Origin of the sequence: Cellvibrio sp. (assembly GCF_039207905.1) — a bacterium.
Classification (GTDB): Bacteria; Pseudomonadota; Gammaproteobacteria; order Pseudomonadales; family Cellvibrionaceae; genus Cellvibrio.
Map to the genome: position 1 here is coordinate 57672 of NZ_JBCECX010000004.1, position 57671 is coordinate 115342.

Annotated in this window: 51 protein-coding genes (2 of these 51 cut by a window edge); 34 read left to right on the forward strand and 17 right to left on the reverse strand. The window is 47.5% G+C overall.

From position 1 onward, the window contains the following. On the forward strand, positions 1–1445 hold the 3' portion of the coding sequence (locus AAGC78_RS03175; protein WP_435782584.1) for a response regulator. The gene continues 82 nt to the left of window position 1, outside the view; only the last 1445 of its 1527 coding nucleotides appear in the window; its start codon lies off the left edge, out of view; its stop codon occupies positions 1443–1445. Positions 1446–1450: 5 nt separating this feature from the next. Here the strand turns inward: AAGC78_RS03175 and AAGC78_RS03180 are convergent, their stop codons facing one another. Together AAGC78_RS03180 and AAGC78_RS03185 are read right to left on the reverse strand one after the other, a co-directional pair. Then, entirely contained in the window at positions 1451–1669 is a 219-nt protein-coding gene (locus tag AAGC78_RS03180; protein WP_435782585.1) for a hypothetical protein, read from the reverse strand. A gap of 32 nt (positions 1670–1701) precedes the next feature. Next, the gene (locus AAGC78_RS03185; protein WP_435782586.1) at positions 1702–1824 is read right to left on the reverse strand and encodes a hypothetical protein; all 123 of its coding nucleotides are present in this window, start codon (positions 1822–1824) and stop codon (positions 1702–1704) included. Positions 1825–2290: 466 nt separating this feature from the next. Between AAGC78_RS03185 and AAGC78_RS03190 the strand changes: the two genes are divergently transcribed. Continuing rightward, a complete protein-coding gene (locus AAGC78_RS03190; protein WP_435782587.1) occupies positions 2291–3799 on the forward strand; it encodes an OmpA family protein in 1509 nt (502 codons plus the stop codon). Between the two features lie 332 nt (positions 3800–4131). Beyond that, a complete protein-coding gene (locus AAGC78_RS03195) occupies positions 4132–4791 on the forward strand; it encodes a penicillin-binding transpeptidase domain-containing protein (RefSeq protein WP_435782588.1) in 660 nt (219 codons plus the stop codon). Between the two features lie 121 nt (positions 4792–4912). On the opposite strand, the gene AAGC78_RS03200 is transcribed toward AAGC78_RS03195, so the two are convergent. The 4 genes from AAGC78_RS03200 to AAGC78_RS03215 all read right to left on the reverse strand — a co-directional run bounded on the left by AAGC78_RS03200 (position 4913) and on the right by AAGC78_RS03215 (position 11876). Continuing rightward, on the reverse strand, positions 4913–5689 hold the full coding sequence (locus AAGC78_RS03200; protein WP_435782589.1) for a family 43 glycosylhydrolase: 777 nt from the start codon (positions 5687–5689) through the stop codon (positions 4913–4915). A 3-nt stretch (positions 5690–5692) separates the two neighbouring features. Then, a complete protein-coding gene (locus AAGC78_RS03205) occupies positions 5693–6847 on the reverse strand; it encodes a cellulose binding domain-containing protein (RefSeq protein WP_435782590.1) in 1155 nt (384 codons plus the stop codon). A gap of 87 nt (positions 6848–6934) precedes the next feature. Next, positions 6935–9253, reverse strand: coding sequence for a cellulose binding domain-containing protein (locus tag AAGC78_RS03210; RefSeq protein WP_435782591.1), 2319 nt, complete (start codon positions 9251–9253; stop codon positions 6935–6937). A 151-nt stretch (positions 9254–9404) separates the two neighbouring features. Further along, positions 9405–11876 (reverse strand): cellulose-binding domain-containing protein, encoded by a 2472-nt coding sequence (locus AAGC78_RS03215; RefSeq protein ID WP_435782592.1) that lies wholly within the window; start codon positions 11874–11876, stop codon positions 9405–9407. A 466-nt stretch (positions 11877–12342) separates the two neighbouring features. On the opposite strand from AAGC78_RS03215, the gene AAGC78_RS03220 reads away from it, so the two are divergent. The 9 genes from AAGC78_RS03220 (at position 12343) to AAGC78_RS03260 (ending at position 18047) form a co-directional block, all read left to right on the forward strand. Next, positions 12343–12768: a VOC family protein gene (locus AAGC78_RS03220; protein WP_435782593.1), complete on the forward strand. Its 426-nt coding sequence runs from the start codon at positions 12343–12345 to the stop codon at positions 12766–12768. A 32-nt stretch (positions 12769–12800) separates the two neighbouring features. Next, complete coding sequence (locus tag AAGC78_RS03225; protein WP_435782594.1) at positions 12801–13208, forward strand: GFA family protein; 408 nt, start codon at positions 12801–12803, stop codon at positions 13206–13208. After that, the gene (locus tag AAGC78_RS03230) at positions 13126–13770 is read left to right on the forward strand and encodes an MAPEG family protein (protein WP_435782595.1); all 645 of its coding nucleotides are present in this window, start codon (positions 13126–13128) and stop codon (positions 13768–13770) included. The genes AAGC78_RS03225 and AAGC78_RS03230 overlap by 83 nt, the downstream gene beginning before the upstream one ends. Before the next feature lie 299 nt (positions 13771–14069). Beyond that, positions 14070–14339: a hypothetical protein gene (locus AAGC78_RS03235; RefSeq protein WP_435782596.1), complete on the forward strand. Its 270-nt coding sequence runs from the start codon at positions 14070–14072 to the stop codon at positions 14337–14339. 154 nt (positions 14340–14493) lie between these two features. Beyond that, entirely contained in the window at positions 14494–15000 is a 507-nt protein-coding gene (locus AAGC78_RS03240; RefSeq protein ID WP_435782597.1) for a hypothetical protein, read from the forward strand. 136 nt (positions 15001–15136) lie between these two features. Continuing rightward, a complete protein-coding gene (locus AAGC78_RS03245; protein ID WP_435782598.1) occupies positions 15137–15601 on the forward strand; it encodes a hypothetical protein in 465 nt (154 codons plus the stop codon). Between the two features lie 151 nt (positions 15602–15752). Continuing rightward, positions 15753–16337 (forward strand): hypothetical protein, encoded by a 585-nt coding sequence (locus AAGC78_RS03250; RefSeq protein ID WP_435782599.1) that lies wholly within the window; start codon positions 15753–15755, stop codon positions 16335–16337. Between the two features lie 620 nt (positions 16338–16957). Further along, positions 16958–17401 carry a DUF3291 domain-containing protein gene (locus AAGC78_RS03255; RefSeq protein WP_435782600.1) on the forward strand — a complete coding sequence of 148 codons (444 nt, stop codon included), beginning with the start codon at positions 16958–16960 and terminating at the stop codon, positions 17399–17401. A gap of 241 nt (positions 17402–17642) precedes the next feature. Then, positions 17643–18047 carry a VOC family protein gene (locus tag AAGC78_RS03260; protein WP_435782601.1) on the forward strand — a complete coding sequence of 135 codons (405 nt, stop codon included), beginning with the start codon at positions 17643–17645 and terminating at the stop codon, positions 18045–18047. 61 nt (positions 18048–18108) lie between these two features. Here AAGC78_RS03260 and AAGC78_RS03265 read toward each other — a convergent pair whose 3' ends face one another. From AAGC78_RS03265 to AAGC78_RS03290, 6 genes are all read right to left on the reverse strand, one after another. Further along, entirely contained in the window at positions 18109–19491 is a 1383-nt protein-coding gene (locus tag AAGC78_RS03265) for an 8-oxoguanine deaminase (RefSeq protein ID WP_435782602.1), read from the reverse strand. A 32-nt stretch (positions 19492–19523) separates the two neighbouring features. Next, positions 19524–20351, reverse strand: a complete 828-nt coding sequence (locus tag AAGC78_RS03270; RefSeq protein WP_435782603.1) for a TetR family transcriptional regulator C-terminal domain-containing protein — start codon at positions 20349–20351, stop codon at positions 19524–19526. Positions 20352–20475: 124 nt separating this feature from the next. Then, on the reverse strand, positions 20476–21564 hold the full coding sequence (locus AAGC78_RS03275; RefSeq protein WP_435782604.1) for a BMP family ABC transporter substrate-binding protein: 1089 nt from the start codon (positions 21562–21564) through the stop codon (positions 20476–20478). Positions 21565–21635: 71 nt separating this feature from the next. Continuing rightward, complete coding sequence (locus AAGC78_RS03280; RefSeq protein ID WP_435782605.1) at positions 21636–22562, reverse strand: ABC transporter permease; 927 nt, start codon at positions 22560–22562, stop codon at positions 21636–21638. A 9-nt stretch (positions 22563–22571) separates the two neighbouring features. Beyond that, on the reverse strand, positions 22572–23657 hold the full coding sequence (locus AAGC78_RS03285; RefSeq protein ID WP_435782606.1) for an ABC transporter permease: 1086 nt from the start codon (positions 23655–23657) through the stop codon (positions 22572–22574). Beyond that, positions 23647–25200 carry an ABC transporter ATP-binding protein gene (locus AAGC78_RS03290; protein ID WP_435782607.1) on the reverse strand — a complete coding sequence of 518 codons (1554 nt, stop codon included), beginning with the start codon at positions 25198–25200 and terminating at the stop codon, positions 23647–23649. The genes AAGC78_RS03285 and AAGC78_RS03290 overlap by 11 nt, the downstream gene beginning before the upstream one ends. A 272-nt stretch (positions 25201–25472) precedes the next feature. Between AAGC78_RS03290 and xdhA the strand changes: the two genes are divergently transcribed. The 10 genes from xdhA to AAGC78_RS03340 all read left to right on the forward strand — a co-directional run bounded on the left by xdhA (position 25473) and on the right by AAGC78_RS03340 (position 36585). Further along, complete coding sequence (gene xdhA, locus AAGC78_RS03295) at positions 25473–26981, forward strand: xanthine dehydrogenase small subunit (protein ID WP_435782608.1); 1509 nt, start codon at positions 25473–25475, stop codon at positions 26979–26981. Continuing rightward, the gene (xdhB, locus tag AAGC78_RS03300) at positions 26974–29337 is read left to right on the forward strand and encodes a xanthine dehydrogenase molybdopterin binding subunit (RefSeq protein ID WP_435782609.1); all 2364 of its coding nucleotides are present in this window, start codon (positions 26974–26976) and stop codon (positions 29335–29337) included. Before xdhA ends, xdhB begins: the two co-directional genes overlap by 8 nt. Before the next feature lie 23 nt (positions 29338–29360). Beyond that, entirely contained in the window at positions 29361–30221 is an 861-nt protein-coding gene (xdhC, locus tag AAGC78_RS03305) for a xanthine dehydrogenase accessory protein XdhC (RefSeq protein WP_435782610.1), read from the forward strand. A gap of 24 nt (positions 30222–30245) precedes the next feature. Continuing rightward, positions 30246–30746 (forward strand): 2-oxo-4-hydroxy-4-carboxy-5-ureidoimidazoline decarboxylase, encoded by a 501-nt coding sequence (uraD, locus tag AAGC78_RS03310; protein WP_435782611.1) that lies wholly within the window; start codon positions 30246–30248, stop codon positions 30744–30746. A 19-nt stretch (positions 30747–30765) separates the two neighbouring features. After that, positions 30766–31104, forward strand: coding sequence for a hydroxyisourate hydrolase (uraH, locus tag AAGC78_RS03315; protein ID WP_435782612.1), 339 nt, complete (start codon positions 30766–30768; stop codon positions 31102–31104). Positions 31105–31173: 69 nt separating this feature from the next. Continuing rightward, positions 31174–32514: a guanine deaminase gene (guaD, locus tag AAGC78_RS03320; protein ID WP_435782613.1), complete on the forward strand. Its 1341-nt coding sequence runs from the start codon at positions 31174–31176 to the stop codon at positions 32512–32514. Beyond that, a complete protein-coding gene (locus AAGC78_RS03325; RefSeq protein WP_435782614.1) occupies positions 32502–33725 on the forward strand; it encodes a urate hydroxylase PuuD in 1224 nt (407 codons plus the stop codon). Before guaD ends, AAGC78_RS03325 begins: the two co-directional genes overlap by 13 nt. A gap of 33 nt (positions 33726–33758) precedes the next feature. Next, positions 33759–34061: a DUF1330 domain-containing protein gene (locus tag AAGC78_RS03330; protein WP_435782615.1), complete on the forward strand. Its 303-nt coding sequence runs from the start codon at positions 33759–33761 to the stop codon at positions 34059–34061. A gap of 24 nt (positions 34062–34085) precedes the next feature. After that, a complete protein-coding gene (locus tag AAGC78_RS03335) occupies positions 34086–35024 on the forward strand; it encodes an alpha/beta hydrolase family protein (RefSeq protein ID WP_435782616.1) in 939 nt (312 codons plus the stop codon). A gap of 187 nt (positions 35025–35211) precedes the next feature. Beyond that, complete coding sequence (locus tag AAGC78_RS03340) at positions 35212–36585, forward strand: CAP domain-containing protein (RefSeq protein ID WP_435782617.1); 1374 nt, start codon at positions 35212–35214, stop codon at positions 36583–36585. 81 nt (positions 36586–36666) lie between these two features. On the opposite strand, the gene AAGC78_RS03345 is transcribed toward AAGC78_RS03340, so the two are convergent. Then, positions 36667–38559, reverse strand: coding sequence for a methyl-accepting chemotaxis protein (locus AAGC78_RS03345; RefSeq protein ID WP_435782618.1), 1893 nt, complete (start codon positions 38557–38559; stop codon positions 36667–36669). A 198-nt stretch (positions 38560–38757) separates the two neighbouring features. Here AAGC78_RS03345 and AAGC78_RS03350 point away from each other — a divergent pair, with 198 nt between their 5' ends. After that, the gene (locus AAGC78_RS03350; RefSeq protein ID WP_435782619.1) at positions 38758–39186 is read left to right on the forward strand and encodes a GNAT family N-acetyltransferase; all 429 of its coding nucleotides are present in this window, start codon (positions 38758–38760) and stop codon (positions 39184–39186) included. On the opposite strand, the gene AAGC78_RS03355 is transcribed toward AAGC78_RS03350, so the two are convergent. After that, positions 39183–39710, reverse strand: a complete 528-nt coding sequence (locus tag AAGC78_RS03355) for a cupin domain-containing protein (protein ID WP_435782620.1) — start codon at positions 39708–39710, stop codon at positions 39183–39185. The genes AAGC78_RS03350 and AAGC78_RS03355 overlap by 4 nt on opposite strands. A gap of 128 nt (positions 39711–39838) precedes the next feature. Further along, positions 39839–40801, reverse strand: coding sequence for an allantoinase PuuE (gene puuE / locus AAGC78_RS03360; RefSeq protein ID WP_435782621.1), 963 nt, complete (start codon positions 40799–40801; stop codon positions 39839–39841). A 311-nt stretch (positions 40802–41112) separates the two neighbouring features. Between puuE and AAGC78_RS03365 the strand changes: the two genes are divergently transcribed. The 11 genes from AAGC78_RS03365 (at position 41113) to AAGC78_RS03415 (ending at position 55819) form a co-directional block, all read left to right on the forward strand. Next, positions 41113–42579 (forward strand): adenosine deaminase family protein, encoded by a 1467-nt coding sequence (locus AAGC78_RS03365; RefSeq protein ID WP_435782622.1) that lies wholly within the window; start codon positions 41113–41115, stop codon positions 42577–42579. Positions 42580–42864: 285 nt separating this feature from the next. Further along, positions 42865–45297 (forward strand): TonB-dependent siderophore receptor, encoded by a 2433-nt coding sequence (locus AAGC78_RS03370; protein ID WP_435782623.1) that lies wholly within the window; start codon positions 42865–42867, stop codon positions 45295–45297. 60 nt (positions 45298–45357) lie between these two features. Beyond that, positions 45358–46278, forward strand: a complete 921-nt coding sequence (locus AAGC78_RS03375) for a hypothetical protein (protein WP_435782624.1) — start codon at positions 45358–45360, stop codon at positions 46276–46278. Positions 46279–46405: 127 nt separating this feature from the next. Next, positions 46406–47461 carry a purine nucleoside permease gene (locus AAGC78_RS03380; protein WP_435782712.1) on the forward strand — a complete coding sequence of 352 codons (1056 nt, stop codon included), beginning with the start codon at positions 46406–46408 and terminating at the stop codon, positions 47459–47461. 344 nt (positions 47462–47805) lie between these two features. Further along, positions 47806–48996: an amidase gene (locus AAGC78_RS03385; protein WP_435782625.1), complete on the forward strand. Its 1191-nt coding sequence runs from the start codon at positions 47806–47808 to the stop codon at positions 48994–48996. Beyond that, positions 48993–50576 (forward strand): gamma-glutamyltransferase family protein, encoded by a 1584-nt coding sequence (locus AAGC78_RS03390; protein ID WP_435782626.1) that lies wholly within the window; start codon positions 48993–48995, stop codon positions 50574–50576. The genes AAGC78_RS03385 and AAGC78_RS03390 overlap by 4 nt, the downstream gene beginning before the upstream one ends. Next, positions 50573–51394, forward strand: coding sequence for a sulfite exporter TauE/SafE family protein (locus AAGC78_RS03395; protein WP_435782627.1), 822 nt, complete (start codon positions 50573–50575; stop codon positions 51392–51394). Before AAGC78_RS03390 ends, AAGC78_RS03395 begins: the two co-directional genes overlap by 4 nt. A gap of 68 nt (positions 51395–51462) precedes the next feature. Beyond that, on the forward strand, positions 51463–52719 hold the full coding sequence (locus tag AAGC78_RS03400) for a pyridoxal-phosphate-dependent aminotransferase family protein (protein ID WP_435782628.1): 1257 nt from the start codon (positions 51463–51465) through the stop codon (positions 52717–52719). 25 nt (positions 52720–52744) lie between these two features. Continuing rightward, positions 52745–53812 (forward strand): adenosine deaminase, encoded by a 1068-nt coding sequence (locus AAGC78_RS03405; protein ID WP_435782629.1) that lies wholly within the window; start codon positions 52745–52747, stop codon positions 53810–53812. Positions 53813–53979: 167 nt separating this feature from the next. Further along, positions 53980–55215 carry an allantoate amidohydrolase gene (locus AAGC78_RS03410; RefSeq protein WP_435782630.1) on the forward strand — a complete coding sequence of 412 codons (1236 nt, stop codon included), beginning with the start codon at positions 53980–53982 and terminating at the stop codon, positions 55213–55215. A gap of 22 nt (positions 55216–55237) precedes the next feature. After that, the gene (locus AAGC78_RS03415) at positions 55238–55819 is read left to right on the forward strand and encodes a phosphoribosyltransferase (RefSeq protein ID WP_435782631.1); all 582 of its coding nucleotides are present in this window, start codon (positions 55238–55240) and stop codon (positions 55817–55819) included. Between the two features lie 21 nt (positions 55820–55840). Here the strand turns inward: AAGC78_RS03415 and AAGC78_RS03420 are convergent, their stop codons facing one another. Together AAGC78_RS03420 and AAGC78_RS03425 are read right to left on the reverse strand one after the other, a co-directional pair. Continuing rightward, complete coding sequence (locus AAGC78_RS03420) at positions 55841–56776, reverse strand: diguanylate cyclase domain-containing protein (protein ID WP_435782632.1); 936 nt, start codon at positions 56774–56776, stop codon at positions 55841–55843. Between the two features lie 102 nt (positions 56777–56878). Further along, positions 56879–57671: the 3' portion of a nucleoside hydrolase gene (locus tag AAGC78_RS03425; protein WP_435782633.1), read on the reverse strand. It continues 287 nt past the right edge of the window; the window shows 793 of its 1080 coding nt (coding positions 288–1080); the start codon falls outside the window, past its right edge; its stop codon occupies positions 56879–56881.

Below are 57671 nucleotides of genomic sequence, written 5' to 3' on the forward strand. Positions count from 1 at the left end.
ACGCGATTTATGTGCTCTCACCTGAGGGTATTGTCAGTAGTTGGAACGTCGGTGCCCAGCGCTTTAAAGGGTATACGGCTGCGGAAATTATCGGTCAACACTTTTCCCGCTTTTATACAGTCACGGATATCGCCAATGGTGTGCCTGCGCGTGCGCTGAAAACGGCAATTGAATGTGGAAAGTTTGAAGATGAAGGTCTGCGTGTGCGTAAGGACGGTACGCAATTCTGGGCAACAGTAGTTATTGATCCCATCCGTGATAACAAAGGTGAATTAATTGGATTTACCAAAATCACGCGCGATATTACCGAGCGTCGTGAAGCTGCTGCACTGCTTGAGAAAGCAAAAGAAGCGTTGTTCCAATCGCAAAAAGTGGAATCGCTCGGAAGACTCACGGGTGGAATTGCACATGACTTTAATAATCTGCTCAGCGTAATCGCGAACGGCATTGAAATTTTACGTCTCACCACTACCAATCCCTCGCATACCAAAATTCTGGATAGCATGGAAAGCGCAGCGACGCGCGGAGCAAATCTCACCCAGCAAATGTTGAGCTTCGCGCGCCAGCAACCGCTGAAGCAGGAATTGCATGACCTGAATCGTATTGTGATTTCATTTGAGAGTGTTTTGCGGCGTGCATTAAAAAGCGCAGTGCAATTTGAATTGAATTTGGCCTCGGCTTTACCCGATACGTTAGTTGATGCGGTGCGTTTTGAAGCGGCGCTGTTGAATTTAATTGTAAATTCCAACGATGCAATTGCCGAAAGCGGCAGAGTTACCGTAAGCACTTACTTGGCCGAAGTAAAATATAATCAGGTGAAAGGGCTACAAGCTGGCCGTTATGTTTGTGTGTCGGTAAAAGATACCGGTCATGGAATCGACACTGAACAATTGGATAAAGTGGTAGAACCTTTCTTCACCACCAAACCGATTGGCAAAGGAACCGGTTTAGGTTTGAGTCAGGTTTACGGATTGATGCAGCAGTCTGAAGGTGGAATGGAAATCCGCTCGACACTGGGCGAGGGTACTGAAATCTGCTTATATATGCCAGTGTCAGAAAGTGATAGTTCCACAAAAAATGTGGCAGCTAAGAATAGCAAAGTGTTAGTGGTGGATGATCAGCCTGAAGTGCTTGATACTGCTGCTCAATTATTTCGTGCGCTGGGCTACGATGTATTCGCTGCGAACAATGGTCGCGACGCAATTGAATTATTACAGCGACATAAGGATCTGAATTTATTATTTAGCGATATTGTTATGCCGGGCATGAGTGGACTTGAGTTGGCTCGTATCGCAATGGAAATGAATCCCGCGTTAAAAATAATTCTTGCGACAGGTTACACTGCTGAGATGGTGGAGAAGCAGGCTGAATATTCGGCCCAATTCACTGTGATTTCTAAACCTTATAAAATTTCTGAAATCGTGCAGCGGTTACAGGCACAGTGATTGGGTTAGTGTTGTTTGGTGAGATTAAATGTAGTGCCATCATTTTTAATCAGGCGTGAGCCATTCAAACGACCTACGATTTGTGACTGGCTGATAAAACGATTCTGGTCATCCACAAATCCTACACAAGTACTGGTGGCATATTCGTACAGGCGGCCATCAAGAAAATAGCCGATGGAGTTACCATCTACTGTATACACATCTAAACGCTCGCCTGTTTTCATATCGCACCCTCAATTAATAAAGTCTTATCACATTAATTAGCCAGCCGGCCACCTACCACCAGCTTGAAATAAGCACCGCCAATTAAAACCCAAACCAGGACTGTTGCTCCTAAAGCAACATTAAACATCTGTTCTTGATTCATCAGTTCCAGCATTTCAGTGCTCCCATTTTTGCAAATACTTCCATGATTTTGAAATTAAGACATTTGGAAATCATCAGATGTTTATTAAAGCGACTAAATTGATGATTTTTAATGCTTTAAGCGATTGTCTTAGGGTTTTTGCATAGATCGCGCCAACTTTTATTTTTAGGGTTATGTGGCTAATTACTTTTAGTCATAGGCTCATTCAAAATCAGTTGCACAATTTCGCGTTACTCGTTTTTATTAACACATCTTTATAAAAGTTGTGGCTAATTAATTTTATCTGCGCGCTCGCTGATGGCGGGGAATTCGCCTCCATTTTGGTTTATGACGGGCGCAATAAAATATGTTTGGCACCGCACTGAACATTTGTCATTGAAAATTAATACTGCATTCCGTGAGATTCGTCGAAAGAAGTTATTAACGATTCTGATGAAGAAACAAAAATTCTTATTACGGAACGTTCCAGGAGGAATGCATGAAAAAACAACTCATCACTGCCGACGTTGCTTTAGTAAAGAAAGCAGCAATCAATAAGTCGATGCGCTACAACCGTCTCGCTCAGGCGATTGGTCTGGCCGCAGTCGTTGCCAGCCCACTGGCATTTTCCCAAGCTGATGAAACTGCATCAGGTGGTTTCGATTTCCGTGCAGAGCCTCCGCACTGGTATATCGGTGGAAATTATGGTCGTACCGCTGAAGGTGTTGATAACGGTGAAGTTGCCAACACAATTATTGGTGGTGGATTAACTTCTATTGATGAAGATGAAACTGATCGCGGTTATAAATTATTTGTTGGTTATCAGTTCAATCAGTATTTTGCATTGGAAGCTGGTTACGCTGACTTGGGTGATTTCAAATATGAAGTTGCCCGTGCGCCCGGTGCAGGCACTTTAACAGCGGATACCAACTATAAAGGATTTAATTTTGATGCGGTGGGTACTTTGCCCATCACGCCACGTCTGTCTGCGTTTGCCCGTGTAGGTGCATTCCATTACGAGACTGAGCAAAATTTTGTGGGTACCCAAAGTTTGGCGGCGAATTTGAGCCGTGATGATAAAGACACCGGTTATAAATTTGGTGCAGGTCTTGAGTATTCATTTACCGAGCGACTCTCTGCGCGTATTGAAGCCGAGCGCTATCGTATTGAAGATATGGTGGGCGATAACGGCAGTGTGAATCTTTACTCTGTTGGTTTGGTCTACCGCTTTGGTGATCGCCCGGCACCACCGCCACCAAAAGTAGTAGAGCCGGTTGTTGCGCAACAGGAATACTGCAGCAAATTGGATATCCAGTTTGAAATTAATCGCTCGGAAATCCCGCGCTCCGAATCCGAACGTTTGAATGCGGCCGGTGAGTTCCTGAAAAAATACCCTGATACCAAAGCCGTTATTAATGGCTATACCGATAACGTAGGTAGCGATCAATCAAACATTGCGCTCTCACAGCGTCGTGCAGATAGCGTGCTGCAATATTTGGTAGGCCAGCAAATTGATGCATCACGTATTTCTACCGTAGCACGCGGTGAAGCAGATCCTGTAGCAACCAATGAGACTGATGCAGGTAAGCGTGAAAATCGTCGTATCAATACCACTATCGATTGCGTGAAAGATGTCGCCGGTTTGTCATTGCCAGAAACCCGCATCACCGTTGCCGCATTGGTTGAATTTGATGCGAACAGTACAAAAGTCAATGAACAATATCACGCGGATCTGGAAAAAGCGGCAAACTACTTGCGCGATAATCCAAATGTAACTGCTCATGTTGAAGGTCATGCTGCTGATCTTACCTCGACCGAAAAAGCCCAACAAATATCCGAGCGTCGCGCTGCGAACGTAGTGGATTATCTGGTGGAAAAATTCGGTATTGATCGCTCACGCTTGACCGCAGAAGGTTTCGGTAAAACCCGTCGTGTAGCTTACAACACTACCGAAGAAGGTAAACAGCAAAACCGCCGTGTAAATATTGTGTTGAGTTATCCGCGCTAAGCGGAAACACTCACTCCAGGTTGGAAACCAATGCCAGCAGGGATTGCTGGCGACTAATTTATAATATCCCGCCTCGCTACTTCATTGTTCTAATCTGCAATATTCCCCCAAATTTTGATTCCTGCATAATAAGTCATTATCCTACGCGATAACCTTTCCTCTATCGTCAGGAAGGCTTGTTAGGTAATTCAAATTTAAATGGAGTGGATTTATGCGGTCGGCAGGTTTGATGTTTGCTTTATGTCTATTGTCACTAGCGGCGCACGCCGAGGTTTGCAAAATAACGACACCGATCAATATTGATACCTATAAAGCCGCGCAAAGTGACATTCGTGGCACTGGATTTAAAAACAAATAATTGTTGGGTCATTAATCAGGCCGGACTAACGCAGCGACATGGCCCTTATTCAACATTCAAAATTCCCCACACCTTAATTGCGTTGGAAACCGGTGCGGTGAAATCTATCGATGAGCGCTTTGAATGGGATCAGGTAAAACATCCCGCAAAATCTTTCTGGCCGCAAACATGGAAGCAATCGCATACTCTGGCTACCGCATTTAAACATTCAGCCGTTTGGTATTACCAGGATTTGGTGCCGCGTATTGATCCTAAACAATACAAAAAATGGCTCTCCAAATTTCACTACGGCAACCAAACCTTTACCGCTGGCAGCGATGAGTTTTGGTTAAACAGTGAATTGCAGATTTCACCAGAAGAGCAGGTTGCGTTTATTAAATGTGTAGTAACAACCGGTTGCGGTGTTAAGGCTAATAATATCGCTGCCTTTGAATCAGCTGCATTACAAGAAACTAAAAATGCTTTCTCACTATACGCCAAAACCGGCACTGGTCCATTAGACGGGAATAATTTTGATGGCGCGTTTGAAGGTTGGTATGTCGGTTATCTAAAAAGACTCCAACGGCAAAGCAACTACGGCGTTTGCGATTTATATGCAAGCCGAAAGTTTTTCTGCGCTAAAAGATTATCGTAAAGAGTTGTCGTTAAAATTATTGACGGATTTGGGCCGTTGGTAATTGGATTTTCCTGCACCGTAAAATAAAAAGCAGATCTATTTAGATCTGCTTTTTATTTACAACAAGAAATTGCTAGGATTAAAAACTCACACCTGACGAAGGTGTAATAGGTTTGATAGTGCCATCACTATTGAAAAATAATTTTTCAATCGCAACTTGGCGGCGATAAGTTCCGCCACCCTTACCATTACTGATGTGATACACCAGATACCACTGTCCCGCAAATTCAGTAATTGCCGGATGGCTGGTTGGTGCATCCTGTCCTGCAATTGCCGGTAGTTTATCGAGAATGCGACCGCGATAAGTCCAGGGGCCGGTTGGGCTGGTGCCGGTTACATAATCAATCGTTGCCGGGTTAGCGCCAGCGGCATAGACCATGTAATAAGTGCCGTTGCGTTTGGTGAGGAATGGCGCTTCAAAGAAGTCGCGCGGTGTGCGCTCAAGCCAGCTGCCTTTAATGGAGGTCATATTGTCATTAAGTGCAACTGTCACCATGCGCCAGAAGCCGCCGTAAGTTAAATACGCCTGACCGTTATCGTCGATAAACACTGTAGGGTCGATGGTATAAACAGTTTGTCCTGCATCGGTGTAATTAAATGCGTGCATCTCGATAGTGTCATCAACCAGCGGCGCACCAATTGCATCGCGGAATGGGCCGAGTGGGCTATCGCCAACCGCAACACCAATTGCCATTCCGCCACCGCGTTTATTTACTGGTACATACCAATAAAATTTTCCGCCGCGCTCAATCATTTGCCCGGCCCATGCATTTGCATCTGCCCAAGTAAATGTACTCAAGCTCATTACCGGCGCACCGTGATCAGTCCAGTTCACCATATCGTTGGATGAGAGCACATATCAGCTGCGCAATAAGAAACCGTTTGTTCCTTCATCGCGACCGGCAGTGATATAGAACCGGCAGTTGTGAACAAAGGACGCTGGATCAGCAGTAAATATATTCGGCAAGAGTGGATTACTGCCGCGAGTGCCTGCCAATGGCCCGGTGCAATTTCCTGCAGAAGAATTGCTCGATGAACTTGCCATGCTGCTGCGCGAACTGCTGGATGAAGATGCTGGTTGCCCAATCGGCGTTCCTGCAACACGCCACTCCAGAATTCCTGTTGATTGTGTTGTATTTGACATAGATACGCGCAAACGGTTAGTCACAATGCTATTCAACGGTAAATTATTAAATGCATTTTTCGTGAGCGGTACATCACCAATGCTCACCCAATTGCTGCCCGTCCAATATTCGATGTACGCGCGCGTTGGTGTGAGCACACCGCCATTATCATCAAACCAATAAATTTGGGTTTGTGTCAGGCTGTAAGTTTGCGGCCATTCGTATTGCACCCATTGGATGGAATTTGGATTGTTCCAGTTGCCGTAAGCACCTTTGGATTTATCATTTGAATTTGCGGGAATACTGTTGTCATTAACCGCCGCCAAGGTTTCCCACGGAGAAACATACGATGTTGTTGCGGTTGCCAGTGTCGCAATATTATTTGCAATAGGCGTGACGCTGCTGATTGAACTGCTTTGGTTAATACTGCTGGAAATTCGGCTGCTCGCAGCGATAGAACTGGGCGCCAAGCTACTGGAAATCGCACGACTGGAAACACTGTTCGCGCTGGATGCAGCGGCACCACATAAATTTCCACTTAAGCTGGGTGTTTCTACTGCGCCGCCATTAGTGACTGCCTGAAAACCAAATTCAGCAGATTGCCCCGGATTCAATCCACCATTCCAACCCAAATTAGTTGCAGTGTAATTGCCGCTGAGCTGTGCATTCCACGCATTGGTCACGGTATTTTTTGCGTAGGCAAAATTCACTTGCCAGCCGTTGACGCGAGCATTGGTGTCATTGGTAACGCGAATCGCCGCAGTGTAGCCTGCACCCCAACTATTAGTTACGGTGTAAGTACAGCCAGCATGCGCAGCACCACCATAGGTAGCGGCAATTGCGCTTAGCAATATAGCTCCGTGACTGCATTTTTTTAAAAAATGTTGCATAACAAATTCCTCTTGTAAGTTCACTGCCGCGTTTGCAGCAGTGAATTGACGAGCATTTATTTTCAAAGAGCGATTAACGAGCAGCGGTTAATCACGTGGGCGCGCACCAAGGATTTGCACTTGATAATTCAAGCCAATTGATTCCGGGCTAGTCGCTGTGCTTTCAAAGGCGTTGTATAAATAAAGTGATGTGGGCGTGTTGGTGACCACCAAGCTTGACTCTTCACTGGTTGCTAATTGGAAGCTGCCGGTGCCGTTAGGCAGATCCACATAGCGCACGCTGTTGTTCGCGGCTTTAATTGCAACCACAGCAGTGAAACCACTATCGCTCAAACCATTGCCCAGGTTGGTAACCTGAATACTGATTTGACCGGTGCCGGTTGCCGTTAGCGGAATAATATTGCTGCCGGTGTATTGCGGTTTGCGCGCAGCGATAACGTGCCAGGTAGTGGAGTCAATTGCTTCCAAATTGCGATAGGCGCGGGTGCGGAAACTGGCATCGCGTTGTGCGCTCAATACGCGTGCTTGCACTAATGGATGGCCAATATCGCCGTAAGCAATACGTGCGCGGTAACGGCCAACCAGGGTTTGCACAGAAACGGGTTGTACCAAACGCGCAAGGCTATGCAGCGGTGTTTCCTGACCTTGATGCGCGCGAATTAAATTGCGGATTGCATCGCGACCGAGATTGTTATAATTATCCGGATTGTTAGTGAGATAATTCAGAAATGGCCATGCTTCGTATAAATTATCTTTGTGCACAATCGTGCGCCATGAACCTGCATGGAGTGATTCAGTACTAAAGTTAGTGGTGTTGTTGAGCGGACTCATATAAGCATCAGCAAACCATTCCGCAGTGGTTTCCCACCAGGCACCGGTGCGTGCTTTATCAATCCAGATTGCTTCTGCCAGCGTAATTCCATGACCAAATTCGTGGGTGGAAATACTATCGACATTCAGCAAATTGCTGCGCATTACCAGATAACTTAATCCCGCTGTACCGTTGTAACCCATAAAACCGCCGGCATCGATATCGGTCACCGAATAGACGTTGATTTTGAATGAGCCGGGCCTGTTGCTGTGAACCGATTGTGCGGGTGATTTAAAACCGCGATTCGTTACAAAGTAGTCATACACTTTTTCCATATGCGCGAGCATGCGTGTTACATCGGCATCGGAATGTGTGCCCAAATTACCTTTGGGGCCGCGTTTATTATCGGCGCCGTAATACAAGCGGAAACGATTTGAATCTTTGTATACGGCGTTGCCGGTATTAATGCCGTCGTATTCGTATTGATTAGTAATCGGTGTGAAAACTGCGGCAGCTGAACTGCTTGTTGCAGATGATGAAACTGCAACACGCGAACTACTGGAACTGCTAATCAATACACTGCTTGAACTTCTGCTGCTGGAAATTACAGCAGAACTTAGCGATGAGCGACTGCTCGACTCTGCCGAGCTACTGCGTAGTGATGAGGATGTTACTGCAGGAGTTGAAGACGACACAGATGAAGTAACGCCAGATGCGTTACCCGCAACACGCCATTCCAAAATGCCCGTAGATTGAGTGGCATTCAGCATGGATACGCGCAAACGATTAGTGACAATGCCATTCAATGCAAGTGTATTAAATGCATTTTTTACCAACGGCACATTGCCTGCATTTACCCAGGCACTGCCATTCCAATATTCGATATAAGCGCGTGTAGGTGTGAGCACACCGCCGTTATCATCAAACCAATAAATTTGTGTGTTACTGAGTTGATAATTTTGCGGCCAATCGTATTGCACCCATTGGATTGAATTTGGATTATTCCAGTTGCCGTAAGCGCCGGCAGATTTATCATTGGAATTGGCGGGATTACTATTATCGTTAACCGCACGCAGTGTTTCCCACGTGGATACATAAGAAGTAGTTGCTGTCGCTAGTGCAGCAATATTATTTGCCACAGGTGTAACGCTACTTGATGAGCTGCGCACTAGACTGCTTGCGCTGCTGGAAATAACCGGAGTGCTGGATGTTGCCGATGAACCACACAAAGCACCGTTAATATTTGGAACTTCAATTGCACCGCCGTTGGTTACACCTTGCACACCAAATTCAGCCGATTGGCCGGGATTTAATCTGCCATTCCACGCCAGATTTGTTGCCGAATAATCTCCACTTAGTTGCGCATTCCACGCGCTGGTCACGCTATTGCGTGCGTAACTCCAATTGACTTGCCAGCCATTAACCGCAGCGGCTGTATCATTGGTTACGCGAATGGATGCAGTAAAACCTGAGCCCCAACTATTGCTTACTGTGTATGAGCAGGCTGCAGATGCATTGGTTGCCATCAAACTGCTGGCTAAACTTAAGCTGACAATCGCCGCTAGGTTGGATTGTTGAAATTTAAATCTACGCATAAAAAATCCCTCTGAATCCGAATCGAAAGTTCAGATTCAAAAAAATAAATTGATACAAAACTCCAATGGCGTTTTATCGATAACCAAATACATTGGAGAGATGAAAGGAAAGCGCCCGATCACAATAGTGATCGGGCAGAAGATGAATCAATTATTGATAGTGTTTGTCGTAGAGCGTTGCGGTGCCGGTTACGCCTTCAAGTAATTGCAGGCGATAATCGTGTTTGCGGGTGCGGGTTTCTTCACCGTTATAAAGATGATCTACGTTGGAAACCACTGCGACCACTACACCATTTTTCGGCGCTTTGGCGAGATCCAAACAAGCTTCACCGTTGGTAACGGGTTTGCTGTAAACCGCTGAACCGTCAGCTGCGCGATAAGCTAATTGCACGCGCATGTTTTGCCCGATAGGTTGGAAGTTCACGCGTACTTTATTACCGGTGACTTTCAATGGAATCTGGTTTGCACCAGACCAACCCGGCAAGGTAGTTGTGCTTGGAATTAATGTTGTACCTTCTTGCGTTGTAGCTGCGTAGAAAGTTAAACGATGTGCGCCCGGATCTTGCAAAATACCGCCGGGAATTCGCTCGGCATTAATCGTTCTGCCCCAGTTGCTATTGATCGGCCCTTTGAAACCATTTGTCCAAGGCCCGAAATCTACCATCGCCTGACGTGCGCGGAATTCCATAATCATGCGTTGCGTTTGCTCTTCACCAACACCACCGGCGAGTGAGCGCAAAATATGATTGTGTGAACCTTTCGCCCATATCCATGCATTCGCACCTTTGGAAACATGAATGCCGAGGAAGTGCGGGAAGGCCGCGTTGTATTGATTACCGCCGAGGTATTCACGCCAGGTGGAAATTTGTTGGCCATTCACGCGGCGATCAACACCTTCCGCATTTGGTCCACCGAAAGTACCATCTTGCAACCAGCCGCTGTAATTTTCGATTGGCATATGCGGAGCGAGGAATGACGTTGCATCCAAAAATCCTACCCCGTAATTACCGGTGCGCGATGCTTCCAAATTCATCTGCAACCAGGTGTTGCCACCTTCGTTAAACCAGGCCGCTTTGTTGCCGCGCGTTGCCATAATGGTGTGAATAAATTCATGCGTAATACCACCGCGTTCACTCGGTGTGACAACCGGATAGTAAGAGAGCAATACCATCGGATAACCGTTGATACCACTTTGCCATCCGCCTTTTTCGGTGTTGGCGGCGCGATCAGTACACAAGCCTGAACCGTAAAGATAAATATTGCTGAAATATCCTTCGGCTTGCAGCTTATCAACTGGCCAACCCATTACGTTGTGGATGTAATCTGCATCTTCATTGAGATTGGTAAGCACGCGATCAATATCGGCATCGGTAATGGATGGATTGCGATTCGGTCCCCAGATAAATGCAAAGCGGCCTTTGGTTTTTACGCCTGCAATCGTGTTCGCAGGGCAGCCGTTGTAGACCTTGAATTTGCTGGTATCCACTTGACCAAAATCAGTGCGGAAATCGTAATTCAAATCCGGTTCGTATTTAGGGAAATCATATGCGCTGCATTGCGCAGTACTTGGCGCACTGCTTGAGCTGCTGCTCGCTGGCGTGCTACTGGCTGGAGTGCTGCTGCGCACCGACGAACTGCTCAGTGCAATTGAGCTTGCAACGCTGCTTCTTGCTGAAGAGCTTGGTGCAATTGAACTGCTGGAGCGTGAACTGGAAGTAAGTGCAACACTGCTTGGCGATGAACTAATCGCGCCCGCTGCCGCACCGGCGACGCGCCATTCCAAAATGCCGGTTGATTGCGTAGCGTTAAGCATGGATACGCGCAAACGGCTGGTTACAATTCCGTTGAGCGCGAGCGTATTAAATGCATTTTTTACCAGCGGTACATTGCCTGCATTTACCCAGGCATTACCGTTCCAGTATTCGATGTAAGCGCGCGTTGGAGTTAATACGCCGCCGTTATCGTCGAACCAATAAATTTGTGTGCTGCTGAGTGAATAATTTTGCGGCCAATTGTATTGCACCCATTGAATTGAATTCGGGTTGTTCCAATTGCCATAAGCGCCCGCCGATTTATCATTTGAGTTCGCCGGATTGCTATTGTCATTCACCGCACGAATAGTTTCCCACGGAGAAACATAAGATGTTGTTGCTGTTGCAAGCGTTGCAATATTATCAGCGGCGGGTGCTACCGAAGCAGCAGAGCTTGCCCGGCTGGATGTTGTCGGCGTGCTTGACGCTACCGCTGCAGAGCAAAGTGTTCCGGTAATTTGCGGCACTTCAATCGCTCCGCCGTTGGTCGCACCCTGTACGCCGAACTCAGCACTTTGGCCGGGGCGCAAGTTGCCGTTCCAGCCCAAATTTTTTGCGCTGTAATTGCCGCTGAGTTGCGCATTCCACGCATTGCTCACCGTGTTTTTGCTGTAAGTCCAATTGACTTGCCAGCCATTAACGGTCGCGGCGGTATCGTTGGTGACGCGAATGGCAGCAGTAAAACCAGCGCCCCAGGAATTTGTGACGGTATAACTGCACGCCGCAGAAGCGGCCGAGCCCCAAGTCGCCGCCATTAATCCCAGCCCGAGCATAGTTGCCAGGCGATAGCCTTTTAATTTGTGATTCAGCATATGCAGAGTCCTCTAAGCACAATGAATTTATTGTTGTAACGGTTTTAATCCGCTAACCGGACGCAAACAAAACAAGCACCTGCCGTCCGCAATGGAAGCAAGACTAATGTTTCTGGTTAGGGCATTTTTCGTAAGCCATTGCCGGGGCAAACGAGAAAAGAAAAAGTAATGACCGTTTTATTGCGTTACTGCATGCGAGCGGATGTAGAGGGTTGAGTGCATCTGTCTCTTTTTATATGAAATTATTTTTATAAGTAAGGAGCGGGTTGAATGCTATGCCTGAGGTATCCTGTATACAAGAGATTTTGGTGGCATAAATAAGATAATTCGATAAGTATGATTTGATGCCAACTGAAAGGTGATGAATTTGGCGCTACTTATTTGCACCAATGCAAGTTAACGAACAGCAATCAAATGGTAGGGGCGATATTTTCATTAGTGGAAATTACATTTTGAGGAATCACAAATGAAAGCACGTATCACAGTAATCACATTAGGCGTTGATGATTTGGAAAAAGCAGTCGACTTTTATCAACAAGGGCTTGGGCTTTATACCGAGGGCATTGTCGGTAAAGAGTTTGAATACGGAGCCGTCGCATTTTTCGAATTGCAAGCGGGTTTAAAACTGGCCGTCTGGCCACGCAAAAGTATTGCGCATGACTCAGGCATATCTGTATCACCATCAAGTCCAACTGAATTTACTATTGGCCACAACGTAAATTCAAAAGCAGAAGTTGATGCCGTCATGCAACAAGCGCAAACTGCCGGCGCCACTATAATAAAACCCGCCCATGATACTTTCTGGGGCGGCTACTCAGGTTACTTTCAAGATTTGGATAAACACTTGTGGGAAGTGGTGTGGAACCCTCAGCTGTTACCTGAGGACGAATAGCAAAAAATTCGATGAATATATAAGGATAAAAAATGCAAAACACTCACTCTGGTTCCTGCCTCTGCGGCGCAGTTCAATACAAAGTCGATGGTGATTTTGAGCTGTTTTATTTGTGCCACTGCCAGCACTGCCGCAAAGATTCAGGTTCGGCCCACGCCGCTAATTTATTCTCAACCAGTGCGACGCTGACCTGGATCTCAGGCAAAGACAATGTAGTGTTTTTCAATCTCCCCTCAACGCGCCACAGCAGAAGTTTCTGCTCTGTATGCGGCTCGGCCTTGCCCTGTTTGCAAGCCGAAGGAAAACTGTTAGTTGTCCCCGCCGGTAGTTTGGATACCACGCTCCCCAATAAACCTGATGCGCATTTATTTATTGCCAGTAAAGCGAATTGGGATGAGGGTTTGGAGCATTTTCCAAAAATGGAAACTTATCCGTCTTGAGATATTAATTCACTTAAAGACTTGTCAGGCGCACGGATCAATAATTAAGGAGCCACCAATGCACTTGAATCAAAAGCAACGAGGTGTTGCTGTTGGAATGGTTGTGGGGCTTGCGTTTTCTTTTGTTGTTGTGTTTTATGGCGCCCGCGTGTTTATCAATCTTGATGCAGCAGATTGTTTTGCAATCAGCTTTTTGCTTCCGGCAGTTGCCTTGTTTGTGGCAATTGCGCGTTTGGCAAAACATCGTTTTTTTAACGCAGCCGATATTGATGGTAGTGCACTTACTGCCGGAACTGACCAAGCCAGATTATTACAGGCGTTACTGCAAAATACGTTGGAACAATTGGCGTTAGCAATTCCTGTTTATATTGTTGCACTGTTTGGTTCACATGAAAGCGTTCAAGATGCGGTGCCAGTCTGCGCCTGTACATTTTTAGCGGGAAGAGTATTGTTCTTTGTTTCGTATAAAAGAGGCGCTAGCGCTCGTGCGTTTGGATTTGCTATCACCTTTTATCCAACGGTTTTACTTATGGGCTGGCAATTATTGTTGGTGTTTTCTTAGCTATTTTAGGGCGCGAAGGCTAAGTTTACTCAATCTTCTATAGCTGTATTTACTTGGGTAAGCGATTTAATTCCTGTTTTGCATATCCGTGATTTAATATGCAATTAATTAAGGTTGTCTGTGCTGTATAACTCCATGAATAATTTAGAGTGATGATTAAATTGTTGATTTGTAATGAGTTAAAGCGATTGCATGTGCATTTGCTTTGGGAGTTACACGGCAGAACGCCAAATTAGTTGGAATAAAGTTCTGTGGGTTATATAGTTGGTGCAATTTAATAAACTGTTATGGAGTAGAAGTTGGGAGCAATAGTTAATTTATTAATAGACTTCGCCGCTATTACATTCTTTATATTCGGCGCTATATCTATCATTTTTATTATTGTTCGTTATGCGTTTTTCTTGGCTAAGGAATTACGAAAAGGGGAGTCAGCATTAAGTCTAGGATTTAAAGCGGTTAAATTTTTTGCTGTAGAAAATGCAGGTGGGCAATTAACTTTATCTAAGCTTTTCTTAATTTCGGTAATATTGGCTTGCTTTGTACTAATATTAATCAAAACATTTGGCTAGCCATAATAAAGTGTACCAACCCGCGCATTTCATGCGCTGGGCAGTTTGTAAGTCGCGGCTTTGTGGTTTTGCTGCGCAAAAGTAATCCATAAACCACAACTTTCAAACTGCCGTTGTACGCGGCGTTAGACGAAGACATATATAAGGTAGTGTTATGGGTGTTTTGAGATTCAAAAAAATCAAAAGCTATGTCGCATTCGTTTCAGTTCTGCTTGCAGTTATTGTTACATTATATTCATTTGTCCCTAAAGTTCTGGAGAAATTTAATCCATTAAATGAAAAAGAAATTGAAACACTGCTGCAAGCGAATAAAAGTTTCATTACTAATGGAAATGTAGAGGGTATGCTTTCTTTGTTTCATCCAGAATTTACCTTGGAAGCAATTCATTCTACAGGGCGTGAAGAAGCCTTTGATAAATCGCAAATATCAAAACATGAAGAATTATTGACAAAAGCCTTTTCATTACAATTAATTGAAGGTTTTCACATTACTTCCATTCTAAATAGTACAAGCGCTATTGTTTCCTCTACTAGTTCTCAAGTTGTGTCTATTAACGAAGCTTTAGTTGCTAAAGAAAAAATATTCCAAACTATATATATAGTAAAATACAAAGGTGAGCCAAAAATACTAAAAGTTTTATCTATTGCAGAGAAAATTTAATGCCTAACAAATCGCTCAAGCATCGCACCTTCGGTGCTGGACAGTTTTAAGTCGCAGTTTTGTGGTTTTGCTGCGCAAAAGTATCCCACAAAACCGAGACTTAAAACTGCCGCTTAGCTCGGCGTTAGGTACTCTCATGAATAATGGAGCAATTATGGAAACTGCACCTTCTTTGTCTGGTGAAGAAATAAAGAAACGTGTGTTACAGAAGCTTGATAATTACAAAGGATTAAACCATCTCGAAAATTACGCCATGTTTATGGGAAAGGCTCAATTACTTGAATTCGCTTTAAAGTCATTATTAACTCGAAAGTACAATGTCCCTGATGAATCAATGGAAAAGTGGACGTTAGGGAGAGTTAAAAATGAACTAAGAGACAAAGGAGTACGTCCTGACTTCATAGTTTTTCTGGAAAGTGTTGTAGATCATAGAAATTACATTGCACATGAATTTTTGGCAAATATTGCTATTACCCAAAGTATGGCAAATTTTAGCGACCGTAAACTGTACGGTGATCTATTTCGTGCAACCTATGAGTTGGAACAAATAATTATTCTTCATGATTGGTGTGAGGAACATAATGGTTGGGAGCCGGTATAAAAGCCTAACAAAGTGCTCTAACCCGCGCACTACGTGCGCTGGGCAGCTTGTAAGTCGCAGTTTTAGCTAGGCGCCCCCGTGGGCTTGCTGCGCAAAAGTAACCCACAACCACGACTTACAAACTGCCGTTGTACGCGGCGTTAGGCAAAAAATGAATACGAATAAATTAAATGCATTTGTCGCTCTATTAAAAGAGCAGAGCATCGGAAGTGAATCGGCGATTGAGAGAATCCAAGATCTAAATGTCGTTTTGTCTGACGGGTATTGTTTGTTTAATCTTTATGAGCAATGGAAACAAGCTTTTTCATTTTATCCCGGGCAGAAAAAAGCGCTACCTCATATCTTGAGCCTATCTAATAAAATATTAGAGGTAAAAGCGGACGACACTTCCGTACTTTACAAAACGAACGAATGGAAAGAGCTTGTTGCACTACGAGGTCCTGCGGAATGCATTTTAGTTCGTAGCTGTAAAAAGTGTAGTGGGCAATATATCGACATAGGCACTAGTGGTTTCTATGACGCAAAGGGTTTAGTTTGTAGCAAATGCGGCAACGCCTTTTTTAAGTCATATTATGATGATTCAGCTACACCACATTGTGACTGTGGTTCAGAATTTCCTGAAATTTTAAACCAAGGTTGCCCATCTTGCGGAGAAAAAGAATACAGCTCTGTTCGTAGCGAGTCACCATATGAATATTTTTATTCGCACAGTTATCAGCGAGGGAAAGGCGCCTAACAAGTCGTTGCAGCACCGTTCCGCTTAACTCCACTGGACAGTTTTCAAGTCGCAGTTTTATGGTCTTACTGCGCAAAAGTAACCCCCAAAACGACAACTTACAAACTGCCGCTGTACGCGGCGTTAGCTATGAATGGATCTCCTCATGAATAAACTTAAAGTGTTACTTACCATAGCTTTGCTTGCGCTTACTCAAACCTCTTATTCTGCGGAATGTTGGATCACAGAAAACTACAAGGGTTACACGTCGAGAGACAGAGACAATTTTTCATTTGTAAAGGATGGAATGACCTCGACCAAATATGTTATATCCATTGACGGAAAAAATAGCCGCGTTGTGGGTAGTAATATAACTACTTATATACAGACAGCCTAAAACTCTATTCTTGCTGTGGAAATCAACGAGGGTAGTAGCGTAGTGGAAACTTGGTCAATTTTTCCGGTATCGAAAAAGGCTCTATATACGAAAACTATAAATGGTTATGGGGAATTTGATGGAGTGACCTCTTTTGTTGGCGAGGTTACGGGGAGCTGCAAGAGCGAACAATAAATGCAGTAGCTAACAACGTGGTCAAACGTTGTTCCGCTGCATTTAATCTCAATTTATGGAAAATCTAGTTATGTCTCATTTCCACTTGGCTCAGCTTAATATTGCAAAAGCTAAAGATGAACTTACCTCTATTGTAATGAAGGGATTCGTTGATCGTTTGAATGAAATTAATGCGTTAGCAGATGATTCGCTTGGGTTTGTCTGGCGTTTACAAACTGAAGAAGGTGACGCTACGTCATTTAAAATATTTGATGACCCAAGTCTTATATTAAATATGAGCGTTTGGGAGAATATTGAGTCTTTAAGAAATTACGTTTATAAGTCTGATCATATAGAATTAATCCGTGGCAAGAATGAATGGTTTCATAAAATGAATAAACCTCATCAAGTTCTTTGGCATGTTCCTGTTGGGCATATACCTACTGTTAGAGAGGGTGAGGCAAGACTGCTCCATCTTGAAGAACACGGACCAACTGAACATGCATTTACTTTTGCCAAACCCTATATTAAGTAATTCCAAAAAGTGTATAACAAAGCGCTGCAGCACTGCACACTTCGTGCGCTGGGCAGTTTGTAAATCACGGCTTTTGGCTAGGCGCCTCCGTGGCCTTGCCGCGCAAAAGTAACCTACAAAGTTACGACTTACAAACTGCCGCTTAGCTCAGCATTATGTGTGGAAAGAAATTAAAGCTTAAAAAAATCGACTAAGCTGAAAGAGCAAAAAGCAAAAAGCAAAAGTGTAAAGGAAAATATATATGAGTCTTTCATTTCACATTGGTTTTAATGGTCAATGCAAAGAAGCTTTTGAATTCTATGCAGAGCATTTAAATGGAACTCTCGGCACAATGCTGGAGTTTAAAGATTCTCCTGTCGCAGCAAGCGTCTCCAAAGAATGGCAGCATAAAATTGTTCATGCAAATATCTTAATTGAAGGAATTGAACTAGCTGGCGGCGATGTTAGGCCGGAGCAATATCAAAAACCGCAAGGTTTTAATATATTGTTAGGTGTTAAAAATGAAAGTAGAGTTAAATCCCTATTTGAGCAGTTTTCTGATGGCGGTGAGGTAATTTTACCGCCTCAAAAAACATTCTTTTCGTCTTGCTATGCAATTGTTGTTGACCGTTTCGGCGTCCCCTGGAAGTTTAGTTGTGGTACATAACAAGCGGCCGCGATAAAAGTAGATTGGGCTCTGCTGCCTGCGCGGCCCGACCCAACCTACGTTAGACCAAGGTTTGTAAACGCTTCGCCGCAATCCCATGTCGTGCCATCACATCGTTGATATCTACATCAACCATTTCACCTTGTTTTACTTTCCATTCGCCGCCGACCATTACGAAGTCGGCTTTGTGGGCGCCGCATAGAATTAATGCGGCGAGTGGGTCGCCGTGGCCGGAGAAGCGGGCTTCGTTTAATGAAAATAATGCGAGGTCGGCTTGTTGGCCGATGGCGAATTCGCCTAGTTCGGGACGGTGTAATAATTTTGCGCTGCCGGTGGTGGCGAGTTGCAGTGCATCAATATGAGTGAAGTTTGCGGAGCCGTAGCGCAATTTTTGTAGCAGCATGGCTTGGCGAACTTCCTGGATCATATTGGAGCCGTCGTTGGAAGCGGAGCCATCGACGCCTAATCCGACTGGCGCGCCGGCTTTTTGTAAATCGCGCGTATGGCACATGCCGGAGGCGAGCAACATGTTGGAGGTGGGGCAATGGCACACACCGACGCAGGCGTGGCCGAGGCGGGCGATTTCTTCATCGTTAAAATGAATGCCGTGTGCGAGCCAAACGCGGTTGTTTAACCAACCTACATCGTCCAGATAATCTACCGGGCGCATACCAAATTGTTTCAGGCAGAAATTGTTTTCATCTTCGGTTTCACCGAGATGGGTGTGCAGCAATACATTTTTTTGCTGCGCGAGCACCGCAGTTGCGCGCATTAAATCCGGTGTGACGGAAAAGGGTGAGCAGGGTGCTAATGCAATTTGGCAAAACGAATTTTCGCTTGTGTCGTGATAACTATTGATTAAGCGTTCGCTTTCGCTGAGGATTTTTTCATCGCTCTCGACTACAGAATCTGGCGGTAAGCCACCTTTGGATTGACCGAGGCTCATGGAGCCGCGCGTTAAGGTGACGCGGTTGCCGATGGTTTTTGCGGCGGCGACTTGTGCATCTATCGCGTGCGGCATAATGCTGCTGAAAACGTAATGGTGATCGGCGGCGGTAGTGCAGCCGGATAACAATAATTCGCTCAGTGCTAATTGCGTGGAAGCGAAAATCGCCTCGTCATTTAAATTCGACCAAACCGGATAAAGTGCTTGTAGCCAGGGAAATAATTCTTTGTTCAGTGCGCCCGGTAGCGCGCGTGTGAGTGTTTGGTAAAAGTGATGATGGCAATTGATTAATCCGGGCAGTAATACGTGGCCGGATGCATCAAAGCTGCTGTGGTATTCACTGGCGGGTGTTTTTCCGGCGGCAACCAATTCAATAATTTTATTGCCTTTGATTACTAAACCGTTGCTTGCGTCTTGTGCATTGCCGGTCCAGCAAGCGAGTGGATTTTTAATCCAGATGGCAGTGCTGGGTGCACTGCCGGGTGAAAGCGTTGTCATGCGGAATCATCACTTGGTTAAATGGTTTCAGGCTAACTTGCGGTTGCCGGTGGTGTCAGCCCGCAGCCTTTTAAAATCATTTGGCTGAGGAAATCGGAAATATCTTTGATCATGTCTGGCTCATATTCAGCGCGATTCATAACCGTGAGAATTTTTACATCAAAGTCGGCGTAGTGCTGGGTTGATGACCAGATCAGGAAAATCAAATGCATTGGGTCAACTTTATCCATGCGCCCCAGCTCAATCCACTGCTCGATAATTTGCGCTTTGCGACGAACAAATTGGCGCATCTCGGTGCGGATGTAGCCTTTCAAATGCGGTGCGCCTTGAATCATTTCCATCGCATACAATTTTGATGCGCGTGGATGGGTGTAGGACAGCTCTACTTTTTTGCGGATAAATAAATCCAGTACGACTGCAGGATCATCATCGACAGTAATTTCGCCGAGCAAGTCATTCCATAAGGTAATGATGTTATCGAGCACTGCAACGTACAGATTGGTTTTGCTTTTGAAATAGTAATGCACATTGGCTTTGGGAATGCCCGCGCGGTCGGCGATATTCTGGATGCTCGCGCCGCGAAAACCATTGTGGACAAATTCTTCTTCTGCCGCATTGATAATATTGGTGAGGTTGCGGTCGCGGATTTTCCCCGGTTTGTATTTTCCGGTAGGAGTTTCGGTCGGATTAAAATCCGGTGCCGGTTCTACTTTTTTTGTTGCCATCGTTTTTACCGCCGCATTCTTGCTGGTAGACGTCATCTTGGCTGTGGATGTTTTTACTACTGCTTTGGTTACAGCAGTCTCCACTGCAACAGTGTTTGCGATTGGTGTTTTTACAGCTGTGGTCTTAGTTGCCATTGTTATTGTTTCTCGCTTGTATTGTTCGGCTGCACTCGCCCAATCTGACTCTTATTCCTTGAGGTGTGCAGCCGTGTTCTGGATGTTATTGGGGCGTTTTATTTGGGGCTTCTATTTAGGACCTTTATTTAGGAATGGTCCCGTCAATACCTTTTACGTACCAATTTTGTTGATGCAACTCTTCATCGCTCAAGGTTTTGCCTTCAGCCACTTTCAGTGTGCCCGCCTGATCGTAAATAGGACCTTGATAAACCGCGCGCTTGCCTGAAATCATTTCCATTTTATACGCATCTACTTTTGCGACAACCTCTTTTGGCACTACCGGATTGATCGGCGAGAGCGCCACTACATTTTCTTTCAGTCCGTGCCAGATAGCTTCCGGCTTCCAGGTGCCCGCCAAGACAGCTTTGATTTTTGCGCTGTAAATACTTTCCCAGTGTTGGGTAGATGAGGTCAAATGGGTTTTCGGGCCGTAGGCGCTCATGTCGGAGTTGAAACCCACAGAGTAAATTCCTTTGGCTTCCGCCGCTTGGATTACTGCTGCAGAGTCGGTGTGCATGGTAAGGACATCAGCGCCTTGCAAAACCAGACTCTCGGCAGCTTCACGCTCTTTGGCTGGATCGTGCCAAGTGTTCACCCAGACCACTTTCATTTTGATATTCGGATTTACTGCTTGTGCGCCGAGCATAAAGGAGTTGATGCCGCGAATTACTTCCGGAATCGGGAAGGCGCCTACATAACCGATCACATTTTTCTTGCTCATCGCACCGGCAACCATACCGGCGAGGTAACGGCCTTCATAATCGCGCGCTTGATAGTTGCCGACGTTGGCAGCAGTTTTATAACCGGTCGCGTGTTCGAATTTTACTTTGGGAAACATTTTTGCCACTTTGATAGTGGGGTTCATGTAACCAAATGAGGTAGTGAAAATTAAATCGTAACCGCGTGATGCCATATTGCGGATAACGCGTTCTGCATCTGCACCTTCGGCCACGCTCTCGACATAGGTGGTTTCGATTTTATCGCCGAATTCTTTCTCCACGATTTTGCGCGCTTCGTCGTGTTGGTAAGTCCAACCGGCATCGCCAATCGGGCTGACGTAAACAAAGCCGACTTTTAAGGGCGCGGCAAAAACACTGGCGCTCATGCTCAGCAGTGATGCGGCGGTAACACCAATCAAACCGCTAACGATTTTACGGATGGACGAAGCCATGATTTTTCCTCTTGTAGTGTTTAATTTTTTAACTAGAAAATCGATACAACATTATTTCTGCGCATGCCCATTTATTTCAAAGGATGATAGGGCTGACCGAGTGAGCGCGGCGCAAACAAGCCCTGATTTTTCTGGCGATACATCATCATCACCAGCACCAGAATCGTGACCACATAGGGCAGCATTGCGAGCAGGTTGGGCGAAATTTCGTAGCCGTAACCTTGCAGCAATAAATGCAAAATACTGGCGAAGCCAAACAACCAGGCACCGAGCAAAATCCGCTCGGTGCGCCAGCTGGCAAATACCACCAGCGCGAGTGCAATCCAGCCGCGACCAGCCGCAATACCCTCCGACCACATGGGTGTATAGGCCAGCGATAAATAGGCACCGGCCAAGCCCGCCATGCCGCCGCCGAACATCACCGCGCAGTAGCGCACCAGCAATACTTTGTAACCCAGCGCGTGAGCGACATCGGGGTTTTCACCCACCGCGCGAATAATTAATCCGAGGCGGGTGTAGCGCATCACTACAAATACGGCGGCGAATAAAATAAATGAGAGGTACACGAGAGCATCCTGCGCAAACAGCGCTTTGCCGATCAGCGGAATATCGCTCAATAACGGAATTGCCAGCGGTGCAAAACCGGTGACGGTTTGGCCCACGTAAGCGGCACCGAGAAAGGCGCTCAGGCCGGTGCCAAAAATGGTGAGAGCCAAGCCGGTTGCGACCTGATTGGAAATTAAGGTGAGTGCGATAAACGCAAAAATAAGCGATACCGCCACTCCGGCAGCAACCGCGGCGATAACCCCGAGACCCAAGCTGCCACCGGCATAAGCGGCAATAAAACCGCAGGCAGCGCCCACCAGAATCATGCCCTCTTGCCCGAGGTTTAACACACCGGAGCGCTCCGACATCATCGCGCCCAGCGCCACCAACAGTAGCGGCGTACCGGTGCGCACCATGGCGAAGAGAATATTTTCAATCAAACTGATATCCATAAAACTGACCTAATTTGCGCTGTCGATGGTGGCGGTTTTGGTGTGCGAACTGGATACCAGCCGGTAGCTGATCAGCAGGTCGCAGGCGAGCAGGTAAAACAACAGCATGCCCTGGAATAAACCGGTAATGGATTTAGGTAAACCCTGATCTATTTGTGCCATCTCGCCGCCGAGGTAAGTAAGCCCTAACAAGCAGCTGGCGAGCAGAATGCCGAGCGGATGCATACGTCCCATAAACACCACGATGATGGCGGCGTAACCGTAGCCGAGCGACAGGGTGGGAATCAGTTGGCCGACGGGACCGTTGGTTTCAGATATCGCCGCTACACCCGCCATTGCACCGCTGAAACACAGCAGCAGCCAGACCAGGGTTTTGCCTTTGAATCCGGCAAAACGGGCCGCGTTTTGGTTCTCGCCCATCACCCGCAATTGGAAGCCAAGTAGGGTGCGGGTGAGCACAACCCAAATCACTATCAACATAAAGAGTGCGATAAAGAGCGCGATGCTTACGCGGTAATCTTCAAATAACACCGGCAATAATGTCTGGCTGGCGAAGAGCGCAGACTCGGGGAAGTTGAGTCCGTCCGGATCTTTAAGCGGGCCATGCACCGCCCACAACAGCAGGTTTACTGCGATGTAATTGAGCATGATAGTGGTGAGGATTTCGTTGGCGTTGAAGCGCGTCAGCAGCAGTGCAGCAATGCCTGCCCAAGCGAGACCGGCAGCAGCGCCGCTGAGGATAATCGTCGGCAGCACCCAAAAGCCTTCACTGTCAGCCAATTGCAAAGTCACGGCGCCGCCAATCAGTGCACCAAACACAAATTGCCCTTCTGCGCCGATATTCCAGATTTTGGCTTTGAAGCAGAGCGTCAATCCAATCGCGCAGAGCAAGAGCGGCGTTACTTTTACCGCGAGTTCGGAGAGCCCATACAGATCGCTAATCGGCGCGATAAAAAAAGTGTAGAGGCTGGCGAGCGGCGGCCGCCCGAGCAACGCAAATAACAGTGCGCCGGAAACCAATGTAAGCAGGAGTGCGAGCAGTGGCGATAAATACACCATCAAGCGCGAATCATGCAGGCGTTTTTCAATACGCATGAGCCACCTCCGCTGCATTAGTGGTGTTGCTGCCGAACTCGCCGGTCATCCATTGCCCGAGTTGCCCAAGCGGAACATCAGCTTTGGGGGCGAGTGGAGATAAGCGTCCGCCGCACAATGCACCTAAGCGATCCGCCAATAAATACAGCTCGTCCAGATCTTCACTGATCACCAAAATTGCTGCGCCCTGATCGCGCAATTTAATCAGTTCTTGATGGATCAAATTGGCTGCGCCGACATCAACGCCCCAGGTGGGATGAAAGCACACCAACACTTTCGGGCTCTGCATAACTTCGCGACCGATAATAAATTTTTGCAGGTTGCCGCCCGACAAACTTTTTGCACTGGCCTCTGTGCCAGTCGCTTTCACTTTGAAGCGCTCGATAATGTCTGCTGCGCGCGCGCGAATCATTGGCCAATCGAGCCAGCCGAATTTTCCGGTCTGGTTGATATAACTGGTGAGCAAATTGTTTTCAGTCAGGCTCATATTGCCGAGTGCGCCGCGCCCGATGCGATCAGCGGGTACAACCGCTAAACCTAAATCGCGTCGTTGTTGCACGCCGGTCGCACCTATATCTTTACCGCTAAAAACCAGATTGCCGCTGTCGCTGGCGAGTTCGCCGTTAATCAAGTCCACTAATTCATCCTGCCCGTTTCCGGCAACACCAGCGAGGCCAAGGATTTCACCGGCGTGTAATTTCAATTCAATATCTTGCAGATTAATTGCAAAGGCATCGCGCGGTTTGACATTGATTTTGTCGAGCGATAACAGGCATTCGCCTGCTTTACCTGCAGGCATGGACTCTTGCAATTCCAATTCGTCGCCAAGCATCAAGCGCGCCATTTGGCTGGGGCTGGTTTCGCTCGGGATGCACGTACCGGTCACTTTGCCGCCGCGCAAAATGGTGGCCTTGTCGCAGAGTGCATTCACTTCGTGCAATTTGTGCGAGATAAACAAAATGCTGCACCCTTTGCGCGCAAGTTTTTTCAGTACTTCAATAAGCTGTGCAACTTCGGGTGGTGTAAGTACGGCGGTGGGTTCATCAAGAATAAGCAGTTGGATGTCTTGCAGCAGGCAGCGAATAATTTCTACCCGTTGCTGCTCGCCGACTGACAAACTGTGTACGAGGCGGTCAGGATTTATCGCGAGACCGTATTCATCGCCCACGGCAATAATGCGCTCGCGCAATTTATCGAGCGTGCCGTATTCGGCCGGTGTTAAATAGAGCGCGATGTTTTCGGTCACGGTCAGGGTTTCAAATAAAGAGAAGTGTTGAAACACCATGCCCATGCCCAGTTGGCGCGCATGGGCAGGGCCACTGATGGTGATCTCTTTATCGTTCCACTGCATTTGCCCGGAATCGGGTTTCACTACCCCGTAAATCATTTTCATCAAGGTACTTTTACCCGCGCCGTTTTCGCCCAGTAGCGCGTGGATTTCGCCGGGCGCTACTTGCAGGCTCACCGCGTCGTTGGCGATGCAGCCGGGATAAACCTTGGTTAACGACAGCAGCTCAAGGCGCATCGCCTTCTTTTCTGACATACACAGTCTCTCTTATGTAAATCTACAAGCGCACTTGGCCATATCAACCTGCGCGCTTCTCTGAATCCGTAAACCTGACTATCTGGACAAAAAGATACTCAGGCTTGAGCAATTTGCATGCCACTGCCTGTGAAAACACTGCCTCTGCAAAAAACTGATAAAAAATTGTCTGTTTGGCCAGACTTTTGCTTTGACGGTAGCAGTGAAAACCTATTTGCCGAAATCAGCTATAACCAATAGAGGCTGTGAGCGGGTGTGTTGGAGGAAAATCTGTGCAGTTTGTGGTGAACAATAAACGGGTTGAGTTGGATGATGCCGCAGCCGATATGACGCTGTTGCAATACCTGCGCAACCAGCAAAATCTGGTCGGCACCAAAGAGGGCTGCGCCTCCGGTGACTGCGGTGCCTGTACCGTCCTGGTCGCCAGTGGAGACGCGGGTTACAAGGCGGTCAATGCCTGTATCTATCCACTCGGCAGCCTGCATGGTTGCAGCGTTATCACCGTAGAAGGCTTGGCAGATCGGGGCGCAGAGATGCATCCGGTGCAGGCGGCAATGGTGGAATGCCACGGTTCCCAATGCGGCTTTTGCACTCCCGGGATTGTGATGTCGCTGGCAGGTTTACAGTTTGCTGCAGCGGACGAGCTGGCCGCTGCCGGCGTAGACGCACAACGCGCTGCGGTTATTGATGCGATTTCCGGAAACCTGTGCCGCTGCACCGGTTATCGCCCGATTGTTGAGGCTGGCCTTTCGGCTTTTAAAAAACCTGCCCAAGTGGCCAGTTTTGTGCAAAAGTGGGAGCAGGATGCACCTTTAGTGGGCAAGAATGACGAGCCTGCCAGCAGTCGCAGCAGAATCCTGTCCGATGGCGCTACTACCTATTGGCAGCCACAAAGTGAAGCTGAATTACAGCAACTGCTTGCGGAACAGCCACAGGCGCGGTTGGTCGCGGGTGGAACTGACCTGATGCTGGATGTAACCCAGCAATACAAAAGCCTGCCGCACTTGATTGACCTCAACCGTATTGCCAGCTTGAGCGAAATTAAAATCACCGCTGACTATGTGTGCATAGGCGCGGCGACAACTTATAGCCAGCTGGAAAAATCCCTGCGCGATCTCTCGCCCGAATTTACCGCGCTGCTCGCGCGTTTGGGTTCACGCCAAATCCGCAATCGCGGGACTATGGGAGGCAATATTTGTAACGCCTCACCAATTGCCGATACGCCACCCTATTTGTTAGCGCTGGATGCTGAATTGGAAATTGGCAATAGCCATGGCGATTATCGCCGCGAACGGTTGGTAGATTTTTATCGCGATTACAAAAAAACCACACTTGCGGCGGGCGAATATCTTGCGCGCATTTATATCGCGCGCGCGCAACTCGCAAAGCCGCTCAAGTTATTCAAAATCAGTAAGCGTTATGAAGATGATATCTCCGCCGTGATGGGGGCGTTTTGTTGGAGTTGCGATGCAACCAACCAATTTCCTGGTGGCCAATTTAAAGTCGCATTTAGTGGCATGGCCGGAATTCCTAAACGCGCGCAGGCAACGGAACAATTTTTATCAAGCCAACAATGGTGTGTTGCGGGCGTTGTGAATGAAACTATTCTCGCGCAAGCCTGTGATCTATTGTGCGGTGAATTTGCACCTATGAGTGATGTGCGTGCAAGTGCTGCATATCGCATGGAAATGGCGTGCAACCTGCTGAAAAAATCCTGTTACGAATTTGCTGCCGAAGCCTCCGGCGCTGTTGTTGAAGAGAGGTTGTTCCATCATGCGTAGACTTGTTGTTAATTCCGAATTATCTCCTGCAGACAATGCTGAAAAAATTTCCACTGCAGTCGGCGGCGTAGGGCACTCCATCGCCCATGAATCTGCGCACAAACATGTGCGTGGCACCGCTGAATATGTAGATGATCTTCCGCTGTTGCCGGGTACTTTATTTGTCGCTACCGGTCAGTCAACTAAACCCCATGCGCGCGTTCACTCAATCGATTTGTCGGCGGTAAAAAGTGCGCCCGGTGTTATCGATGTGATAGTGCAAAGTGATATTCCCGGCAAAGTGGATGTTGCTCCTGTGTATTCCGGTGATCCTTTGCTGGCAGGCGATTTGGTTGAGTTTATTGGCCAGCCAATTTTTGCTGTTGCGGCCACCAGTTTTGTCGCAGCGCAGCGCGCAGCGCTATTGGCAAAAATTGAATACGAAGAATTACCAGCACAATTAACCGTTGAAGATTCACTCAGTGCACAAAGTTTTGTATTGCCCCAGCATCAATTATTGCAGGGTGATCCGGATTCGAAAATTGCATCTGCCCCGCACAAATTAAATGGCGAAATTTATGTGCGCGGACAAGAACATTTTTATCTGGAAGGGCAAATCAGTGAAGCACGCCTAACAGAAGATGGCGGCATTCACGTGATCAGCTCATCGCAGCACCCGACCGAAATACAAAAGCTGGTTGCTGAGGTGTTGGCAATTCCATTTCACCGTGTGGTGGCAGAAGTGCGCCGCATGGGCGGTGGCTTTGGCGGTAAAGAAAGCCAGGCGGCACCACTTGCCTGTATTGCCGCAATTTTTGCGCAGCGCAATCGCGCACCTGTGCGCTATCGCATGCCGCGCCGCGATGACATGGTACAAACCGGTAAGCGCCACGATTTTTTAAATCGTTGGACGGCAGGTTTTGATCACGAGGGTAAATTGCTCGGCGTGGATATGTTGCTCGCGGGCAAGTGTGGCTTCTCGCCGGATTTGTCTGAGGGAATTGTTGATCGAGCTATGTTTCATGCGGACAACGCCTACTTTTTAAATAACGCGCGCATCCTCGGTTTGCGCTGCAAAACCCACACAGTTTCCAATACGGCGTTTCGCGGCTTTGGTGGCCCGAAAGGGATGATGGCAATTGAAACCCTGATGGAGGATATTGCGCGCAAATTAGGTAAAGACCCGCTCGATGTACGCAAAGCGAATTTGTACCAACCGGGTGCGGATGAAACGCCTTACGGCCAAAAAATTGAACAGCATGTATTGCCCGAATTAATCGAGCGTTTAGAGCAAAAATCGGATTACCGCGCACGCCGTTTGGCGATTACTGAATTTAATAAATCCCATCGCCATTTGAAAAAAGGCATCGCACTCACGCCGGTAAAATTTGGTATTTCATTTACTGCCAAACATCTCAACCAGGCCGGTGCGCTCTTGCAGATTTATACCGACGGCAGCTTGTTGATTAACCACGGCGGTACAGAAATGGGGCAGGGCTTGTACACCAAGATCCAACAAATTGTTGCCAGCGCGTTTGGTGTCAATGTGAATCGGGTAATGGTGTCAGCAACCCGTACTGATAAGGTTCCCAATACTTCTCCTACTGCGGCGTCATCCGGTACTGACTTAAATGGTATGGCTGCCAAAGATGCGTGCGATAGAATCAAAGCCGATTTGATTGCCTTTGCCTGCGAACATTTTTCGGTTACAGCTGAGCAAATTATTTTCAAAAATGATGTGGTATTGCTGGGCGAGCAACAACTGGATTTCCCTGCGTTTATCAAGTTGGCCTATCTCAATCGCATTCCGCTTTCTGCGACCGGTCACTACCGCACGCCCAAAATTTTCTACAACCGCGAAACTGCCAAAGGCCAACCATTTTTGTATTTCGCCAATGGTGCCGCTGCTGCGGAAGTCACCATCGATTGCATGACCGGCGAGTACAAAGTCGATCGGGTTGATGTATTGCACGATGTGGGTAAATCACTCAATCCGGCGATTGATATCGGTCAAATTGAAGGTGGTTTTATCCAGGGCATGGGTTGGTTAACAACAGAAGAATTACTGTGGGATGAAAAAGGTCGCGTCATTTCCAATAGCCCGGCCAATTACAAAATTCCCACTGCATTTGATGTGCCGGAAATATTTAACGTTGAGCTTTACGACGAACCCAATTTGGAAAATACCATCCATTTATCCAAAGCCGTGGGTGAGCCGCCGCTCATGTTAGCGATTTGCGTGTGGGCAGCACTGCGCGATGCTTGCAGTAGCACAACCGATTATCAATTTAGTCCGCGCCTTGATACTCCGGCAACGCCTGAGCGAGTTTATTGGGCGCTGCAAGATTGCACTGCATTTAATCGTTCGCGTATTTAACCGTTCGATAGGAGAAAATAGTGATGTCACTACTCAATTGGTCGAATGCAATTCAACACTGCCAACAACGCGGCGATGCTTATGTTATCGCCACCATTATTAATACCCAGGGTTCAACGCCGCGCGATGGCGGCAGCAAAATGGTAATTACAGCCGCGGCCACCTACGACACTATCGGTGGTGGCCAGCTGGAATTTTTATTGGTACAGCAAGCGCGCGAATTACTTGCGCAGAACAAAACTTGCCAAATTTTAAAACCTATTCCCCTTGCGGCGGAGGCTGCGCAATGTTGTGGTGGCAATGTCACTGTGATGTTGGAATCTTTTGCTGCGTGCACTTGGCAAATTGCGCTCTTTGGTGCGGGGCATGTGTGTCAAGCGCTAGTGACTATTTTAGCGGGGCTGCCATGTCAGGTGCGTGTTATCGACAATCGCCCCGAACTAATGACGAATCCATTGCCAGCAAATTGCCGTTACGAATTTCACGCTGATCCAACCGCTGCCATTGCACAATTACCTGAAAATGCATGGGCCATTATTTTTACCCATGATCACACGCTGGATTTTGCCTTGTGCCAAACCTTACTGCGCGACCAGCGCTACGCATTTGCAGGCATGATTGGTTCTGAAACCAAAGCGTTACGTTTTCGCAAACGTTTGGCTGATGCCGGGTTTGCAAGCGAGGCAATCGATAGCATCCATAGCCCGATTGGTTTACCGGAAGTGAAAGGCAAATTACCAATGGAGGTTGCGGTATCTATAGCGGCGCAATTGCAAAGTCGCTATTACCAGCAGGTTCCCGCATCGACAGCGCGTTCCAGTTCCTGGCGGGAAATTAAAACGCTACTGCAAACCAAGCAAGCAAAGCAGATTTTGTGCGAATAATCGCGGGCAGAGGATTACACCTGAATGCATTTGGAAGAATTTAATCATTTACCCGCAGTGGATGCCGTGAGCGCGCTCTATGGTTGCTGTCATTGCCAAACCTGGGCTGAAGCTGTCAGTGCTTCGCGTCCCTTCGCCAGTATTGATGATTTGCAAGCTTGCGCAGAGCGCGTGTGGCTAGAGGCAAGTGAGACAGAAATTTTGGATGCGTTTTCCGGTCACGCCCGCATTGGCGATATTGAATTATTGCGTTCGCGTTATGCCGGTCGTGCAACCCAGGAGCAAGGGCAAGTATTGCAGGCAAGCGAAGAAGTAATCCAATCGTTGTATCGACTCAACAAAGACTATGAAGAAAAAAACGGCTTTATTTTTATTGTGTGTGCTAGCGGAAAGTCCGCTGAAGAAATGTTGCGCTTACTGCAAGCGAGAATAGATAACCCACGCGCACGGGAACTAAAAAATGGTGCGCATGAGCAAGGTCAAATTACCCGGCTCAGAATTGAAAAATTAATTGATACCCTCTGACCGACCAGGGCAAAACCACATGAAACGAGCAGCAATTACTACCCATATCCTGAATCTTGATACCGGAAAACCCGCAGCGGATGTGCAAGTCACTTTATTGCGTGCAGATGCCGGTGTGCCAGTTGCACGCGCATTGACCGATGCTGATGGCCGCATTATGCAGTGGGACAATGAATTTGAATTACGCGAAGGCTGCTATCAATTGCATTTCGCCACTGGCGACTGGTACGCAAAGCAAGAGCGCAGCAGCTTTTATCCTGAGGTGCAGATTAATTTTCAAGTGGTGAATTTGCACGAACACTACCATGTTCCGCTGTTGCTAAACGCTCATGGTTATTCAACCTATCGCGGCAGTTAACTACGCGCTGGTAGTGACGAGTTAAGTTTACATTTTTCGATTCTGTTTTATTGGGTGTTAAGGCTGGTTATGAGTTCTTCTGGTGTGAGTGCGTTTCGCGCACGAATTTTACATTTTACCGATGTTCCCAATCCGCTTACGGGTGCCGGTATCGAATATTTTCCCGATGGCGTACTGCTAGTTGAACAGGGGCGCGTTAAGGCCATTGGCAACGCGGAAGACATGGCACAGCAAGGTTTTGATTTAATGCAGTGCCGGCATTTTCCCGATCATCTGTTGATGCCGGGATTTATCGATAGCCACATCCATTATCCACAAACCAGTGTTATTGCTTCCTATGGTGAGCAGCTATTGGATTGGCTCAACAATTTTACTTTCCCGACTGAGCTGCAATTTTCTGATCCGGAATTTGCCGCTGTTGCTGCGCAAGCGTTTTTAAAATTCCTGTTACAAAACGGGACTACCAGTGCAATGGTTTACACCACTGTGTTCGCGCAATCCACCCAGGCTTTTTTTGCTGCTGCGGAAAAAATGAACCTACGCATGATTGCCGGCAAGGTGATGATGGACCGCAATGCGCCTGCGGGTTTGTTGGACACACCGGAAACCAGCGATGCAGATTGCCGCAAATTAATTGAAACCTGGCACTGCACCAAGCGCATGCAGTATGCATTGACACCGCGTTTTGCTCCGACCAGCTCACCGGAACAATTGGCGGTGACCGGAAAATTGTATCGCGATTATCCCGGCCTTTATTTGCAAACCCATCTCTCCGAAAACAAACAGGAAATCGCATGGATAAAATCACTCTATCCCAATGCGCGCGATTACCTTGATGTATACGATCACTACGGCTTGCTCGGGCCGCGCAGCGTGTTTGGTCACGGCATCCATTTGAGCGATGACGAAGTTGCGCGTTTGGCACAAACGCAATCGGGCATTGCTTTTTGTCCTACATCAAATTTATTTCTTGGTAGTGGTCTGCTGGATATGGCGCGTCTGGAGGGCGCTGGTGTTCCGGTCAGTCTCGCGACCGATGTTGGTGGTGGCACCAGCTTTTCGCAATTACGCACCCTTGCCGAAGCCTACAAAGTGTTGCAGTTGCAAGGGCAAAATTTGCATCCGTTAAAAGGGTTTTATATGGCCACATTGGGTAATGCCCGCGCTTTGCAATTGGATAATTGCATCGGCAATTTTGCGCAAGGTAAAGAAGCCGATTTTATTCTTATCAATTTAGGTGCAACTCCGTTACAGGCGATGCGTCAGGCCTCGGCAAAAGAATTGCAGGAAGAATTATTTGCGCTCATGACCTTGGGCGACGAACACAATATCGCGCGTACTTACATTATGGGTAAGTTGGTCTTTCGCCGCGCTGATAATGCCAAAGGAGAACTGGTATGGCTGGACTAGTGTTTGATGGCATCCTGTTGGAGTGGCTCAATCTCGCTTTTCGCTGGTTCCATGTGGTCGCGGGCATCGCGTGGATTGGTGCATCATTTTATTTTATCTGGCTGGATTTAAGTTTACGTGAGCCGCCGCAATGGAAAATTGATAAGGGAGTAAAAGGTGATCTGTGGGCAATTCACGGCGGTGGTATTTATGAAGTCGCCAAGTATCAACTGCGCCCCGAGGTGATGCCGCAAAAATTGCACTGGTTTAAGTGGGAGGCCTACAGCACCTGGCTGAGTGGTACAGGTTTATTAATTTTAATGTATTACCTGCAAGCGCAAACTTATCTTGTAGGGCACAACACCTGGATTCAATCGCCGGGTTGGGCAGTGGTGGCGAGTATTGCATTTATTCTCGGCGGTCAATTAATTTACGAATTGCTGTTGCGTACACCGCTGGTGAAACGTGGTTTGGTGATTGCTGCTGCCTTGTTAATGGTAATCACGGTTGCGAGTTATCTCGCGCATCAATTATTTTCACCGCGCGCTGCCTATTTGCATGTGGGTGCGATGATCGCAACCTGGATGGCCGGCAATGTGTTCTGGGGAATTATGCCCGCGCAACGGAAATTTATTGCGGCAGTGAGTGCGAACGAACCGCCTGATACCAATGCTATGGCGTTTGCCAAGCTGCGTTCGACGCACAACAACTATTTAACCCTGCCGGTTATTTTTTGCATGATCAGCAACCACTACTCATTTTTGTATAGCCATGCATTTTCGTGGTTGGCATTAGTGGCGATTGGTTTGTGCTTGGCGTGGGGGCGTCACTTTTTTAATCTTAAGCATCTCGGTGTGGTAAAGCCGAAAATTCTACTGAGTAGTTTTGCGGGCTTGGTATTGATTGCGATCCTGATGTCGGCGTCTACTCCAGGTAAATCAGTTGCTGCGGTTAAAACAGATTCTGCAGTACCGCAAAATCAAGTAACTGAGGAAGCACGAGTGACGCAATTGATTCAGGTTCACTGCGCGAATTGTCATTCTGCTACACCAACCCAAACCGGATTTACGGCTGCACCAGCGGGATTGTTAATCGATTCTGTTGCACATCTTAAAGTGCAGAAAGTGCGTGCACTACCTGCGCTGCAGTCAGGTTATATGCCGCTGGGTAATTTTCATCAAATGACAGACATCGAGCGCAAGACGTTAATCGATTGGCTCAATGCGCAGTAATTTTTAGCTGTATTTTTTAAGAAGGTAAAAGCAATGGTTGCCTATGTGATCGTGGATATAGAAGTACACAATCCGGAAAACTACAAAACCTATCTCGCACAAATTACCCCCACGGTTTTTGCCTGCGGTGGGCGCTACTTGGTGCGCGGTGCGCAAGCGCAAGTGATTAGCGGAGCTTGGCAACCGAAACGTTTAGTGGTGATGGAGTTTCCGGATATCGCCACAGCAAATCATTGGGCGACCTGTGCCGAGTACGCACCTATACATGCGCTGCGTAATGCTAATGCCAGCGCCAATATGATTATTGTGGAAGGCAGTGTGGACTTTGTTGGTTAAGCACTTTTATTGTGGGAACAAAAAATGAAGAGCTCGCGCGTATTACTTATCATCGGCTGCATTTTAACAAGTATCGTATTGGTTAATTGCAGTGCGACTAGTCCGGTTGATGCAACAACCAAAACAGTTGCGAAATACACTGAAACAGCAGTGTCAATTGATAATGGTGAATACAAGATTCCCGGCATCTTGGTGATGCCCGAGCATACGACCGGTAAAAAAATTCCGGTGATGGTGCTTTTGCACGGTACTGCATCGCAAAAAAATGAAGTAGGTGGTTTATACCAGCGCCTTGCGGTTTATCTGGCACAAGCGGGCTATGCGAGTTTGCGTATTGATTTTGCTGGAACCGGTGACAGTCCTGTTGATTATCGTTTTTATAGTCTTACCAGTGCGACACGCGATGTTACAAGCGCGCTGGATTTTCTCGCTGCGCAACCTGAACTGGATGCAGAGCGCATGGCGCTGACAGGTTTCAGCCAGGGTGGATTGATTGCACAATTGGTTGCAGCAAAAGACGCGCGTATTAAATCACTGGTCGCTTGGTCCAGTGTGGCAGAAAATGGCACGGGCGTTTTTAAATTCATGTTTGATGAGTATTATCAGGAAGCAAAAGCCAATGGTTATGCCGTGGTTAAATTTCCCTGGCGCGCACAGCCGTTAAACTTCGGCTTGCAGTGGTTTGATGAAATAAAAAGCAATACCAGTTTGGATCAGATGAAAAATTATCAAGGAAAATTACTTGCGGTGGCAGGTACTGCCGATACCCTGGTTCCCTACGCATCATCGGTCAATTTGATTAACACGGTTAAATCGCCCAATGCCGAAATGGTGTTAATTAAAAATGCAGATCACATGTTCAATGTATTGGGTAATAGCAATGCAAATGGCTTGGCCGATGATCAATCCACCGCTGAAGAATTGCTGGCGGTGACTGTCAGTTGGGTGGTGCGGAATTTGTAAAGTTTGATTCTGCTTGTATAGACAATTTTATCCTACAGGGATCTGCTGTTATGACGCAGGGTTATTGCACCTTGACCTGCGTCTCATTTAAGACGAAAAAGCAGCTGTATGTATGCTGCCTCGCATTCCAATAAATTGAATATGGTTATCATTTTGGTTCTGTATTAATCCGAATAGGGTTACCAAAATGAATATATCAAGCGAATCCAGAGCACTTGTTGCTGCAATTGTAATTTCCATTTTGACCGGTTGCGGTGGAGGCGGCGGGGGCGGATCAGACACGCCTGCAAGCCGCGCATCATCGGCAACCAGTGTAATGCCCGGCAGTTCAGCGGTTAGCAGTATTACCGCTTCAAGTCTCTCTTCATCTTCTTCATCTGTAGCAAGTTTGGCACCGAGTAGTTCCGCTAATAGTAGTTTTACATCTTCAGCTATTTCTTCATCCGCCACATCAACAGCAGGCCTTGCTGCGCCGCAAAATGTGGCGGCCATTCCGGCTAACGGGTCAGTAACTTTGAGTTGGAATCCGGTAGCAGGTACTACGTCTTACAATATTTATTATGCAACTGAAGCAAACATTATCATTGCGAATATTGCCAGTTTTGACGATGGTACGCGTATACAAAATGCAAGTTCACCACGCGTAATCAATTCACTGCGCAATAATGAAACTTACTATTTTGTTGTCACCGCGGTGAATGGATCTGTTGAAAGTGGAGCGAGTGTTGAGACCTCTGCATTACCTTCAGAAATTGATCTTGCTCGCCAACCTACTGCACAAGAAGTGTTGGTGGTGGAATTAGTTAATCGGGCACGCGCCAATCCCGAAGCGGAAGCGGCACGTTATGGCATAGGTTTGAATGACGGTATTACCGGCACCCCGCTTACCGCAACACCCAAACAACCACTCGCACATAATTTGTTATTGATAGACGCTGCACGTAAACATTCGCAGTGGATGTTGGATGGAGATATTTTTTCCCACACCGGTGTTAACGACAGCACACCCACTGATCGTATGCGCTCGGCTGGTTATGTATTTTCGGGCAGTTGGACGAGCGGTGAGAATATCGCTTGGGGTGGAACTACGGCATCATCAATCAACTTAACCACTTATGCATTGACGCATCATGAAGGTTTATTTAAATCGCCGGGGCACCGTGTAAATATTCTGGGCGCTGCATTTCGTGAATTGGGTGTAGGGCAAATACAGGGGCTTTTTTTATCAAGTAACACCAACTACTTATCGTCAATGCTCACGCAAAACTTTGCCCGTTCTGGTGCAAGTTATTATTTGACCGGTGTGGTGTATAACGATGCTAACAGCAATAGTTTTTATGATGTAGGCGAAGGTTTAAGTGGAGTGATTATTAGTTTTAACGGTAAATCTTATCCTGTTTACACAACAGGCGCTTATTCAATACCGGTAAGTAATGGAACTTATAATCTTACGATTACTGGCGATTCTTTAGGTACGGCAGTTTTTCACACGGTACAAATCAATAATGCCAATACTAAAGTGGATGTCATTAAGACTGGTAATATCGTCAATGTCCATTGAGTCAGTGTGCAGAGTAAATGTTGATAATAAAAAAGCCAGCACTTGTGATGCTGGCTTTTTTATTGGATGGTGCAATCAATGTTAAAGTCTAAAACGACCAACTTCCTGCTGCAAAGAGGCTGCGAGGCGAGCCAGTTCTTGCGCCTGTGATTTTGAAGCTTGCGCTTCTGTTGATAAATTTTCTGATACTGTGCGGATCGATTCGGTATTGCGATTAATTTCACTGGTAACCGATGTTTGTTCTTCTGCCGCCGTTGCAATCTGGATTGCCATATCAGAAATATCCTGAATCGCCTGGCTAATTTTCTGCAGGCTTTCGCTGGCCGAGTTTGCATCCAGTACGCTGGTCTCCGCCATCTGATGACTTTGGCTCATTGACCTAACGGCTTTGGCCGCGGTTTGTTGCAAGGTCTCAATCATGCCCTGGATTTCCTGCGTCGATGAATGTGTACGTTGTGACAGTACGCGCACTTCATCGGCAACCACTGCAAAGCCCCGGCCTTGTTCTCCCGCTCGCGCCGCTTCAATTGCGGCATTGAGTGCGAGCAAATTGGTTTGTTCGGCGATGCCGCTAATGGTTAACAAAATGCTGTTAATTTTTTGCGAGTGTGAATTCAGCTCGCTAATAATTCCGCCAGCAGTTTCCACTTCATTGGCCAGTGCGCGAATGGACTCCTGACTTTTTAACACTTGTTGGTGGCCGTTGTTGGAAAGGCTCACTGCGCCTTGCGCAGTCTGCGCGGTGTGATCTGCATTGCTCGCGATTTCTTCCGTTGCGGTTGCCATTTCGGTAACGGCGGTAGCAACCATGGTGACTTCGTCCTGCTGCACTTCAATTCGCTGGCTGGTTTGGGTCGCAGATGCGCTGCTACTTTTTGCCTGATTTTCCAATTCCCCGGCGATGTTGTGCATGCGCGAAATCATGCCGTGTAAACGCTCAACGAAGCGATTAAATCCTGAAGCTAAAATGCCGATTTCATCATGGCTGTTTTTGGTTTTTATTTTGACGGTAAGATCACCTTCGCCTTCAGCAATATTATTCAAGGCGGCAGCAACGCGTTCCAAATCGCGGAATTGCAATTTGAAAATCCCAATCAGGATCAGGCCAAACAAGATTATTAATGCCGCACCGGTCAGTGACATCCACCAGGCGAGTGTAGTGGCCTGCGCCATAATTTCTTGTTTGTCCATGATAAAAATTAATGACCAATCTGTGCCCGGAACATGAGTGGCATAGACTAATTTAGTTGCACCTTGCAATTCATATTCACTGAGTTGCGCTGCACTAACAGTTTGCGCTAACCATGAAACGGTAAATTGATTATCTATTTCAGTGATTTGTTTTTCATTTAATGTTTTATCCGGATGGCTGATAATCAAACCATTTTTATGCACCATGATGCCGTAGCCGTTGCCTGGCAACTTGAGTTTCAATATGGCATCGGTCAGTTGTTCAATGGTGAGGTTCGCTGCGGCTACGCCAAACAATTGGCCGGACACCATTACCGGTTCGGCAATAGTCACGACTTGTTTTTTCAATGAGGCGCTGATGTAAGGTGCGGTGATGGCAATTCCTCCAGCCGCTTTTGCATCTTTGTACCAGGGGCGTACACGTGGATCAAAATTGGCGGAGTTGAGCGCAGGATCTTGATAGTTCATTACGCCTTGTTCATCGCCAAAAAATGTTGAGCCAAACTGCGCTGCGTTTTGTGCCTGAACCAAATGTGGTCTGACATCGACATCAGGATTGGCTTCAATCGTGAGTTTCAAGCTGGTGATGGCATGTTTGCGGTCATCCATCCATTGACCAATACCACCGGCAAAAGTGGTCGCTAATTGGTCGATTTCATGTTGGGTATTGGTGAGTGCGTGGTTTCTAATAAAATAAGTCGATAACCCAACAAGGATAATGACGGTGACAAGAACGGCCAGCAGGCTACTGAATAGCAGGCGGGTTTTTAAGGTGGTGCGCATGGTGATTCCCTTTAATGACTGTACTTCAAGTGGAGGAAGTATAGATGCTGTGGGGAAAAATGAGTTTGATAGTGTTTTTTCATGGGTAACCTGTAGGCTGAAATACCAAAACGTCCTAAGTAAAGGCGACCCAAACCCATGGTTAGCTTAAATTGGCCTGTAGTTAACATGTCATAGTGGTTTTATTGGTAGCAATTTATGAGCGTAAGACAGAGCAACTTTGCAGAGATATTTCTTTTGCATAACCTGATTCCTGAATTATCACCTATCGTGAGTAGTGATTATTTTGCAGAGCGGATTGGCGAAAAAGATTATCTGGCGCTGGTCTATGAGCAGGATGGAATACCCGTCGCTTATAAGTTGGGCTATTGGATCAACGCGCAGCATTTTTATAGTTGGCTCGGCGGTGTCCATCCCGATTATCGCAAGCAAGGTATTGCCAAGGCGTTGCTATTGGAACAGGAGGCGCAGGTGCGCAAATTGGGTGGAGCAGAAATCAGTGTGAAAAGTATGAATAAGTATAAATCCATGCTGCTCCTGTTAATTTCACAGGGTTATGACATTACTGGAGCAGCACCTGATTCGCGCGGTGAGATCAAAATCCATTTCGCTAAAAAGCTGGATTAATGTTTGATCGCCTGTGATTGGATTAGGGGTTCCATTATCGACCAATGCTGCGGAAACTTTTCTTGCAATAATTCATTGGTTCCCAAGGTCATATCGGCGTAATCAAAACCGGGTGATACCGCTTCGCTGATCAAACCGTAGCCGTGTTCACCTGGTAATAATTCCGACGCTTTCCACACACCGCCTTTCACCGTTAATTGCAGCAACTCACCTTTGCTAACGTCGCTCCCCATAATGACTTGTTCTTTTCTACCATCGGGATAAATCATCGTATAGCGAATGGGATCGCCTAAATGGTAGTAATGCACTATGTCGGATTTGTTGAGATGAAAATGACCAATCGGTGATTGAGTGGTCAACATATAAAAAATAGAGGTGAGAATAAAACGCTCGCCTTTCTCAGTGGTGAGCATTGCATAATCATCTGCTTGATAAGTGCGACGAAAATATCCGCCTTCAAGATGGCCGGAAAGATTCAGGGCTTTTGCAACTTCTTCGGCGCTGGGTTTATTCGCTTTGCTCATACTTTTTTCCTGCTGTTGCGTTGAACTGCAGGATGATAAAAGAAGCAGGCTGGTTATTGCCATAAGTCCAACTACGGCTTTTTTGGTGATACGCATAATAATTAATTTACCTGTGTAAAGTTTTTAAGCTATTCAGTGTGGGCAATGGGATAGTGGTTTTTATGCCAATGTCGCGCAATTTCATCGCGACGACAAATCCATACATCCTGATGGCGCAAAATATATTGGATAAATCTTTCGAGTGATTGGATACGGCCGGGGCGGCCGATAATGCGGCAGTGCAAACCAATGTTCAGCATCTTGGGTGCAAACTCGCCTTCTTCATAAAGCGCATCGAAGCTGTCTTTCAGATAAGTAAAAAATTGATCGCCGCAATTAAATCCCTGTGGTGCTGCAAAACGCATGTCGTTAGTGTCGAGCGTATAGGGAATAATCAAATGCGGTTTGTTATTGGTGAGTGCAGGGTAATCATGCGTCCAATAAGGCAAGTCATCAGCGTAGGAATCTGAGTCATATAAAAAACCACCTTGCTCAAGTACCAGCGCGCGGGTGTTGGGGCTATCGCGCCCGGTGTACCAACCGAGTGGGCGTGAGCCGGTAACGCGCGTGTGAATTTCTATCGCAGTGCGAATGTGTTCGCGCTCGATTTCTTCGGGCATAAATTGGTGGTCAATCCAGCGATAGCCGTGGCTCGCAATTTCCCAGTCGGATTCAAGCATGGCTGCAACGGCGGCGGGATTGCGCTCCAGCGCCATGGCTACACCGTAGACGGTGACGGGTAAGCGGTATTTGTTGAACAGGCGATGCAACCGCCAAAAACCAGCGCGACTACCATATTCATAAAGCGACTCCATGCTCATATGCCGCGCTTCAAATGCGCGTGCGCCAATGATTTCCGATAAAAATGTCTCTGATGCAGGGTCACCATGCAGCACGCAATTTTCTGCCCCTTCCTCGTAATTCAGTACAAATTGCACTGCGATACGCGCACCGCCGGGCCAATTCGCTTTGGGTGGATTGGAACCGTAGCCAAGTAGGTCGCGGGGATAGGAATCGTGGGAATAGGAGGGGGAATCGTGCTTATCGCTCATGAGAGTACCGCTGTTACAGGTGGGCTTAATAAAACTCTAATAAAAGTCTGTTTTTTGTCAAAGGCTTATCAAATTCTGTGCCATCGTTCAGGCTTAGGGTTTAACGGCTTTTTCGATAAAAGCCGCAATATTACTGGGCAAAAATGAATTGCCTGCACCAGATTAAAACAAATCCCGTCCATTTGGACAGGATATTGTTATCCCTTATCCAGCAGTGGCGCGAAATCTCGCGGCTGGTATCACTATTGCATCTGCCCCCCTGAATTATTTGTCCTTCTCTTTTAACGCTACTGCCTTCCAGAGATTTTTTTATGTCTTATTTCAAGATGCATTCCCTGTTTCGCGCCGGGCGCGGAGCGGCGCTGGCTGCTTTTTTTTCGTTGGGCTCAATGAGTGTGGGCGCTGCTGCTACGACCTCCAATGACTGGTTTGAAGATTTCAAGAAAACGGCCAGTGATAGTGAGCTGTACACCTTTTTATATGCGATGCCCAAAGGCGGTGATTTGCATAACCACATTAGCGGCGCGGTGATGTCGGGCTGGTGGTATGACCTGGCGCTCGCACAAAAAGAGCACGGTTATAAGTTTTATACCAAGGTGCGCATTAATAATTGCCGCGATTTTGGCAATAACGAATTTGCCCGTCGTCCGTATTTGATGTTGTTTAACACTTTGATGGAATCTACTTACAACCAATTACCGGAATGTGAGAAGGCTGAATACAAACGCCTTGAAGATCTTGATGAAAAAGAAAAGGCAGGTTGGCTCAATAGTGTGACCTTAAATCACGATCATGAAGGGCGCGATGAATTTTTTCAAACCCATTGGCAGCGGTTGGATCAGTTGCTGTATAGCCCATATTTAATCGCCGAAATTTTGTATAAAAATATGGAAGCCTTTGGTGCTGAGGGAATGATTTATCTCGAAACCATGATGGAAGCGGGCGGTTATGTTAAGCCTGATGGTACACCGATCAGTGAAGATGATGCAGTGGCTATTTTCCGCAAGCGTTTAGCGCAGGCTGATGCAAAAGCAACGGGCGTAACCGTGCGTTTACAGGATTCTATCCTGCGTTTTGTGCCTAATGCGGAAGATCAATTGCGTGCGTCTTACGACATTGTTTCGCGTCATCGCGATTTATATGTCGCTGTGAATATGGTGGGGCGTGAAGATAACGATAAAGGTTATCCGTTGCGTTTTACCAAAACCCTGCGCGAGCTGCGTCACAAGTACAACAATGTGCGTTTGTCAGTGCACGCGGGTGAAGTGGATGAACCTAATTATCATATCCGCGATACTTTGATGCTGGGCGCAGATCGCATCGGTCACGGTGTAAATTTAATTACTGATAAAGATTTGTTGCGCGAGATGCGCCACGGTCCCTACCTGATTGAAATCAATTTGATTTCCAATTTGTTGCTCGAATACGTCAGTGATTATTCGCAGCATCCTTTCCCTGAATATCTGCGTTTGGGAATTCCTGTCGCACTGTCTACCGATGATCGCGGTATGTGGGATTCAAACCTCACCGATGAATTTTTTGTTGCAGTAAAAGAGTTTAATTTGTCATGGGATGAATTATTGCTGCTCAGTCGCAATTCACTGCAATACAGTTTTGTTGAAGATGACGTGAAAGCGCAGCTATTAAAAACTTACAACTCTCGCATCCAGAAATTTCAGGATTCATTCTCCCGCAGCGGTGTTGATGGTTTGAAAAAAACCAAACCGGTTTCTTACGGTTTCATCTGTAAGCGTTATTCCTTGTGCAATTTTAAATAAGCAAATGGGGTGCGACATATTGGTTCAAGTGTGCGTGCATGGCGCATTATTTTGCATCAACAATGGGGCGCCCCAGTCCTTATCCAAAGCCACTCAAAGCCCTTGTTTTTGCAATTTATAATCATTTGAACTGCATTTTATAAATCATAAATAATTGAAAAATAAGGAAATTAATATGTTGTTACCAAAAATGTAACCAGTTAGACAGGAAATGGCATGGCGCTTGCAATTTCCTGGTCAGCTGTCCTGATACATATTATTAGATACCCTTGGAGTGCACTTGCTATGACCGTACACACTTGCTTTTCCCGAAATAAACTTGCATTAGTCGTTAGCCTTGCGTGTGCAGCGCTAGCGCCTTCGGTGTTTGCTGCTGAAGAGTTGGCGAGCACTACCACCGGTTCATCAGGCGTTGAAGAAATGCTGGTAACCGCGGACAAAATGGGTTTGATGACCAAAGAAGGTAAATCTGCTTTTGGTTTTAATAAAACAATTGAAGAAACTCCACGCAGTCTCAGTACTGTCAGCTCCGACATGATGGAAGCCTACAACATTACTGATATCGACGATTTGGTGTTGGTATCTCCTGGTGCGTTTACCCAATCATTCTTTGGTGTTGCCGGTTCACTCGATGTGCGTGGTACTCCGGGTGAAGTTTATTTCCGTGGTATGCGCCGCGTGAACAACCCGGGTAACTACCCAACTCCGATTGGTGCGTCCAGTCGTATTGATATTGTACGCGGCCCGGCATCGCCAATTTTTGGCCCATCAAAAATCGGTGGATACCTCAACTTCGAGCCCAAGTCTGCGCGCGCTGAATCAGGTCAGTACTTGAATAAAGCGGAAGGTCAATTCTCTTTGACCCGCGGTAGCTGGGATAAAAATATTGTGACTGCCGAAGTGGGTGGCCCTGCAAAAATTGGCGATCAGGATCTCGGTTTCTATGTGTATGCCGAAACTGAAAACTCTGGCAGCTATTACGAAAACTCGGCGACTGACCAAAATATTTTGCAAGCTGCGTTCAATATGGAATTGTCACCGTCTACCCGTATTGAATTCGGTGGTATGTATCACGAGTTCGACGGTAACCAGGTTGCTGGTTGGAACCGTTTGACGCAAGATTTGATCGATCACGGCACTTACATTACCGGTTCACCAACTTCAATTGACACCAACGGCGACGGTGCTAACTCGCCTGACGAATTTGATGCATGGATCGGAACCCAAACCAGCAATTTCTTTGTTCCTGGTGCGGCGGCAACCGATGCAGATATGAACCCTGCCTGGGCGTTGCAAAACGTAGGCACTACCAAACTGAAGGGTAGCCAAACCCTGGTTGCACCTGATGATAAATTGGTTACCACCGTTACCACTTTGTTCTTCGATGCGATCCACGATGTTTCAGATACTTTCACCATCACCAACAAAATGTTCTACGAAAGTTTGGAGAATATTAACGAAAACGCCTACGGCTTCTCGCAATTTGTGGATAGCTATGCCGTAGAAGATCAAGTGGTATTTGCATTTGAGGCGCAACATGCTGATTGGTTGAAAGCTAACTATCAAGTATCACCAAGTATTCGTTACACCAACTTTAAACAAGGCGATGACTTTGATTACGAAGTTTACGATCGTCGCGACTTGAGCAAACCATCTTCAGGTTTGGATAAAAAATTACTTGCTACGCGCACTGATTCTGACTACTCCAACTATTTAGTGGGTGAGTACACTGACTATGGTTTGGGTGTGTTGGCTGACTTTACCATCGCGGAAAATCTCGGTTTATTGGTGGGCGGTCGCTACGATATGATCGATATGGAATCCACTTCTGTCGGTAGCAAACTGCACAATCAAGCACCTGACTTCACTGCGAAAGATACGGATGAAGGTGGTTCATGGACTGCAAGTTTGTCTTATAAAACCCCGATCGGTTTTATTCCTTACGTAACTCGTTCAACCCAGTCCACCATCATCATGGGTCAAGGTTCTGAAATTTCTCCAGGCTTGATTGAAAATGCTGACGGTACTGCCGCAGGTAATGCGATTGCAGATTCTGATTTGAAAGAAGCGGGTGTTAAAGGCAACTTCTTTGATAACCGTGTGTACTTCTCTGCTGCATTCTTTAATCAAACCCGTACCAATTTCAGTGCGCAAGATCAGGTAAGTAACAGCACTACCGAAAGTGAAGGTTACGAGTTGGAAGGTCGTTTCCTGATTACTGAAGACTTCACCATCACTGCTGCATTAACTCATCTGGAAATTAAAAACTTGACCGCGCTTAATGGCGGTACTCAATTTGGTTTCCTTGGTGCCGGTGATTTGCCAAACGTTTCTGATCCTTCACTGTATTACGGTTATGTGGTGAAAGGTCTGACATTGGTTGGTAATGAAGATCAAGCGAAAAAAGCGGGTATTCCAGAGAATATGGTGAGTGTGACTGGTGCCTATAACTTTGGCGATGGCTACAGTATTACTGCCAGTGCGGTTCACGCAGAGTCAACTTACTCGAGTTTCTCCAAGGCGATTAAATTGCCATCTTACACCTTGTTTAACGCCGGTATTTCCTACAATACCGACACTTGGGGTGTGAGCTTGCAAGGTAAAAACCTGACGAACGAGCGTTACTTCCGTGCGAACTTCCCGGATCTGTTCGGTAGCACCATCGTGTTGCCAGAATTGCCGCGTAGCTTTGTTGGTAAGGTAACCTTCAAGTTCTAAAAATTGTTGTGCGCAGGTTGTTAATCGCAACCTGCGCCGACTTATTTACAGGATAATCTGATGTTTGTTCGTGTTCTGAAAAATATTGCCGCTGTTATTTTATTTTCTTCTTGCATTGTGTCTGCAGCATCTGCCGCTATTCCGGAAGGAACTCCCAAGGCCCGTATTGCGGTGCTGGGCGGTACATTCCTGAATGACATTATTTTTTCCAGTAACCTGATTAAAAAAGAATTTACCATTGAAACCAAATTGGGCACATCGCCCAAAATTTATTATGCCGAATATGAAGGCATACCTTTTTATTATGTGCACAACCACGGTGACGGCAAATGGCAGGAAACCTGGGTGGCACTGTACGATTTAGGTGTGGAAGAAGCCATTGGTGGTGCAACTGCCGGTGCGATCAACAAAAAAATGGGTGTATATGATTACATTGTCGCTGACGATTTAATCGATATGAATATTGATCGTGCGTTGAGTTTCCCCAAATCAATTTATCGTGACCCTAATGCGATTCCGCTGCCGCGTCTGACGCCAGCGATGGATACTGATATTCGCAACATTTTGCTCGAGCAAACCAAAAAAGCGTTTGCTGCGGATGCCAATTTCAAAAAGCACAAAGTCCACGATGGTGGCGTTATTGTGCAAGCGCGCGGTGGCCGTTTTGAAACCGTGGCAGAAATTAAAGCCTTTGCCCAGTGGGGCGGTGATTTGGTGACCATGAGCGTGGGCACTGAAATTGTGTATGCGCGCCAGTTAGGTATTAATTATGCGACCTTGATTGTGGTGTCCAATCCTGCTGAAGGTATGGGCACTTGGGATTTTTCGCTGATGGAAGAATTGTATCCACGCATCAATCCTCTCAGTTTGAAAATTGTATTGGAATCACTTAAGCCGGTTGCGGCATTAAAAGGCAAGCCGCGTGTTTCCGATGGCTTAATTAACCATCCTGAAATGACATCGAAAAAGAAAGAAAAGTAAGTGTCGATTGCGCTGGGCTTACTCCAGCCGAACAGAATTTAATTGATTAGAGGAATTATTTCCCATGCAAAAGTTTAAACCAGCTTTGTTATCTGTTGCGCTGCTATCGTTAATGTCGGCAGGCTTAATGACTGGTTGCAGTAAACCAGCACCAGAGGCGACCAAGACTGAGGCGAGCGTACAAACACCAGCGCCAATTAAAGTAAAGTTTGTGGTCGTCACCATGTTTGAAATTGGCGAAGACACAGGCGATAAAGCGGGCGAATTTCAACTATGGAAAGAGCGCCAGAAGCTGGATACCAAATTTGAGTTTCCCAATTCCTATCACGATATTTATATGAATATGGAAACCGGTGTGATGGGCATCGTCACTGGTATCGGCACTGCGCATTCCACTGCGGCGACTATGGCATTGGGTATGGACCCGCGTTTTGATTTCACTGACGCTTATTGGTTGGTGGCAGGTATTGCAGGTATCGACCCGGAAGATGCGTCTATCGGTTCTGCTGCCTGGGCTGAATATTTGGTTGATGGTGATTTGGCGCACGAGATTGATGCGCGCGAAATTCCTAAAGATTGGGAGACCGGTTATTTTGCTCGTTACACATCCAAACCTTACGATCCGAAAAAACCGGAACCTACTGGCGAAATGTTGCGCGTGAATCCCGAGCTGACTGAGTGGGCATTTCAATTAACGAAAGATATCGAATTGCCGGATATCGAAAGCCTTGAAGAAACACGCAAACTTTATGTGAATCATCCGAATGCGCAGCGTAAGCCGTTTGTATTGAAGGGCGACCAGCTCGCAGCTATGACGTTCTGGCATGGCGAAATTATGAATACTTGGGCGAACAAGTGGACCGATTACTGGACTGAAGGTAAAGGCGAATTTGTGACTTCCGCGATGGAAGATACAGGTACTTATTTGTCGCTGAGTTATTTGCACAATATCGGTAAGGTCGATAAAAACCGCGTGATGGTGTTGCGCACCGGCAGCAACTACACCATGCCACCACCGGGTGTTAGTGCAGTTGATAATCTCCTTGCTGAAAATGAAGGCTATGCTGGATTAGATGCTTCGTTGGAATCGGCGTACATTGTCGGTACAGCGGTGATGGATAAAATCCTCGGCAACTGGGATGTCTACAAAGACAAGATTCCGGTGCCGGCGGATTTAAAATAGTTTGTGCGTGGCGGCGGAGCTCCGATCTTATTTCGGAGACTCGCCGTAAATACGTCCATGTAGGCTCGAATGCAGCATCCATGCTGCATACGGTCTCCGAAATAAAATCGGAGCACCTTGCTGGATAGCGCGGAGTAGTTTTCTTATTCTCAAGCACAGCTTGTGAATTAATTGTTTTGATTTTGCACTCAATTGCGGAGGGATTTCGGTGTTCTCTCTGAGACCGTCTGAGACATGGATGTCGAAGTCGAGCCTACATGGATGTATTCACGGCGTGTCTCAGGGGGAATGCCGGAATCCCTGTACGGTTAAGTCCGGCTTTTTTGTTTTTCAAAGGTTTTTACATGTCATTCGATCAGCGCGTCTTCGCATGGCGCGGTCACTATCCCAACTCTCGTATAGGCTCTGGCAGCCTTAGCGGGTTGCGGCTGGGTGTTAAAGATTTATTCCATATCGCCGGTTTGCCGACTGCTGCCGGAAATCCTGACTGGCTGGCCAGCCACCCTGTACCTGAGCAAACTTCACCTGTCGTGAGCCAATTGCTCGATGCCGGCGCTGAGCTGATTGGCAAAACCCAAACCGACGAACTTGCCTACAGCCTCAACGGTTTAAATATTCATTACGGCGCGCCGATTAATCCACGCGATCCCGAGCGTTTGCCCGGTGGCTCATCAAGCGGCTCTGCTGTCGCTGTTGCTGCTGGTGATATTGATATAGGTTTAGGTACCGATACCGGCGGCTCCATCCGCGTGCCTGCCAGCTACAACGGCTTGTTTGGAATCCGCACCAGTCATGGCTTGATCAGCAGCGAACAAATGGTGCCGCTCGCGCCGCTGTTCGATACCGTCGGCTGGCTCACGCGCGATGCCAAAACCCTTGCCCAAGTGGGCGAAGTGTTATTGCCCGATGATCTCCCGCGTCAGTTTGAACACAAATCACTGCGCATCGCGCTCCTGTTGCCGTTACAAAATGGCGCGCTCTGGACACCTGCGCATCAAGCCTGGCTGAAACAGCAGCCGCTGCTACACGGCTTCAAACCGGTGCTGCTCAACAGCGATTGGTTGATCCGCGCCAGCCAATGCTTCCGCACCTTGCAAGGCCGGTCTATCTGGCAAACCCATGGCGATTGGATTGCCCAACACAAACCCACATTCGCGTCCGATATTCACGCTCGTTTCCAGTGGTGCGCAACGCTAACTGATGCCGACCAAGCTGCCGCTGAAGCTGAGCGTGAACTCTTGCGCGCGGATATCGAAAGCTGGTTTACCGATGTCGATTTAATCCTGCTGCCGACCACACCCGGTGCCGCGCCGCTACTTGGCGCTGCGCCCCATTGGATGGAAACCTATCGCAGCCAATTGATGGGCCTGACCGCTCCCGCAGGTCTGGCCGGATTACCGCAAATCCATCTGCCAGTGTTGACCGACGAGGGCGCGCCCTGCGGCGTATCTCTCCTCGGTAAACGCGGTAACGACAAAGCGCTACTGCAATTGGCAATTGATTTATGTGGCCATGCTTGTGGTGATCAGTCATGACCGCCCATGCGATTGCGTTTAGCGCTCCGCATGCGCAGGCTGCCGAAATCGGTCTGGACGTATTGCGTGAAGGCGGCAGTGCAGTCGATGCGATGATCGCTGCCGCTGCGGCTATCACCGTGCTTTATCCGCACATGAATAGTATTGCGGGCGATGGCTTCTGGTTGATCCACAAACCCGGCGCCGAGCCACTGGCGATAGATGCCTGCGGTTTTGCGACAGGTTTGGCGAGTATCGATTGGTATCAGTCGCAAGGTCTTACGCAGATCCCCAGTCGCGGCTCGCTCGCTACCGTAACCATGGGCGGCACGCTTGCCGGTTGGGAGGCTGCGCGCAATATCATCGCCAGCACCACACCGCTTAGCCGTTTACTCGCCCCGGCAATTGCACTGGCGCGTGGCGGCATCACCGTCACTAAAAGTCTCGCTGCTGCCAGCCGTAAAGTGGAGCAGGAGTTGGCAGGGCAGGCGGAATATCGCCGGGTATTTATGCCCAATAATCGCCCGCTGCAGGAAGGGGAAACTCTCACCAATAGCGATCTCGCTACCACCTTGACCTGGTTGGTGAATCACGGTCTGGAGTCGGCCTATCGCGGCGAATTGGCGGAACATATCGCCTCTGAATTGGAAGTGCAGGGCAGCCCGCTGCGGCTGTCCGATCTGCAGCAATATCGCGCTCAAGTGGTAAAACCCTTGTCGGTGCAAACCCGTTTTGGCCAGTGTTATAACCTGCCCGCGCCCACACAAGGCGTCGCGTCGCTGTTGATCCTTGCGATCTACGATCGCTTGTATAAATCCGAATGGAGTGAAGAGGAGCGGGTGCATGGCTTGATCGAAGCTACCAAACTCGCCTTTCTGGTGCGCGACCGTGAAGTCGCTGATCCGCGTCGCTTGAGTGACCGCTGGAATCATTTGTTAAGCGATGAGCATATCGACCAGCTCGCCGCTGTTGTCAGTAAGCAGGCATTGCCTTGGCCGCAAGTTGCTGAGCCAGGCGATACCGTGTGGATGGGCTGCGTGGACAGCCAGGGCACTGCGGTCAGTTTTATCCAAAGCCTTTATTGGGAATTTGGCTCGGGTGTTGTCGTGCCCGGTACTGGTCTGGTGTGGAATAACCGTGGCGTAGGTTTTAGCCTCGACCCAAATCATCGCAATGCGCTAGCTCCCGGCTACAAACCTTTTCATACGCTCAATCCAGCACTCTGTGTATTAAACGACGGTCGTCGCATCAGCTACGGTACTATGGGCGGCGAGGGGCAACCGCAAACCCAAGCGGCTTTGCTCACTCGCTACCTGTACGATGGTTTGCCCTTGGGCGAAGCCATCAGCCGCGGACGTTGGCTACTTGGCCGCACCTGGGGCGACAACAATCACGATTTGAAAATGGAGCTGGATTTGTTCGATACGTTAGGCGAAAACCTGCGCGCGCGCGGGCACAGTATTAAAACAGTTGCGTCACACAGTGAAATCATGGGGCACGCTGGTGCAGTAGTCAGCCACAGCGATGGCCGAGCCACAGCAGCGAGCGATCCGCGTAGCGACGGTATAGGTTTGGTCGCGGCAGTGGAGCGCGTGCAATGAATGAGTTTTTAGCCCAGTGGGCACCTACCATGATTGCCATGGTAATCACCGGCGCATTTGCCGGAATCCTCGCCGGTTTGCTCGGCGTGGGTGGCGGCATTGTGATTGTGCCGGTGCTGTATTTTGTATTGCAGAATTTTGGTGTTAGTCCCGCAACCGCAATGATGGTTGCTACCGGCACCTCGCTTTTAGTGATTGTACCAACGAGTATTTCGTCCATGCGCGCGCATCACAAACGCGGCAATGTGGATTGGGCGCTTATCAAACGTTGGTGGCCGTTTATGGTGGTCGGTGTGATTGCCGGTAGTACCTTTGCACTGCACGCGAAAGGCGAAGTCACCAGTGCGATTTTCGGTGTGGTCGCATTATTAGTTGCCGCCAATATGTTGTTCCGCGCAAAAGCCGCACCCATCGCCCAACAATTACCGGGTATGGCGGGGCAGGGCGCAATGGCGGGCGGTATCGGATTTTTCTCAGTGATGATGGGCGTTGGTGGCGGGACTATAGGTGTGCCCTTATTAAATGCCTGTAATTATCCGGCGCATCGTGCAGTAGGCACTGCATCATTTTTTGGTTTATTAATTTCCGTTCCCGGTGCGACTGCAATGCTGCTGGCGAAAACACCGGTCGATGCACCGGAAGGCATGATCGGCATGGTGAGTTTGCCGGGTTTTGCATTAATTGTTCCGCTAACTGTGCTGCTCGCACCTGTCGGTGCCTGGATTGGATCTAAACTGGATTCAGTGATGCTAAAACGCGTGTTTGCGATTTTCCTGTGCATCAGCGGCGCACGGATGTTGATGCAAGTTATCGCTTAAGTTCAAAAAGTTTTTACACGATGCGTTCGTGTTTTGTGTTGTTGTCACAAGTTGTTTGGAGCCGTTAGATGTCAGATCAATACAGTGTTAATCCCGCGTTACTGCGCCCTTTTTCGCCACCGCCGCGCTTGCTGATGGGGCCGGGGCCAATCACTGTTGATCCGCGTGTGCTGCGCGCTATGTCGGCGCAACTTGTCGGCCAATATGATCCGGCGATGACGCAATGCATGAACGAAACCATGGCCTTGTATCGGGGCGTATTCAAAACCAAAAATCAATGGACGTTATTGATCGACGGCACTTCTCGTGCAGGTATTGAAGCGGTATTGATTTCATTGCTGGAGCCGGGCGATAAAATTTTAGTGCCGGTATTTGGTCGCTTCGGCCATTTGCTGTGTGAAATTGCCGAGCGCTGCGGCGCCGAGGTTCATCAAATCCACAAAGAGTGGGGCGAAGTATTTACGCCCGACGAAATCGAAACGGCGATTAAAAAAATCCAGCCAAAAGTATTGGCGATAGTGCAGGGCGATACCTCCACCACCATGTTGCAACCGCTCGAACAGCTCGGCGAAATTTGCGCACGCCACGGTGTGTTGTTTTATTCCGATGCGACTGCATCCATTGGCGGTAATCCTTTTGAAACTGATGCATGGCAATTGGATGCTGTGTCAGTCGGTTTGCAAAAATGTTTGTGCGGCCCATCGGGAAGTGCACCGATTAGTTTGAGCGAAAAAGCAGTAGCGGCAATTCGCAAGCGCCGCCATATCGAAGCAGGCATTCGCACGGCTGATCATGTAGAAGGTAGCGGTCGCCGCATCGCTTCCAATTATTTTGATTTGGGCATGATCATGGATTACTGGGGCGAAGAACGCCTCAATCACCACACCGAAGCTACCACCATGTTGTACGGCGCACGCGAATGCGCGCGTATTTTATTGGAAGAAGGTGTGGAGAATGCCATCGAACGTCACCGTGTTCATGGTAAGGCGATGGCGCAAGGTTTGGCGGCGATGAATTTAAAATTGTTTGGCGATCAAGCGCAAAAAATGCATAACGTAGTCGGCGTCTATATTCCCGACGGCGTTGTAGGTGATGCAGTGCGTGGCAGCATGCTCAAAGATTTTGGTATTGAAATCGGAACCTCCTTTGGCCCGCTGCACGGAAAAATCTGGCGCATCGGCACCATGGGTTACAACGCGCGCAAAGATGCAGTCTTACAAACACTGATTGCGTTGGAGGCAGTATTGCGTCGCGCTGGCCATTCACAAACCGCTAACGCTGGTGTGGATACTGCGATGAATATTTATGCACAGGAAGGTTATTAATCACTTTCTTGTTGAGGAGATAATTATGATCCCATCTGTCATTGCCCCGGATTTTTCCGGATTGCCAAAATTGAATCAGCTAGCCTCGCGCGAATTTTTGGCTGGCCTGCCAAAAGCAGAATTGCATATGCATCTCGACGGTGCCATTTCTCCTGCAATGATGTTTGCACTCGGACAACGCAACCAAGTGAGTTTGCCCTACAGTAGCGTGGAAGAAATTGAAGCTGCTTACGAATTTACCAATCTGCAAAGCTTCCTGGATTTGTTGTACCAAGGCGCCTCGGTGCTCAAACACGAGCAGGATTTTTATGACCTGACGCGCGATTATTTTTTAAAGTGCAAGCAGGATAATATCCTGCACACCGAATTATCCTTTGATCCGCAGAGCCACACAGAACGCGGTATTCCTTTTGATACTGTAATTGGCGGCATTTTACGCGCGATGGACGACGCAAAAACCGAGTGGGGTATCAGCTCAAAATTAGTGATGGATTTTTTACGTCACCTGAGTGCTGACAGTGCAATGAAAACCCTGGAAGAATCTCTGCCGTGGAAAGATAAAATTATCGCCGTCGGTTTGGATAGTTCTGAAGTGGGAAATCCACCCAGTAAATTCACCGAGGTTTTTGCGCGTGCCCGCGCTGAAGGTTATCGCGTTGTTGCTCACGCGGGTGAAGAAGGCCCGCCCAGTTATATCTGGGAAGCAATTGATTTGTTGAAAGTGGAGCGCATTGACCACGGCGTACGCTCGGATGAAGATCCAAAACTGATGGAATACTTACGCGAAACCCAAATTCCACTCACGGTATGCCCGCTCTCCAATGTGCGCTTGTGTGTGTACGACAAAATGACAGACCACAATTTATTTGAGCTGATGGATGCTGGTTTGCGCGTAATGATCAACTCCGATGACCCCACTTATTTTGGTGGTTATCTCAACGACAATTACTTTGCATTAGCAGACGCTTTCCCGTTGACTCGTGAACAGGCGCTGCTACTCGCGCACAATAGTTTTACATCGAGTTTTATCAGCGATACTGAAAAGCAAGAATTTATCGATCAGTTAAAAAGCTACGCAAAGAACTTTCACTAATATTGTTAAGTACTAACAACTCAATATGAAGCAAGGGTGAAGTAAGGTGCTCGGAGACCGTATACGGCATGGATGCCGTATTCGAGCCTACATGGATGTATTCACGGCGAGTCTCAGAGTACCTTACTGCGCCCGTAGCGCCCCCCATGTCACGGCGAGAAAAAATCTTGAACGAAACCACCATCGAAGCACTAGCAAAAAAAGTCATGCACTGGTGCGACCAACTCGCCGCCATCAGCTCGAACCCTGAAAACATCAGCCGCTTTTATTTAACCCCCGAGCATAAACGCTGTAACGAATTGGTTGCGCAGTGGATGCAGGACGCGGGAATGGAAACCTGGGTAGATGCAGCGGGAAATCTTTGCGGCCGCTATGAGGCGCAAAATGCCTGTGCAAAAACATTACTGCTCGCATCGCATTTGGATTCAATCCCCAATGCCGGCGCCTACGACGGTATTCTCGGCGTATTGATTGCCATTGCCGCCGTAGAACAACTCTACAAAAACAATATTGTATTGCCCTACGCAATCGAAGTTATCGGCTTCGGCGATGAAGAAGGCACACGCTTTGGTAGCACATTACTCGGCAGCCGCGCAGTCGCAGGAACATGGAATCCTGATTGGTGGACTTTAAAAGATCGCGCAGGAATTAGTTTGCAACAAGCGTTTATCGATTTTGGTTTGGCTCGAGAAAATATTCACAGCGCCGCGCGCGACCCTGAAGATATTCTCGCCTACCTTGAAGTGCACATTGAACAAGGCCCGGTGTTGGAAGATGAAAATCTCGCGCTCGGTATAGTCACCGCTATTGCGGGTGCACGTCGCTTTGCTATCGATATTAAAGGTTACGCTGGTCATGCCGGTACAGTGCCCATGGCAATGCGTAAAGATGCCCTTGTCGGTGCGGCACTCGGTATTACGCTAGTGGAAAATATTGCCAAAGAATTTAATGTGGTTGCCACCGTCGGAAAAATTGAATGTGGCCCGGGTGCGGTCAATGTTATTCCCGGTCACGCCAGTTTTACGATTGATATCCGCTCCGGCGACGATCAATTGCGCGATCAGGCATTTGCAAAAATCCAACACGAATTGGACGCAATCTGCATGAGTCGCAACCTCACTGCTGCCTGGGCCGAAATTCATAACGCACCAGCGGTAGTGTGTGCGGATTGGATTCAGGAAATGCAAGCGAGTGTGCTATGCGATATGGGCGTTAAGCCCTACAAGTTAATGAGCGGTGCTGGCCACGATGCAATGGCCATGGCCGATATATGTGATGTGGCAATGTATTTTGTCCGTTGCAAAGGTGGTGTTAGTCATCATCCAGATGAGTCGGTCACAGAAGCCGATGTTGCACTGGCGTTAGATGCGCTCAGTCGCACACTGGAAAAATTTTCACAATAAAATAGTATCTCGGGTGAACAGCATGGATAAACTTTATATTACCGCCAATGATTTGTTATTGGATTCATTTAAATTAGCCGAGCAAATTTTCCAGCGCGGTTATCGCCCGCATTTTATTGTCGGAGTTTGGCGTGGCGGCTCACCGGTTGGTATTGCGGTGCAGGAATATCTGGAATACGTTGGTGTTCCCACCGATCATATTGCCATCCGCACTTCTTCCTATTACGGCATCGATAAACAAAGCAAAGATATTCGTGTGCACGGGTTGGATTACATTGTAAAAAATGTGGATGCCGATCAAGAATTATTAATTGTGGATGACGTGTTCGACTCAGGTCGTTCAATCAAAGCAATTATCGATGAGATAAAACGCAAGTCGCGTCGCAATACGCCCAACTCAATAAAAATTGCCTGCCCCTGGTATAAACCGACGCGCAATGTCACCGATATTAAACCGGATTTTTATGTGCATGCGACTGATCGCTGGTTGGTGTTTCCGCATGAGCTATGCGGTTTGACTCCACAAGAAATTTTGCAGGGTAAAGGAAGTGAAATTGCCGATACCATTGCGCGTGCAACAGGTACCGGACAATTTAAAGAGTAAGTAATACGGGCGCGAAAAAAATCAAGCATCCTGACTCATGATGCAATTGCGCCCGTTTTGTTTGGCAAGATAGAGTCGTTGATCCACCGTGTTAATAAAATCTAACAGTTGATCATGTTGGCCGGGTATCACCGTCCCCACACCCAAACTGATACTTAATAACTGACTGATGTCAGATTTTTCGTGCGGAATTTGCAACTTGAAAATGGCTTTGCGGCAGCGCTCTGCAACTGCCGCTGCTGCTTCAGCATTGCTTTCTGGCAATACCAGTACAAATTCTTCCCCACCAAAACGGGCAACAAAATCCCGCGCGCGCGATGCTGAATCACTCAGCGCCTGGCTAACGCGCTTGAGGCAATCATCGCCCTGCAAGTGACCGTAATAATCGTTGTATTGTTTGAAATAATCGATATCCACCATGATCAGCGATAAGGGTTGGCGGGTGCGTTTGGCATTGAGCCATTCCATTTCCATTACCGAGTCAAACATGCGCCGGTTGGCGACACCGGTGAGGCCGTCTTTAAACGAAAGCTGTTCCAGCTCTTTTTGCAATTCAATTAATTTTTGTTCGGTTTGTTTGCGTTCGCTGATATCAAACATAAAACCAATTAATGATTCCACTTCACCTTGTTCGTTGCGCACCACATGTACCACATCGCGAATCCAAACGTACCTGCCGTCTTTGGTAAGCGCGCGATAATCAGCTTCATGGTCAACGCCGGCTTGTGATTGGCTAACGCAGAAGTTGACCACTTGCTCGCGGTCTTCTTCATGCATACGTGCAGCCCAGTCTTGTACGCTAACCCAACTGGTCGGCTCCCAGCCTAACAATTCTTCAATTTGCGGACCGATGTAAGAAAACTCCAAGGTTTTCCAATCGATTTGCCAAGGAATAGCCTTGGTGGATTCCAGCAGGGTTTTGTAAACCCCCGGATCAGGCTCCAGGACTCGGCTCATGGTGGGACTCCAAACAATAAATGCCCTCAATATACGCCGGAAACCCTGAAGCCGCTAATAAAAATAATTTCACGCGGTCGGATTAATCGTCATAAAAAAGTGCTAGCGATTAAGTACCTCGCGGAATTCGGTAAAGATTTTCTGCGGATCGGTTTTGCGGCAGACCTTGATGGCTGGATAGCTTTTATCCTTCACCAGCGTGCCCGCCGTTTTAGCATCCAGATGGTTGCGAGTTTTTCCGTCCCAACGTTTTGCAGGCATGCTGTTATCCGTTGTTTGTTGCCAGGGGGTGGTCGTTGTTTGGTAGGCAACGCGCAGCGATTGCATATCACCTTCACAGAGTTCAGGTTCAACGGCAATCATTACCGATAATGTGTCCCAAAAATAATATTCGTTGCTGTTAATAAACCAATCATTTTTGTCCAGTACATCATCCCAGAATTTTGCTGATTTGCTTTTGGCTGAATCTTTAAAATCAGCAGCCACTTCTGGTGTCACGCGTACTGAATTGGTGATATCCAAGCCGACTAAAACAATTGGCAGGCCTGCAGCAAATACTTTGTCAGCTGCGAGTGGGTCGACAAAAATATTCCACTCAGCGGTAGTATTTGGATGGCCTTTAGTAAACAGCGGCACAATAATATTGCCGGGTACATCTACCGCGCCGCCCATGATCACAAGCTGATCTATTTTGCTTTTGTCTTGCGGATAGCGCTCCAGCCATTGTGCAATATTGGTCAGTGGGCCGGTGGCGATCAATGTGACTGGTTCTGTCGCATTGATTAATGCGTTGTGAATAATTTCTGCTGCATGCAAAGCGCTCGCGGAACGCGCACTGGGTTTAATCCATACACCGGAAAGTGTATCGGAGTCTTTTCGCCATGCATCAGGAAAA

Coding starts and splice junctions, on each gene's coding strand:
- AAGC78_RS03185 (WP_435782586.1), bottom strand. CDS start 1,824: ATGCTGGAACTGATGAATCAAGAACAGATGTTTAATGTTGCTTTAGGA.
- AAGC78_RS03180 (WP_435782585.1), bottom strand. CDS start 1,669: ATGAAAACAGGCGAGCGTTTAGATGTGTATACAGTAGATGGTAACTCC.
- AAGC78_RS03335 (WP_435782616.1), top strand. CDS start 34,086: ATGAAGAGCTCGCGCGTATTACTTATCATCGGCTGCATTTTAACAAGT.
- AAGC78_RS03215 (WP_435782592.1), bottom strand. CDS start 11,876: ATGCTGAATCACAAATTAAAAGGCTATCGCCTGGCAACTATGCTCGGG.
- AAGC78_RS03330 (WP_435782615.1), top strand. CDS start 33,759: ATGGTTGCCTATGTGATCGTGGATATAGAAGTACACAATCCGGAAAAC.
- AAGC78_RS03255 (WP_435782600.1), top strand. CDS start 16,958: ATGTCTCATTTCCACTTGGCTCAGCTTAATATTGCAAAAGCTAAAGAT.
- AAGC78_RS03345 (WP_435782618.1), bottom strand. CDS start 38,559: ATGCGCACCACCTTAAAAACCCGCCTGCTATTCAGTAGCCTGCTGGCC.
- AAGC78_RS03225 (WP_435782594.1), top strand. CDS start 12,801: ATGCAAAACACTCACTCTGGTTCCTGCCTCTGCGGCGCAGTTCAATAC.
- AAGC78_RS03370 (WP_435782623.1), top strand. CDS start 42,865: ATGACCGTACACACTTGCTTTTCCCGAAATAAACTTGCATTAGTCGTT.
- AAGC78_RS03260 (WP_435782601.1), top strand. CDS start 17,643: ATGAGTCTTTCATTTCACATTGGTTTTAATGGTCAATGCAAAGAAGCT.
- AAGC78_RS03395 (WP_435782627.1), top strand. CDS start 50,573: ATGAATGAGTTTTTAGCCCAGTGGGCACCTACCATGATTGCCATGGTA.
- AAGC78_RS03265 (WP_435782602.1), bottom strand. CDS start 19,491: ATGACAACGCTTTCACCCGGCAGTGCACCCAGCACTGCCATCTGGATT.
- AAGC78_RS03415 (WP_435782631.1), top strand. CDS start 55,238: ATGGATAAACTTTATATTACCGCCAATGATTTGTTATTGGATTCATTT.
- guaD (WP_435782613.1), top strand. CDS start 31,174: ATGAGTTCTTCTGGTGTGAGTGCGTTTCGCGCACGAATTTTACATTTT.
- uraD (WP_435782611.1), top strand. CDS start 30,246: ATGCATTTGGAAGAATTTAATCATTTACCCGCAGTGGATGCCGTGAGC.
- AAGC78_RS03230 (WP_435782595.1), top strand. CDS start 13,126: ATGCGCATTTATTTATTGCCAGTAAAGCGAATTGGGATGAGGGTTTGG.
- AAGC78_RS03420 (WP_435782632.1), bottom strand. CDS start 56,776: ATGAGCCGAGTCCTGGAGCCTGATCCGGGGGTTTACAAAACCCTGCTG.
- AAGC78_RS03240 (WP_435782597.1), top strand. CDS start 14,494: ATGGGTGTTTTGAGATTCAAAAAAATCAAAAGCTATGTCGCATTCGTT.
- AAGC78_RS03390 (WP_435782626.1), top strand. CDS start 48,993: ATGACCGCCCATGCGATTGCGTTTAGCGCTCCGCATGCGCAGGCTGCC.
- AAGC78_RS03290 (WP_435782607.1), bottom strand. CDS start 25,200: ATGTCAGAAAAGAAGGCGATGCGCCTTGAGCTGCTGTCGTTAACCAAG.
- AAGC78_RS03380 (WP_435782712.1), top strand. CDS start 46,406: ATGACTGGTTGCAGTAAACCAGCACCAGAGGCGACCAAGACTGAGGCG.
- AAGC78_RS03325 (WP_435782614.1), top strand. CDS start 32,502: ATGGCTGGACTAGTGTTTGATGGCATCCTGTTGGAGTGGCTCAATCTC.
- AAGC78_RS03340 (WP_435782617.1), top strand. CDS start 35,212: ATGAATATATCAAGCGAATCCAGAGCACTTGTTGCTGCAATTGTAATT.
- uraH (WP_435782612.1), top strand. CDS start 30,766: ATGAAACGAGCAGCAATTACTACCCATATCCTGAATCTTGATACCGGA.
- xdhB (WP_435782609.1), top strand. CDS start 26,974: ATGCGTAGACTTGTTGTTAATTCCGAATTATCTCCTGCAGACAATGCT.
- AAGC78_RS03250 (WP_435782599.1), top strand. CDS start 15,753: ATGAATACGAATAAATTAAATGCATTTGTCGCTCTATTAAAAGAGCAG.
- AAGC78_RS03190 (WP_435782587.1), top strand. CDS start 2,291: ATGAAAAAACAACTCATCACTGCCGACGTTGCTTTAGTAAAGAAAGCA.
- AAGC78_RS03355 (WP_435782620.1), bottom strand. CDS start 39,710: ATGAGCAAAGCGAATAAACCCAGCGCCGAAGAAGTTGCAAAAGCCCTG.
- xdhC (WP_435782610.1), top strand. CDS start 29,361: ATGTCACTACTCAATTGGTCGAATGCAATTCAACACTGCCAACAACGC.
- AAGC78_RS03405 (WP_435782629.1), top strand. CDS start 52,745: ATGATCCCATCTGTCATTGCCCCGGATTTTTCCGGATTGCCAAAATTG.
- AAGC78_RS03285 (WP_435782606.1), bottom strand. CDS start 23,657: ATGCGTATTGAAAAACGCCTGCATGATTCGCGCTTGATGGTGTATTTA.
- AAGC78_RS03375 (WP_435782624.1), top strand. CDS start 45,358: ATGTTTGTTCGTGTTCTGAAAAATATTGCCGCTGTTATTTTATTTTCT.
- AAGC78_RS03205 (WP_435782590.1), bottom strand. CDS start 6,847: ATGCAACATTTTTTAAAAAAATGCAGTCACGGAGCTATATTGCTAAGC.
- AAGC78_RS03275 (WP_435782604.1), bottom strand. CDS start 21,564: ATGGCTTCGTCCATCCGTAAAATCGTTAGCGGTTTGATTGGTGTTACC.
- AAGC78_RS03220 (WP_435782593.1), top strand. CDS start 12,343: ATGAAAGCACGTATCACAGTAATCACATTAGGCGTTGATGATTTGGAA.
- AAGC78_RS03350 (WP_435782619.1), top strand. CDS start 38,758: ATGAGCGTAAGACAGAGCAACTTTGCAGAGATATTTCTTTTGCATAAC.
- AAGC78_RS03270 (WP_435782603.1), bottom strand. CDS start 20,351: ATGGCAACTAAGACCACAGCTGTAAAAACACCAATCGCAAACACTGTT.
- AAGC78_RS03400 (WP_435782628.1), top strand. CDS start 51,463: ATGTCAGATCAATACAGTGTTAATCCCGCGTTACTGCGCCCTTTTTCG.
- AAGC78_RS03365 (WP_435782622.1), top strand. CDS start 41,113: ATGTCTTATTTCAAGATGCATTCCCTGTTTCGCGCCGGGCGCGGAGCG.
- AAGC78_RS03210 (WP_435782591.1), bottom strand. CDS start 9,253: ATGCGTAGATTTAAATTTCAACAATCCAACCTAGCGGCGATTGTCAGC.
- AAGC78_RS03280 (WP_435782605.1), bottom strand. CDS start 22,562: ATGGATATCAGTTTGATTGAAAATATTCTCTTCGCCATGGTGCGCACC.
- AAGC78_RS03385 (WP_435782625.1), top strand. CDS start 47,806: ATGTCATTCGATCAGCGCGTCTTCGCATGGCGCGGTCACTATCCCAAC.
- puuE (WP_435782621.1), bottom strand. CDS start 40,801: ATGAGCGATAAGCACGATTCCCCCTCCTATTCCCACGATTCCTATCCC.
- AAGC78_RS03245 (WP_435782598.1), top strand. CDS start 15,137: ATGAATAATGGAGCAATTATGGAAACTGCACCTTCTTTGTCTGGTGAA.